The following is a 41,698-nucleotide window of genomic DNA, read 5'->3' as shown; positions in this document are numbered from 1 at the left end:
GGGGCGTACGCGACGAAGGAGCAAGCCCCGGTGCCTGACCGGCGGCCCCTCAGGGCCGCGGACACGCGCGCGCCAGCGCGCCAATAAACACAGCGTCAAACCGTCCTGGGACTACCGAACAAAGCTCCACAGAACCACCCCCGGCCGCCCCCAGCTCCTGACCAGCACACCCAGGTACATACGCAGAAACCCAGTGAGGCGCGGATCCCGGGGAATCCGCGCCTCACTGGTTATTCGTGTTCAGCTGTCAGTTCTTGCGCCCCGGCGACTTCGCACCGGACTTGAACCCGAGGCCACCCGGCTTGGCAGTCGGCGGCGCCACCGAGGTGCCGTTGCCGTTGCCATTGGCGGGCTCGGCCTCAGTGGCCGGTTCCACCACAGCAGTTTCCGCTTCGGCCGGAGCCGGTGACTCAGCCGGTGCGGCAGAAGCCTCAGCCGGTGCGGCAGCCGGAGCCGCAGCACCAGGCGCCTTCGGCCCCGGACGCTTCAACCCGGACTTCATAGCCAGACCCTTGGCGGGAACCGACGGCTTCGATTCAGCCGGAGCCGAAACAGCAGGGGCGGCAGGAGCTTCAGCGGGAGCCGCCTCCGCTGCCGACGCTTCAGCTGCCGGAGCGGCCGGAGCGGCGGGAGCTGCCGCCTTGGCACCGGGAGCCTTAGCCTTGCCCTTCATGCCCAGACCCTTGACCGGAGCAGCGGGCGCCGCAGCAGGAGCCGCTTCGGCAGGAGCTTCCGCGGCAGGAGCAGCCGCAGCCTTCGCACCCGGAGCCTTCACCCCACCCTTCATGCCGAGCCCGCCAGGAGCCTTAGCAGCACCCTTCATACCCAGACCCTTGACCGGAGCCGCAGGAGCCGCGGTCTCAGCGGCCGGAGCCGCATCGGCCGGAGCCGCTTCAGCCGCAGGAGCCTTGGCACCAGGGGCCTTGGCGCCACCCTTCATACCGAGGCCGCCACCGGGAGCCTTCGCTCCACCCTTCATGCCCAGACCCTTGGCCGGAGCAGCTGTGGCCGGAGCGGCAGGCGCTTCAGCGGATGCCTTCGCACCCGGTGCCTTGGCGGCGCCCTTCATCCCGAGTCCACCACCGGGAGCCTTGGCAGCGCCCTTCATACCCAGGCCACCACCAGCGGGAGCGGCCTTGGGCGCGGCGGTGGTCGCGGTCGCGACCTCGGCCACCGGCTCCGGTTCCACTTCGGGTTCCGGTTCAGCCTTGGGTTCCTGGACGACAACCAGGTTCGCCGACAACTGCGCGGCATCGACACGAGTGATCGAGTCCAACATCAACTGCGAGACATCGACGACCTCGACACCCTCGCCCTGGCCCTGCTCCTGACGCGCGGTCACACCATCGTTGAGCATGACCCGGCAGAACGGGCAACCCGTCGCGATCTTGGTCGGATTCGTCGACAACGCCTCATCGACCCGGTCGACGTTGATGCGCTTACCGAGCTGCTCTTCCATCCACATCCGGGCACCACCGGCACCACAGCACATCGAACGTTCGCCATGGCGCGGCATCTCGATCAGGTTCGACCCGGAGGCTTCCATCAACTCACGCGGCGCGTCGTAGACCTTGTTGTGCCGACCCAGGTAGCACGGGTCGTGATAGGTGATGTTCTGCGAGACCGTGGCGACCGGGACCAGCTGCTTCTGGCGCACGAGCCGGTTCAGCAACTGGGTGTGGTGCACGACCTCGTAGCGGCCACCGACCTGCGGGTACTCGTTGTTGAGCGTGTTGAAGCAATGCGCGCAGGTGACAACGATCTTCTTCTTGGACTGCTCGACACCTTCGAACACCGAGTTGATGACCTCGATGTTCTGCAAGGCCAGCTGCTGGAACAAGAACTCGTTGCCCGCACGACGGGCCGAGTCGCCGGTGCAGGTCTCTTCCGCACCCAACACCATGAACTTGGTACCCGCGGTCGCGAGGAGCTCGGCGACGGCCTTGGTGGTCTTCTTGGCCCGGTCCTCGTAGGCGCCGGCGCAACCGACCCAGAACAGGTACTCGTAGCCGTCGAAGCTGTCGGCGTCCTTACCGAAGACCGGGATGTCGAAATCGACTTCCTTGATCCAGTTGAGGCGGTCCTTGGAGTTCTGCCCCCACGGGTTGCCCTTGTTCTCCAGGTTCTTGAACAGACCCGCGAGCTCGGAGGGGAACTCCGACTCGATCAACACCTGGTAGCGGCGCATATCGATGATGTGGTCGACGTGCTCGATATCGACCGGGCACTGCTCGACACACGCACCACAGGTCGTGCACGACCACAACACCTCGGGATCGATGATGCCGTGCACGTCCTCGCCACCGACCAGCGGACGATCCGCCTCCGCACGCGCGGCCTCGGGGATCTTGGCCAGCGCGGCCTCGTCGGGCTTGCCGTCGGCGTCGACCAAACCGACCTCGTCGCCACCGGCGTCCTTGCGGCCACCGGCCAGCAGGTACGGGGCGGCGGCGTAACCGTGGTCGCGCAGCGACATGATCAGCAGCTTCGGCGAGAGCGGCTTACCGGTGTTCCAGGCGGGGCACTGCGACTGGCAGCGACCGCACTCGGTGCAGGTGGTGAAGTCGAGCCAGCCCTTCCAGGAGAAGTCCTCCATGCGGCCCGCGCCCAGGGTGTCGACCTCGGGGTCGACGTTCTCCATGTCGAGAACCTTGCCGTTGGAGATCATCGGCGCGGCCGCACCGAGGGCGACGCTGCCGTCGGCCTCGCGCTTGAAGTAGATGTTGAAGAAGGCCGAGAACCGGTGCCAGGCGACGCCCCAGGTGATGTTGCGGCCGACCAGGTACAGGAAGGCCATGCCCGACATCAGCTTGATGAACGCGAAGATCGACACCATGGTCGGGCTCGCGGGCAGCAGCTTGGCGATCTGCATGGTGAAGAAGTCGGTCGAGGCGTGGCCGTGCCCGTAGGTGGCGATCTTGCCCGCCTTGACGAAGATCATGCCGAGGCCCTCCATCAAGACGATCGTCTCGATGACATAGGCGGGCGCCATCTTGGAGCCGCTGAACCGCGACAGGCGCGCGGGGATCCGCGGGTGGTTCAGCTGACGGATGATGATCAGCGCGCCGATACCGACCACGGTGCCGATGCCGAGGATCTCGTCGACCAGGTGGTAGATCGCCCAGTTGCCGATGATCGGCCAGTGGAACGAGCCGTCGAAGGTCTGGCCGTATGCCTCGAACCACAGGATCGCGCCGAGGATGAAGCCGGTCATGACCAGCCAGTGCGCCCAGCCGACCGTGCGGAACTTGTTCATCCGCGTGTGGGCCGCGACCTCGACGAACATGTTCTTGAACCGTGGGAAGAACGGTCGCCAACGATCGGGGGCCGTCTGGCCGATGGTGATGGCCTTGCCGATGTTCCAGGCGCCGCCGATAAACGACGCCCAACAGAACAGGCTGAGCACAGCTCCAATCGTGCCCAACGTGATAGTCAGGGCATTCATGTCGCGACCTTTCTTTCGAGGCAACACGAGGGTCTGAGCGAGGAGACCTCACCCGATTGCTCGTATCGTAACCGCCACTAAGTTACCGGCCAGTAACTACCGGTGTCCACCGTAGGATCGGCATTTGCGCTCTGACCTTGTTTACTGGGACTTGACCTGTGGTTTGCCTGTGAGCAATATCACAAAAATGTTTGCTGCGGGGTTCCCGTAGCGACTGTTGAACACCGTAAACCGTCCGTGAACTGCGGTGAAGCTAAGGTCAGGCTTACTAAGCCCATCGAAATTCCTTCTGGCTTCACGGGATTCGGTCCATTAAGCTCCAGCTGTTCTGCATGCTGTGCCGGTCTTCACACTGCTCGGGGAGAAGTAGGGGACATCTCATAGGGATGCCTTGCTTGACGAGTCTCGCGTGTCGCTGGATCGCACTCCGCACCACACCTGATGGATTGGAACCTGAATGAACTTCCGTAGGACCACTGCGGCTGCCGCACTGGTTATCGGGGCGATGACCGTGGCCATGGGCACCGCTCATGCCGAAGAGGCGCCGCAGGACATCAAATACTCGGTCAAGCTGGTCGACAAGACCGTTGTCGCCACCGTGAAGAACGGCACCTTCTCGATTGTCGAGCAGGACGGCGAGACCCCCGAAGCACCCAAGACCAAGGTCGCCGAGATCAAGGACACCAGCGGCGCGGTCGTGATCGCCCTGCCGATCGCCTTCTCGATCGGTGGCGCGGAGATCCCGACGAAGACCGAGGTCGTCAAGGACTCCACTGTTCTGGAGCTCACTCCGGAGCGGCCGGCCGGCGTGAACATCGGCCAGCAGGTCGTCAGCCCGAAGCCTGTCCTCAAGGACATCGCGTCGGCGCAGGAGAACCAGAAGGCGATCAACGACTTCTCCAGCAAGTTCAGCATCGGCACCGCGATCGGCACGTTCGTCGGCACCGCTGTCGGCGCGCTGATCGGTTGCGTCGTCACCATCCCCGTCGGTTGCATCCCCGGTCTGACCGTCGGTGCCGCTGTCGGCGGAATCGTGGGCATGATCGCCATCGGCGGTCCGACCATGGCCGTCACCGGCTGGGAACTGCTGCAGGTGCTGCAGGCTCCGGACGGCACCACCGTGTGGGCCGACAAGCCGAAGGCAGTCGCGGCTCCGGCTCCCGAGCTCGCTCCGGCCAACTGATAGGGCTTACCCCCACAGTTTTCCCGCGTAAGGCCCCGCTCCGCTTCGGAGCGGGGCCTTACGCGTTCAGCAGTCGGCGAACCAGGCCTTCACGAATCCCGCCGACTGATACGCGTAGTCCCAAGCCCAGCGGGCGGGCGAGAGCCGCGGTTCCGGGTCGACGAACAGCAGCTCGCCATCCCAGCATTCACCGAGGATGTAGCGGGCCCGGGAGATGTGCGGGGTGAAGGTGACCACAATGACGCGGTCCCATTCGGCTCCCAGACGCGCCAGTTCTCGACCTTCGCCGAGGGTCGTGCGCGGACTCGGATCGAAGCAGATCACCTCGAAGCTGTAGCCCCCGTGGCAGATTCGATTCACCATCGGGCTGCGTTCGTAGGGATTGGAGACCAGCACCCGGGGCGCGTACCCCCGCGCGGCCAACCGCAGCCCGAGTTGTTCGCGCCCGTCGTGCGCCCCACCGAGAACGAGAATCGCGTCGGCGACCTGCGGATCGTCCGTGCGCGGCCGCACGTATACCGGCCACAACGCGACCACCGCGATCAACACCACGACCAGTGATCCACCCGTGGCGAACAGGACCCGACGCACAGTCAATGCTCCGTCCGCGATGGCGTATTCATGCGATCCCGCACGATTATGCCAATCCCCGCGAACCCGAGCGGCGCGCCACGAGTGCAGGCCGACGATCCGAACCGTACACCCGGCAGCAATCGCATTTCCGCAGGTGAGGGCCCCGCACGCCGATATCCCCAGCTCGCGTTTCCCCCTGTACACCAGATGTTGCGCCCCCTCTTGCCTCACTGACGCGGCGTAGCCACGCGCGCCGCTTACCAACAGAACTATGCGATGCACAGTCTTCGGAACGGGGTACCTCGGAGCCACGCATGCAGCGTGTATGGCCGAGTTGGGACACGACGTGGTCGGGGTGGACGTCGATCCCGGCAAGGTGGCCAAGTTGGCCGATGGTGTGGTGCCGTTCTACGAGCCGGGACTCGAGGAAGTGCTGCAACGCAACCTCGCCACCGGCCGTCTGCGGTTCACCACGGATTACTCCGATGCCGCGGCCCATGCCGACGTCCACTTCCTCGGGGTCGGGACACCGCAGAAGAAGGGCGAGTACGGCGCCGATCTGAAATACGTGCACGCGGTGGTGGATACGCTCGCCCCGATGCTGGAACGCCCGGCGATGATCGTCGGAAAGTCCACGGTCCCGGTGGGAACCGCCGCGGCCCTTGGCATTCGGGCCCGCGAACAGGCGAAGGTCGACGTCGAGGTCGCCTGGAACCCCGAGTTCCTGCGCGAGGGTTTCGCGGTGCAGGACACCCTGCGCCCCGACCGCCTGGTCCTCGGACTGGATCACGGCCGCGAACGCTCGGCGTGGGTGGAGGAGCACATCCGCGAGATCTACGCCGACCTCATCGCCGCCGAGATCCCCTTCCTGCTCACCGATCTGGCCACCGCCGAATTGGTGAAGGTCTCGGCGAATGCCTTCCTGGCGACGAAGATCTCGTTCATCAACGCCGTCTCGGAGGTGTGTGAGGCCACCGGCGCCGACGTCACCATGCTGGCCGACGCGCTCGGATACGACGCCCGCATCGGCCGCCGGTTCCTCAATGCCGGACTCGGTTTCGGTGGCGGCTGCTTACCCAAGGACATCCGCGCCTTCATGGCCCGCTCGGGTGAGCTCGGCGCCGATCACGCGGTGGCGTTCCTGCGCGAGGTCGACAACATCAACATGCGCCGTCGTACGAAGGTCGTCGACATGGCCGCCCGCGCCTGCGGCGGTTCCCTGCTCGGTGCGAATGTGGCAGTCCTCGGCGCGGCCTTCAAGCCCGAATCCGACGATGTGCGCGATTCGCCTGCCTTGAATGTGGCGGGGATGATCCAGCTGCACGGCGCCGTCGTCACTGTGTACGACCCCAAGGCAGTCGAGAATTCGCGCCGGGTGTTCCCCACGTTGAACTACGCCACCTCGGTCTCGGAGGCCTGTGATCGCGCCGACGTGGTGCTGGTCCTTACCGAGTGGAACGAATTCACCGCTTTGACGCCGGCCGACCTCGACCCGGTGGTACGTTCCCGTTCGATCATCGACGGTCGCAACTGCTTGGACAGCACGACCTGGCGTGCGGCCGGGTGGGTATACGCCGGACTCGGCACCCCGTAGAGTAACGAGCCAAGCGGGGGCTGGGCGGATTTCGGTCCGCGTTATCGCAGTCCCTCGCATGTCGTGCAGCACGGACGAGATGGGCAGCGGATGAGTTCGGTTCTGGGAATATCGGTGGGGGCCGGGACGGTACGCCTCGCGCGTCCGCAGCACGGCGGCCCGCACGGTTCCGTTCCGGCGCACTCGTTCGAGGTGCAATCCATCTCGATGCCGGAACAGCAGGCCGAGGAAACCGCCGCCGACGCGATCGCCGCCACGCTGGCCGCGTCGCCGGAGATCGCCGCCACCACCATCACCTTCCGCAGCGAACCGCAGGCCAGGGCGGTCCGCGCGGCGATGGCGCGACGCCAGCTCACGAACTACCAGCTCGTTCCCGAAGCCGTTGCCGCCGTGCACTTCGCCCATGCCACCAGCGATATGCGGGAAGTGTCCACCCTGGCCGTCTACGACCTGGGCAGTTCGGGTCTCACGGTGAGCGTGATCAACGCCCGCACCAGCGATGTGTACCAGTGCGAGCGGATCAGCGATATCAGCGGCGACTACCTGGATTCGCTGATCAGGGAGCAGCAGATCGCCTCGGGCCGGATCGCGCATCCCGCCGACCCGGCGGGCCTGGCCGCTCTCGACGGTCTGTGCCGGGCCGCCAAGGAGCAGCTGTCCAACAGCAACGCGGTGGCCCTACCCAGCGAGCAGGGCCTGGTGCTGCTCACGCAGGAGAATTTCGAAGCGCTGATGATGCTGGCGATCGAGTCGTCGGCCCGGATGACCCGCGATGTCATCATCCGCGCGCAGCATCCGGTGCAGGCGGTGCTGGTTCTCGGTGGCGGCGCCCGGATTCCGTTGATCGCGCGCGTGCTGGAGCGCACGATCGGCGTGCCGGTGATCGTGCCCGCCGAGCCGGAAACGGCGCTGGCCCGCGGTGCCGCGCTGCTGGCTCGACCCGCCCAGGTCCAGCAGGCGCCCGTCGCCCCGGCGCCGATCCCGATGGGCGACCACGAGGACGCCACCCCCGCTTGGCTCACCGCGCCGACCCGCGGTCGCCGCCCGCTCAGCGCACTCACCAACCGCGCGCATTCCCGCCGGGAACTGAACGTGGCGGTGCTGACGGTGAGTTCGCTGGTGGTGGTCGCCGCGATCGGCCTCGGCCTCGGCTACGGCCCCGAAGTGCTCGAGCGCGGTTCGTCGAGCGACGGTTCGCAAGCCGTCCCCGCCACCACCGCGCCGCGCCCCAGTGCCGTCGGCCCGACGACGGCCTCGGCCGCGACCACCGAGGCTCAGCACGAAACCGTCGCCGCGCCACCGGTCAATCCGCGTCGGGCCGAGGAAACCACCGACGCGCCGCCGACCCAGGGCCCCAACACCTTCACCGTCGTCCCGGGCCTGCCCCCGGTGGTCCTGCCGACCCTGCCCCCGGTGGTCCTGCCCGGCTTCCCGCCTGCCGGTCAGTAACCGTTCCTGCCTGCTGGACGCCGCCCGGTTCGCCGAACCGGGCTCAACGGAGCCGGTCCGGCGTCCGAGCAACCTCAGTTCCGCGCGTGCCTGGCCCGCGCGGGCGGCACCGCGGCCTGCTTCGCACCGAACGGCCGGGCCAGCATCACCGCGATCGCGGTCGTCAACGGCACCGACAACGCCAGCGCGATACCGCCCACCGCCGATCGCGTGATCTCGATCGCCACCGCGTCCCCGGTCAGCACGTCGGTGATCGATCGCCCCGCGATGCTGAACAACAGCAGCAGCGGTAGCGCTCCACCGGCGTAGGCGAGCACGAGCGTGTAGACCGTACTGGCGATGTGGTCGCGCCCGACCCGCATGGCCGCGGTGAAGATCTCCCGCCGCGACGCGCCCTCATCGAGCGCGGCGAGTTCGAAGGCCGCCGAGGCCTGCGTGATGGTCACGTCGTTGAGCACACCGAGCGAGCCGATGATGAACCCCGCCAGCAGCAGCCCGGTGATGCTCACATGCTGAATGTAGGTCGCCACGTTGGTGTTCTGTTCCTCGGACAGCCCTGTGAGATGGGTGACCTCGATCGCCAGCCAGGACAGCACCGCCGCCACCACCATCGACGCGAGGGTGCCGAGCAATGCCGAACTGGTCCGCAGATTCACCCCGTGGGCGAGGTAGAGCACCACGTAGAGAATCAGCGCCCCCGACACCAGCGCGACCGGAATCGCCGACTTCCCGTCGAGCAGCGCGGGCAACAGGAACATCACCACCACGCCGAACGCGAAACACAACCCGACCAGCGCCCGGAATCCCCGCCATCGCGCGACCACGCAGATCACCACGACGAAGGCGAGCACGATCAAGGTCAACGGCAGCCCGCGCGAGTAGTCCTCGAACGCGTACATGGTGACCCCGGACGGATCCGCGGCGCGCACCACCCGGATGTCGTCGCCGGCCCGCAGATCGGGCTGCCCCGGCCCCGGCGCGATCTCGAACAGCGTCTTCTTGCCCTCGTCGGGTCCCGACCTGATGTCGATGATGCTGCGCTGACAGGTGTAGGAGGCGGTCCGCGGCGGTTCCGGCTTGTCCGCGAACACCTTGCCGTTCGACGGGCTCCCGCAGGGCCCGATGTCCTGCATGACAACCGTTCCGGCCTCGGTCTGCACCGCCTCACCGGACATGGTCTGCATGGGCAGCGGAATCTCGACGTGCTGCGCGCTCGGCCACAAAATCACCGTCGCGACCAACACCACCACCCCGATGATCGCCAACAACCCGACGACGACCTTCGCTGCGGTGTCGCTGATGGCGATCGGCCCGGAATGGTCGTGATGGTGATGATGCTCGCTCACGACCAGAGCTTAAAGGACCTCGTTTTCAATAACACGCCCGCAACACCAGATCTCGCAACAACAGGGGTAACTCCCCGCACAAAAAGCCTCCCCGGGTCTAGGTCTGGCCTAGACCCGGGGAGGCGGGTTTGTGGGCGGCGGAGAGCAGGGGGGTGTCTCCGCCGCCGGAGGCAGGCGCCCAGGGGGGTAGGCGCACATACCTGAGGCTCTCGGTTGTCCAGGGGGGGTAGACAACCGGGCCAGGGCGCCGAAGCGCCGAGGTCTACTGTACACAAAAGATGGACTTTTGCACTAGTAGATCTTCAAAACATCCAACATTCCGAACTCAGAGTCTGTTTTACCTGGCATACCAGGATGCCCACCCTGCCCAGAGCCCATAAACTCACTGGTCAAAGCCGTGACAGGTGAGCATCGCCTGTAACTCTACTGCCGGTAACTGGACAGGAAATTACCGAACCGCTCGATCGCCACGGCCAGATCCCGCGCCCACGGCAACGTCACGATTCGCAGATGGTCGTTCGCAGGCCAGTTGAATCCGGTCCCCTGCACCATCAGGATCTTCTCCTGCAACAGCAGATCCAGCACGAGCTTCCCGTCGTCGTGGATCTCGTGCACATTCGGATCCAACCGCGGGAACGCGTACAGCGCGCCACGCGGCTTCACGCACGACACACCGGGGATCATGTTGAGCCGCTCCCACGCCACATCGCGCTGCTCGAGCAACCGCCCACCGGGCAGAATCAGATCGTCGATGCTCTGATGGCCGCCGAGCGCCACCTGGATGGCGTGCTGGGCGGGCACGTTCGGGCACAGCCGCGAGGACGCGAGCAGGTCGATGCCCTCCAGGAAACCGGCCGCGTGCTCCTTGGGCCCGGTGATGGCGAGCCAGCCCGAGCGGTAACCGGCCACCCGGTACGCCTTCGACAGACCGTTGAACGTCAGGCACAGCAGATCGGGCGCGAGCGAGGCCAGCGAGATGTGCTTGGCATCGTCGTAGAGGATCTTGTCGTAGATCTCGTCGGCCAGCAGCAGCAACCGGTGCTTGCGCGCCAGGTCGACGATCTGCTGCAACACCTCCGCCGAGTACACCGCACCCGTCGGATTGTTCGGGTTGATCACCAGCAGGGCCTTGGTCTTGTCGGTGATCTTCGATTCGATGTCGGCGATATCGGGCTGCCAGCCGTTCTCCTCGTCGCACAGGTAGTGCACCGGAGTACCGCCGGCCAGGCTGGTCATGGCCGTCCACAGCGGGTAATCGGGGGCCGGGATCAGCACCTCGTCGCCATTGTCGAGCAGGGCCTGCATGGTGACGGTGATCAGCTCGGATACCCCGTTGCCGAGGTAGACGTCGTCCACATCGAGCTCGGGGAAGCCGGGCACCAGCTCGTACCGGGTGACGATGGCGCGTCGCGCCGACAGGATCCCCTTGGACTCGGAATACCCCTGGGCATACGGCAGCGCGGCGATGATGTCGCGCATGATCACATCGGGGGCCTCGAACCCGAACGGGGCGGGATTGCCGATGTTGAGCTTGAGAATGCGGTGGCCCTCGGCCTCAAGGCGTGCTGCCTGTGCGTGAACCGGCCCACGGATCTCGTAGACCACGTTCTGCAGTTTCGTCGACTGCTCGAGAACGCGCGGGGGCACATGCGGCGATTGAGGACTCACGCGTCCATGTTGCCATCCGAGGCAAACCGATTTCGTCGCACGGTTGCTTTGTGCCTGGTGACAGGCTTCTACGGCCGCGGGTGACTCGCCAACGCGGCGGTGGCCACACAGAACTCTTCGATTCGCTCGTCGAGGCCGCGCGCTTCCACCGCGTCGCGATAGGTCGGGGCGGCGATGCGGCGGCGCAGGCCGACGAGGCGTTCGCCGAGCTGGGCGATGCGCTTGTCCTCGGGGAGGTCGAGGACCGGGCGCAGGGCGTCGGCGGCGCCGTCGATGCTGCCGTTGATCAGGTGGGCGGCCGCGTTGTCGACGCGGGCCAGCGATTCGGCGCCGTAGGAACGTTGCAGCGGCGGGCCGCTCGAGTAGAGGGTGATCGCGCGTTCGGTGGCAGCCAGCGCCTGTTCGGCGCGGCCGAGCTGGATGCAGGTGGCGCCCGCGTAGTAGGCGGCCTTGGGCGGGCCGAAACCGAACACCCCGCCGATCTCGTCGTGCAGTTCGTCGCGGCGGTCACCGGCCGCCACCTCGGCCGCGCGCAGGCACCGGTCGGTCTCGGCGTCGCTGCCCAGGCGCGCCCACACCCGTGCCTCGATATTGAGCAGCCGCACCCGCCCCAGTCCCGGCCCGGCGAATTCCTGCCCGCTGCGCGCTAATTGGACGGCGTTGCGCGGGCGATCGGACCAGTTCTCGATCAGCGCGTGCATGCCGCGCGTCCACGCGCGCAACCCGTTGTGCCCGCTCAGTTCCGCGTAAGCCCAAGCGGCCCTGATCTGTTCGCCCGCGGCGTCGAGGTAGCCGAGGTCGGTGCTCGCGTTGGCCAGCAGCCCGGACAGTGTTCCCGCCAGCAGATATAGGTGGCTGGTGTCGACCGGCTTCTGCTGCCCGTCGAGTAGTCGATACACCCGCCTGCGCACCCGCAGCATCTCCACCATCATCGGCGCCGGTGCGGCATGGACGTATTCGTTGGCGATGCGCCGCACGTCGGCGTCGAGCTGGGCCAACGTCGTGGCCCCCACGTTGGTGCCCTCCGCGGCGGCCGCGTGTTCGCTGGCCTCGTGCGCAGCCGCCATGATCAACTCCCTCTCCGACAACACCTCGGGCACAGCACCTTTGACAGTTCCCGCATCGACGAACGCGAGCAGGTCGGCATCACCCGCGGGCGCCAGCAGGGTCGAGAATCGTGCGCGCACAACATCATCGGATCGGGCCAGTGACGTATCCAGCGCGGCCTGATTCACCGGACGCGGGCGAACCCGCACCCCACCGGCCTCCCACTTCGACACCAGCCGTTCGTGCACACCGAGATGAGCCGCGAACTCCCGGATGCTCATTCGTTTGGCATCGCGAAGAGCTCTGGCCTCTCTCCCTGTCCACTCCCCGACCACGGCGTCACCTCATCCGACGGACAACTCCCTCCAGAGTACGAGCGTGACAGTGAGACACGCCACAAGTTCGTGGAATCGGTTGCCAGAGGCAGTGAAAGGGCGGTGCGGGGCAGTGGTCACGCGCACGTGCGTGCGCGATTCTGGAAGCGTGGAAGCCAGAACTGTCGACGACTGGGTGCGGTGTTACCAGCGTGAATTCCGGCTGCCCGTCCGCGAGCGCGGCGGCTTTGTGATGCTGCCGATCACCGACCGGCTGTGCGTGGTGCATCTACCGACCACGCGCGCCGAGAAGGTGCTCATGGCGCTGCGCGAGCAACGCTGTGAGGGTCCGGTGCTGGCGCGTCAGATCCGCTGGAGCGTGCTCGCCGTACCCGACGCCAGGCCCTCCGAGGAAGAGGCCGCCGAGCTCGCGGGGCTCGATATCGATATCCCCGGCACCGGCAGCGCCGTGATGCTGCCGACCAACCTGGGCCGCTGGAGCCGCGAGGGCTGTCACTGGGTGCGGCCGCCGTCGGGCGGCGGCGACACCCTGCCCGCGCTGTCGCTGGTGCTGAGTATCGCCGTGGCGGCGGGCCCTCAGCGGGTCTCGACCGCGCTCAGGGAATCGGGAGAGAGGGGAAAGTTGAGGTACGACCGCGACGGCGTCGGCCCCCGCTGACCCTGGTACTTCGATCCGGCCTTGGCGCTGCCGTACGGGTGCTCGGCCGGGCTGGACAGCCGGATCAGGCACAGCTGCCCGATCTTCATCCCCGGCCACAGCGTGATCGGCAGATTCGCCACGTTCGACAGCTCCAGCGTGATGTGCCCGCTGAATCCCGGATCGATGAACCCCGCCGTCGAATGCGTGAGCAGCCCGAGCCGCCCCAGACTCGACTTGCCCTCCAGCCGCCCCGCCAGGTCGTCGGGCAACGAACACACCTCGAGCGTGGACCCGAGCACGAACTCCCCCGGATGCAGCACGAACGGCTCACCCGGCTTCGGCTCGACCAGGCTGGTCAGCTCGTCCTGCTGCTGCGCCGGATCGATATGGGTGTAGCGACTGTTGTCGAACACCCGGAACAGCCCGTCGAGGCGCACGTCGATGCTCGACGGCTGAACCATCGACTCGAGCATCGGTTCGACACCGAGACGCCCAGCGGCGATCTCGGCCCTGATGTCACGATCGGAGAGCAGCACCGGCCCAGTGTAGGCAGCTACGGCCCAGGTAGGACCCCCACCCCTGCGCCCACCCCCGCCGAGCGCCCTCATCCGCCCACAAGCCGTTCCCCGACAACCCCCGCGTCACCGCGCGAGAGTTCTGATAGAGTCGCGAACGCGCCCAACGGCGTAGTGCCGATGTAGTTCAATGGTAGAACTTCTGCTTCCCAAGCAGATGGCGCGGGTTCGATTCCCGTCATCGGCTCAACGACGAAAGACCCCAGGTCACCTGGGGTCTTTCGTCCTTTCGATGGCAGGTCGTCGGTGCTCAGCCCGGACGCGCTGGTGAAATCCGCACTGCCGGAATACTCATCGCATAGCGTGGACATGCTCAGCGTTTGCCCGATAGAGCATGGAGTCGACATGACCACGACAGTGTCTGTATCGCAGGAACAGCGCGGGCTTCGCGGCTTCATGAACCGCGGCGGATTCTGGCGATTTCTCGCCTTCCTCGCTGTCTATCTCGGGATCTACATCGGCTCGGGCACGCTGATCAGCCGACTCGGCGGGCACTACGCCGATGATGATCTGCTGAGCAGCTTGGGCAGTGTGTTCTTCCAGGTCACCGCATCGCTGATCATCGGATCCATTGTCCTGGTGGCTTTCTCCGCCTATCTCGGCTGGAACCGGGAGATGTTCGGCCGACAGCCCATCTACCGGTCGAAGTGGATGTGGATCGCACCGGTGATCGTCGCGACGCCGATCGTCCTGCGCATACTCGGGATCGACTGGGGCCGCCATCAGGCCGACGTCGTCGCGCTCATGCTCGGCACCGGGTTGTTGATCGGCTTCGCCGAGGAACTGACCTTCCGCGGGTTCGGGGTCAAGATGCTGCGCGACGCCGGCCACAGCGAGCGGGCGGTAGCGGCCCTGACCTCGCTCGCCTTCGCGCTGTCACACAGCACCAACCTGCTCGGCGGGCAGTCGATCACGGTCGTCGGCCCCACCGTCCTCTACACGTTCTCCTTCGGCGTACTGATGTATCTGACGATGCGGGTGACCGGTTTTCTGCTGGGCGCGATGGTGATGCACGGCTTAACCGACCCGACCACGATGCTCGCCACCGGCGGCGTCGACGAGGTCGCCACGGACGCGTCCTCGGGCGGTCTGCTCCAGGCCGCGGGCCTGTTCACCATGCTCTTGATCATCAGCGGTTACGTGCTGGTGCTCTTCATCCGCGGCCGAGTGAAGGATCAGCGCCCGTCCTGAGCGGTACGACGAAGGCTCCGGATCACTCGATCCGGAGCCTTCGTCGACTCGGTGGGTTCAGCCCGTGTGCAGAGTCCGGAACTTGCTCCCGTGGAACACCAGTGGATCGATGTCCTCGCGTGCGGCGACACGATTCACGCGCAGGATCACCACGAGATGGTCGCCCGCGCTGACCTGCGTTTCCGGCACCCCTTCGATCCAGGCCGTCGCGCCGTCGATGAACACCGCCTCGCCGGTTCCGCGATGCAGCGCGGTTTCCCGGAAGCGGTCGCCGTTGCGGGCGCCGAGCGCCTTGGCCGCGGCCTGCTGGTCGGTGCCGAGCAGACTCAGCCCGAGGTGGCCCGCGCCTGCCAGCTTCGGCCAGGTCGACGACGAGTTCTGTACGCAGAACGAGACGAGCGGCGGGTCGAGAGAGACGGGCACGAAGGTGCTCACCGCCAAACCGTGTGGGATGCCGTCGATCTCGGCGCACACGGCCACCACACCGCTGGGGAAGTTGGCGAAGGCGCGGCGTAAGCCGTTGCCGTCGGCGGGAAAGTCCAAGAGCTCATGCATGATTCGTTGCCTCCACCGGCCGCACGGCCGGGTCTGTCAGTGCCGCGACGACGGGTCCCCATCGCCGGGCGTATTCCTCGATGACGCCGTCCTCACCGAAAGTCCGGTCGGACAGATAGAGCCCGGGCAGCGCGGCGGTGCCACCGATTTCCACCAGCACGGGCTTGAGCAGTAGGTCGGGTGCGAGCGCGTGGGCCGGACCCGCGCCGAGCATCACCGGCACGGTCACCACACCGGCCAGCCCGGTACCGCCGTCGAACTGTTCGAGGAACAGTTTCAGCAGCCCGGTGTAGGTGGCCTTGAAGGTCGGGCTGGCGAACACGACGAGCTCGGACGACGCGACGGTGCGCGCGGCGGCCGCCACCGCCGGGTCACCCCAGCCGAGCAGGCCTGGCCCGAGGGTTACCAGGTCGATCACCTGCGGCTCGGCATCAGGGCGAAGTGCCCGCGCGACCTGCACCGCCGCGGCGAGGGTGCGCGAAGCGGGTTTCGGGTTTCCGACGACGACCGTCACTGTCATGGGCTGTCCTTGTCTCGCGTGGTGGTTCTAGATGACGCCGTGCAGCGGCGGCGGTCGGTTGTGCAGGACGGCCCGCCCGATGTGCTGGTATTTCCAGCGAACGGGGTCGTGCAGCGTGTGGGTGCGCGCGTTGCGCCAGAAGTGGTCGAGTCGATGTTCGGCCGCGGCGCTACGGGTACCGCCTACTTCGAATATCGCCGCGGACACTTCGTTCGCAGCACGATCGGCGAGGATCTTGGCCGTCGCGACCGCGATCGACGCCTGCGCGCCGTCACCGTCGCCGGATGCCGCCGGATGCGCGTCCTGCGCCACCGCCACCTTCGGCCGGACCGCCGCGTCCACCGCCGCACCCGCGACGATCAACGTCGATTCAGCGGCCGCGACAGCGACAGCCAACTCCCCGAACCGCTGCACGACCAGCGGATCGTCAGCCGCGTGCGTGACCTCGGCTTCGAACCACGGCCGACTGCGCGTCCGCACGAATTCGGCCGCCGCCGCCAGCGCTCCGCGGGCGATCCCCGCGTCGATCGCGGCGTGCAGGAGTTGCGCGAACGCCCCGTACCCGGTCGGCGCGTTCACCGCGGACGCCCGAGCGACCAGCTGCTCGGGCCCGACGGTCACTCCAGCGAATTCGACGGTCCCGCTACCGGTTGTCCGCTGCCCCAGCGCATCCCAGTCGTCGACGATCCGCACACCGGGCTCCAGCGCAGGCACGAAAGCCACATATTCCCCGGGCTCGAGTCCCGAAATGCCCTGCGGGTCATCGAGTCTGGTCAATACCGCGAGCACGTCGGCGAACAAGGACCCCGTGCAGTAGTACTTCGTCCCCTCGACCACAAACCGCCGAGCCGTGCCGCCGCCATCGATCCGCGAGGACTCGACGGGCTGCCGGTCGGCATCGCTCGCGCCTGTCTCGCCGACCGGTCGCAGCACCGTCGAGATGTCGGCAACTGTCGCCCCGCCACGCTCGGACTGCGCGTTGGCGATCCGCGCACCCGCGAGCACCTTGCCGAAGTAGTCGCGTTGCTGCGCCCGAGTTCCGGCCAGCCGCAACAGGTTCAGATACACGAAGTGACTGTGCGGCACCTGCGCGATGTTCGGATCGGCCGCGGCCAGGATTCGCACCACCTCGGCGACCAGGCTCGGCGGCAGGTCCGCGCCGCCGAACTCGGCGGGCACCGTGATCGCGAGCAACCCACTGGCCGAAAGCTGATCCAGCTCCTCGTGCGGCAGCCGCCGCGAGAGATCACGCTCGGCGGCGCCGGCGGCGAACACCTCGGCCAACTCGGTCGCGATCCGCACCGCATGGTCCGCCGTGGTGATCCGCTCAGCGGTCACCACCGTCATCAGCGTCCCGCCGCGACCGGCGTCGCGGCGGCCTCCAGTTCACGCACCAGTGGCAGCACCTTGGCGCCGAAGTACTCGACCTCTTCCTGGAAGTGCAGGAAGCCGGCCAGGATCAGGTCGACGCCGAGCGCCCGGTAGGCCACGATCCGCTCGGCGATCTGTTCGGGCGTGCCGATCAGCCCGGTCCGGAATCCGTCGTTGTACTGGACCAGGTCCTCGAAGGTGGAGTCGGCCCACATGCCCTTGCGGTCGCCGGTGGACGCGCCTGCCTGCTGCACCGCGTCGCGGAACCCTTGCACGGCAGGCTTGTTCGCCTTCTCGACGATCTCGCGCAGGGTGTCGCGCGCTTCCTTCTCGGTATCGCGGGCGATGATGAACCCGTTGAGCCCGAACTTCACCTCGCGATCGTTTTCCCTGGCCACCGCGCGCAGATCGTCCAATTGCTCTGTGACGCCGTCGAAGTCCTTGCCGTTGGAGAAGTACCAGTCGGCATGCCGACCGCCGTTGCGCCGGGCCGCCGTCGAGTTACCGCCTTGGAACAGTTCGGGATTGGGCCGTTCGGGAGTGTTGAGCGGCTTCGGCTTCAAGGTGAAGTCCCGGATGCGGTAGAAGTCGCCGCCGAAGTTCACCGCGTCCTCGGTCCAGATCTTGCGGATCACCTCGAGGAACTCGGCGCTGCGCCGGTACCGCTCGTCGTGTTCGAGCCACGGCTCGCCCAGCGCCTTGAACTCACCGGCGAACCACCCCGACACCACGTTGATCGCGAACCGCCCGCCCGACAGATGGTCGGCCGTCGCACCGAACTTGGCCAGCACCGCCGGATGCCACAGCCCGGGATGGATGGCGGCGATCACCTTGAGCCGCTCGGTGGCGGCGAGCAGCGCGAGGCTGAACGAGGTCGACTCGTGCTGGAACTCGGCGCCGTAGGACGCGGTGTAGCGCACCTGGGTGAGCGCGTAGTCGAAACCGTTGCGCTCCGCGGTCTGGGCGAGCTTCTTGTTGTAGTCGAAGTCCCAGCTGGTGCGCTGCTCGATATCGCTGGTCACCAGCCCGCCACTGACGTTGGGTACCCAGTAGGCGAACGAGACCTGGTCGGCGATTCTCTCCGTGGTCACGGGCAGTTCCTCCTCGTCGTCGGCTGTTCCAGTGCAACACCGGCAGCCGACCCCGACGAGGGTTTGAATCGGCGCGATCGATAGGGGCGCGGATCAGCTCCCCACGCGCACGCAATCCGCCGCGATCTTCGACTGCGCCGCGCTCACCTTGGACGCGTCGCCCTCACTGAGCAGCTTGGCCGGATCGTCGGACTTCGCGTTCGACACCATCACCCGCAGCCCGTCCTGCGACATCCCGGAGTCGAGGAACACCTGCGCGGCGCAGTCGGCCAGCGCGGGATTGCTCAACCCCTTGTCCTGCAACGATTTCGACAGCTCGGCCTGAGTAACCGCCGGTGCTTCGTCGTTACTGCCACAGGCCGCCAGCACGGGCAGCGCGAGCAGCGCCGCGGCCATCAGACAGATCCGCATTCGGTGAGTCCTCTCGATCGTCGCGCATCGACGACGCGCGATGCGGTTCGGATCATGCCGCACCAGCGTCCGCGTGGCCACCCACTCGAACTGACTCGCGAGTAAGATAGCGATATGGGAGACCACATCACCGTCCGCTTCGACAACAACCGCGCCTATGTCGAGTTGAACAGACCGGGCAAACACAATGGGCTCACGCTGGAAATGCTCCGCGATCTTGTCGACGCGGCCCGAAAAGTGGCCGAACACAAGACAACCCGCGCCGTCATCCTCACCGGAAACGGCCCGAGTTTCAGTAGCGGACTCGATATCGCGGCCGCCACTCGCAATCCGGTGGCTATCGTCAGAGAATTCCTGCCGCGGCCGTTGCGCGGCACCAATACCTTCCAGGAAGCCTGCTGGGCCTGGCGCCGCCTCGACGTCCCGGTGATCGCCGCGGTCCACGGGCGCTGCTTCGGCGGCGGCCTCCAGATCGCACTGGCCGCCGACTTCCGGATCGCCGCCCCCACGACCGAATTCTCGGTGATGGAAGCCGCCCACGGCCTGGTTCCCGACATGACAGGCCCCGCCGCATTGTCACAGCTCATCGGCATCGACAAGGCCATGCTGCTGGCCATGACGGCCGACCCGGTCGACGCCGATTATGCGTTGCGCATCGGTCTGATCACCGACGTCGCCGACGACCCGGTGAAGGCCGCCGAAGCCCTCGCCGACCGCGTCACCGCTCGCGACCGCAACGCCGTGGCCGCCGCCAAGCACCTGTTCGACCGTTCGTGGCACCGGAGTTCGCGCGCCACCTTCGCCGCCGAGCGACTGGCCCAACTGCCGTTGCTGCTGCGTAAGGCCATGAGTAGTAGCGACTGACAAGCAATCGGCCAGGAGATTCATGTCAGCTACCCACGGTATGTACCGCATATCACTGTTAGCTGCTGTTAGCATCGCTTCGATTCGCTGACCAGTCGAAGAGTGGTACGTGACGGCAAACCCGGAACGTTCCCGGATTTCGGCCTGACCCGGAGGCTCGAACACTTGTGAACAAGACCGGATCCATCCTGCTCTCCGCGCTCGCAGGTGCTACGGCCTTGCTGGTGAGCGCAGCGCCTCCCGCCGTCGCGAATCCGAACGCCATCAACCCGATTCCCGTTCTCAACGGCACCCACGGCCTGCCCGTCCTGCACGGGCGCACCCAGGCGGTGTTCCAGGTCACCGGCATGGCCAGCCCCAACAACACCCAGAACTACAACGTCCTCGGTACCGACCTCGGCATCATGTGGGACAACGGGCGTGGCGAGATGCTCACCGCCTTCGGCGACACCGCGGGGATCGGCTTCCCCAACCTGCTCGCGGGCAGCACCTGGGCGTGGCGCTCCAACATCCTGGTCCGCAGCCACGACTCGAACCCGGCCGACGGGATCATGTTCGACAGTGTCGTGCGCGATGTCATCGGCCAGGCGCGCGACCTGATCCCCAGCCCCAAGATCCCCTTCCTGGAGATCAGCCGCATCCCCACCGCGGGCATCTCGGCCAACGGCGTGCAGTACATGTCGCTGATGTCGGTGAAGACCTGGGACGCGCCCGGTGAGTGGACCACCAGCTTCTCCGGCCTGGCCGCGTCGGCCGACAACGGGGAGACCTGGGCCGATCTCGGCCACACCCGCCGTCCCGACGAGGGCGGCAACGCCAACTTCCAGATGAACAGCTTCGTGAAGGACGGCGGGTTCGTCTACGAGTACGGCAGCCGTGCCGGCCGGAACAACGACGCTTTCATCGCTCGCGTCCCCGAAGCTCAGATCGAGAACCTCGCGGCCTACGAGTACTGGGACGGCCACGAGTGGAAGCTCAACGACGTGAACGCCGCGGCCCCCATCATGGGCGGCGTCGGCGAGCTCTCGGTGATGTACAACGAGTACCTCGGCCAGTTCATCTCCCTCACCACCGACCCGTTCAACTCCGTGGTGATGCGCCGCGCGTCCTCCCCTGTCGGCCCGTGGAGCGCCCCGGAGGTCCTGATCGACGCCCGCGAACTCCCCACCGCCTACGCCCCGTCGATCTTCCCGTACCAAACCGGCCGCGACCTCTACTTCATGACCACCATCCACACCCAGTACAACGTCGTATTGATGCGCACCACCCTCTGACGGCGTTCGCCGGTCCTACACTCGACTCATGGACGCGGCGGATTGGGATGCGCGGTATGCGCGGAGTGAATTGGTCTGGGGCGCACCGCCGAACAGCACCGTCGTCGAACATGTGTACGGCCTCGACCGCAGAATCCCCCTGCTCCCCGACGAATCAGGGGTGGCGCCGTCGCTCCCGCGGGCTCTCGACCTGGCCTGCGGCGAAGGCCGCCACGCCCTCTGGCTGGCCACCCATGGCTGGCAGGTGACCGCTGTCGACTTCTCCCAGGTGGGGATCGACAAGGGCAGGACAGTCGCGGCTCGCCTGTCGCGATCGGTCCGCTCCCGGGTGCAGTGGCAGACAGCCGACATCACCGACCTCGAAGCCGCCGACATCACCGGCCCGTTCGAGCTGATCCTGATGGTCTTCGTCCACCTCCCCGCCGACGAGCGGCGCGCTCTGCTGCACCAGCTGTCCGCCATGCTCGCCCCCGGCGGCATGCTCCTGGTCCTGGGTCACGCCACCCGCAATATCGCCGACGGCTACGGCGGCCCCCAGGAACCCGAGATCCTCTTCTCCCCCGAAGACCTCCGAGCCGACCTGGAGCGCGACGACGTCACCATCACCGTCGCCCACGAGATCTTCCGTCCCACCGAAGGCGCCGACGCCATAGATTCCCTGCTCATCGCGGAACGCCCGATTCCTGAGCCCACCGCCTGATCACTGCGCCCAGCGGGCGAACCAGGGGGCCACGGTCGCCTCGATGACGTCGAATCCGGTGCGGAACGAGTGCGCCTGCTTGGGGATCACGCGCACTTCGGCGGCGTCGGCGGCGTCGGGCACCCCGAACGGGTCACTGCCCCCGTTGATCACCACCACCTCGATGTCCCCGGGCGCCAGCAGTTCATCGCGCCTGCTCTTCTCGGGCTTGCCCGGCGGATGGAGCGGGAACGAGAGCGCGATCACACCCTTCGCCCCGACCTCCACGGCCGTCCGGCACGCCACCCGCGCCCCGTTGCTGCGACCCCCCTGAACAACCGGCACCCCGGGGAACCGAGCCCGCAAAGCCGCGATGACCTCGAGCCAGGCCTCGTCCTGTTTCTCCGCGTTCCCCGGTGCCCGCCGCCCGGCAACCCGATAGGGCTGCACCACCCGAGCTACCGCCCCGCCCGCTTCGACGGCCGAGTCACGCACGGCCAGAATGTCTTTCGCATCGACACCGCCACCGGCCCCGTGCGTGATCACCAGCAGGAATGCCGGATCACGCACCTCGTCGAGCTCGATCTCGGCCGGTCCCACAGTCGTCTCGATGCGCACATCTCACGGTAGCCCCGAGGTCGCGGCGAGCAACGTTTCCGCAGCCGCGCGTGTTTTTCACATCACATTGCCGCCCACCCCTTTGCCGAGACGATTACCCACCGGTAATATGGTGGATAAGTTACCCGCGAGTAGCATGCGGAAAACCGGCGACGGGCGGGAACGGCACACCACCGACCGCACCAGAACTCAATGGAGAGTGAGTACTCACATGGGCCACTACAAGGCAAACGTTCGCGACCTCGAGTTCAACCTCTTCGAGGTCCTCGGCATCGACAAGGTGCTCGACGCAGGCGCCTTCGGCGACCTGGACACCGACACCGTCAAGGAAATGCTCTCCGAGGTCCGCCGCCTGGCCGAGGGCCCGCTGGCCGAGTCCTTCGCCGACGCGGACCGCAACCCGCCCGTGTTCGACCCGAACACCCACACCGTCGCCATCCCCGAGTCCTTCAAGAAGTCCTACAAGGCGCTCGAAGACGGCGAGTGGGCCAAGGTCCCGCTGAACGAGGAGCTCGGTGGCCTCGGCGCCCCGTCCGCCGTCGCGTGGGCCCTGTCGGAGATGGTGCTCGGCGCCAACCCGCCCATCCAGATGTACGCCGCAGGCGCGGGCTTCGCGCAGGTGTTCTTCAACAACGGCACCGAAGAGCAGAAGAAGTGGGCGGCCAAGATCGCCGACCGCAACTGGGGCGCCACCATGGTGCTGACCGAGCCCGACGCCGGTTCCGACGTGGGCGCGGGTCGCGCCAAGGCGATCAAGCAGGAAGACGGCACCTGGCACATCGAGGGCGTCAAGCGCTTCATCACCTCGGGTGACTCCGACGACATGTTCGAGAACATCATGCACCTGGTGCTGGCTCGCCCCGAGGGCGCGGGACCGGGCACCAAGGGCCTGTCGCTGTTCTACGTCCCGAAGACCCACTTCGACTTCGAGACCGAGACCTACGGCGACCGCAACGGCGTGTTCGTCACCAACGTCGAGCACAAGATGGGCATCAAGGCCTCGGCCACCTGTGAGGTCACCTTCGGCGGCCACGGCGTGCCCGCCAAGGGCTGGCTGGTCGGCGAGGTGCACAACGGCATCGCGCAGATGTTCGACGTCATCGAGAACGCTCGCATGATGGTGGGCACCAAGGCCATCGCGACCCTGTCGACCGGTTACCTGAACGCGCTGGAGTACGCCAAGACCCGCGTCCAGGGTGCCGACCTGACCCAGATGACCGACAAGGCCGCGCCCCGCGTGACCATCACCCACCACCCGGACGTGCGTCGTTCGCTGGCCACCCAGAAGGCGTACGCCGAGGGCCTGCGCGCGATCTACCTCTACACCGCCGCGCACCAGAACCCGGAAATCGCCGAGGTCGTCTCGGGTGCCGACAAGGACGTCGCGTTCCGCGTGAACGACCTGCTGCTCCCGATCGTCAAGGGTGTCGGCTCCGAGCGCGCCTACCAGTACCTGACCGATTCGCTGCAGACCTTCGGTGGCTCGGGCTTCCTGCAGGACTACCCGATCGAGCAGTACATCCGCGACGCGAAGATCGACTCGCTCTACGAGGGCACCACCGCCATCCAGGCGCAGGACTTCTTCTTCCGCAAGATCGCGCGTGACCGCGGTGTGGCCCTGGCCCACGTGGCCGGCCAGATCCAGAAGTTCCTGGAGTCCGACTCGGCCAACGAGCGTCTCAAGGGTGAGCGCAAGCTGCTAGCCACCGCGCTCGAGGACGTGCAGACCATGGCCGCCACTCTGACCGGCCACCTGATGGGTGCCCAGGAGCAGCCGACCGAGCTGTACAAGGTCGGTCTTGGTTCGGTGCGCTTCCTGATGTCGGTCGGCGACCTGTTCATCGGCTGGATGCTGCTGAACCAGGCCGAGATCGCGCTGGCCGCCCTCGACAACGGCGCCACCGGCTCCGACGTCGCCTTCTACACCGGCAAGGTCGCCTCGGCGCAGTTCTTCGCCCGCAACGTCCTGCCCGAGCTGACCGCCACCCGCGCGATCCTCGCCAACCTGGACAACGACATCATGGACCTGGACGAAGCCGCCTTCTGAGGTTTCTCACCTGATCCACGCGAAAACGGGCCGGAGCATTCAGCTCCGGCCCGTTTTGTCTCCCTCACGGGACGGTTTGTCGCGCGCTCTTAAGCGGAGCCGCTACCGAGTGCCGCGAGCGTCGTGAGGAAGTACATCAGGCCATCCATGAAAATCTCCTTCGAAGTGGGTCGGCCATTCCTATCACGGACTGGTTACGTACAACCTTGACGAGGTGAACGCCGAGCGAACATGCCCGCTCAGTTCACTGTCGACGCGGTGAGCACCCGGACCCAGCGTGCTGACGCGCTCGGCGGTCGTGCCGCCGAGCAGCTTCTTCGGGCGCCGGTTCACCGCCGTCCGGCGACCCACCCGGCGTACCCTGGGATCTACCGTCGGTCGGGGTGAGGCTCGGGGGTTGGGATGGCTGACAGCACGGCGCTCAGTGTGTATCTGCGCGAACGGCGGCTGGCCGCGGGCCTCGCGCGGACCGAGCTCGCCAACCGCACACAGCTCGCACCACTGCTGATCAGCCAGATCGAATCCGGGACCCTCGTCCCGAATCCCGCCATGCTGCAACGACTTTTCGACGGCCTGGACGTGCCGCTCTGGTATCGCAAGCCGATCCTGGTTCTCGGCTTGCCCGCCGTCGAATCCGGCGCGGCCCCTACCGCGCCGTCGGCCGAAGACCTCGCCGACCTGGCCAGCCTCACCCACCCCGCCTGCCTGACCCGCTTCCCCACCATGGACATGCTCGCCGCGAATTCCGACTACCAGCGCCTGTTCCCCGGTCTCGGCGCCGGCGTGAACGTGCTCGAGTGGATGTTCCTCAACCCGGTGGCGAAGAAGGTCTACCTCGACTGGACCACCGAAGCCCAGCTCCTGGTCCACGCCTTCCGCATGCTCGCCCCGCTGGCCTCCACCCAGCGCGTCACCGCCATCACCGAATCGTGCGGCCAGTCCCCCGACTGGGATCCGATCTGGACCAGCGAGGTTCGCCCGCAGGACATCGCGCGGCGCCACCTGCGCCTACGCGAACGCAGCACCGGGCTGGAGCGCCGCATGATGCTGCGCATCTACGACCCCGCGTTCCCGAGCCGCCCGTGGTGGCTGTACCGCCTGATCCCCGTGCGGTGAAACACAGCGAGGCCCCCGTCGCCGCAGCGACGGGGGCCCGCGATTCCTCAGGAGTTACTCGGCAGCCTCGCCCGACCCGGACGTCAGCTGCGCCAGCAGCGCGGCGAGACCGTCGGCCGACCCGGTCTCGGCCTCTTCCTCGACGACGTCTTCGGCTTCCTCGCCCGACCCCGAGGTCAGCGAGGCCAGGATCGCGGCCAGCTGCTCCGACGACCCGGTGCTGGGGGCAGGCTCTTCCGCCGACGCCGTACCCGCACCGAGCACGGCGATGCTCGCCGCCGCAGCCATAGCCACACCGAAGACACGAATCTTGCTCATTGTGAACCCCTCATTGTTCAGATTTGCCGCGGATTTCCGCCGCACAAGATGTTTAACAGCGGAAGAACCCCCGGCAGAAGACCGATGAAAGGGGGGCAAGACAAATCCTCAGGAGGCCAACAGGCCCGCCACCAGCTGTATCAAGTTCGTCAACCCCCACAACACCGGCGTAGCCGAGCCCGTCGACCATTCCTCCGCGATACCCGTTCCCATACTCGAAACCCCTTGTTACTCATATCCTCACCGGCAAATGTCCCGACAGAGATCATAGTGAGTCATCCGATACGAAATCGGCGGCGGTACTCGTTGGGTGTCGTATCGAGCTGCCGACGGAAAGCGCGGGCGAGCGTGTCGATGGTGTTGAAACCGCAAGCGGCAGCGATCCGTTGGAGCGTTTCGTCGCTCGTCTCGAGCCGATGGCGCGCCACTTCCACCCGCGCCGACTCGATATAGGCCGCGGGCGTCATCCCGAGTTCGGTGCGAAAGATCCGCGTGAGCTGGCGTTCACTGACATGGACCCGCTCGGCCAGATCGGTCACCGTGAGCGGCTTCGCGATATTGCCCGCGATGTAGTGCCGCAGATCCTCGATCCGGCGCGTGGTCGACACCGGCTCGAGCGACACACTGAACTGGCTCTGCCCACTCGGCCGTTTCAGATACATCACCAGCTGGCGAGCGACCCGCAACGCCAATTCGTCTCCGAAATCATCGGCCACCAAAGCCAGCGTGAGATCGAGGCACGCGGTGAGTCCCGCTCCGGTCCAGACATTTTCGTCGCGAATGTAGATCGGATCCGCATCGACGATGACCTCCGGATGCTCGGCGGCCAATTGCTGCGCGGTCGACCAATGCGTGGTCGCCCGCTTCCCGTCGAGCAACCCCGCGGCCGCCAGAATATGCGCACCGACGCACACCGAAGCCACCCGCCGAGCCCCCTCGGCCAACCGCGACACCGCCGCGACCACCCCCGGATCGACCACCGCGCTGACCCGCCGATGACTATCCGTCTGCACCGCCCCCGGCACCACCACCGTGTCCACCCGCCCCAGCTCGGCGAACGTGACATCCGGCAGAATCCGCACCCCCGCCGAGGTGGTCACCGCCTCCATCGACTCGGCAGCCAACACCACCCGATACCCCGTCGGCTCGTCCATTTCCCGCTGCAACAGCGAGAACACCTCCGGCGGCCCCGTGACGTCCAGCAGATCCACCCGGTCGAACAACACGATCACCACGAGCCGCTCAGGCACCCACCACCTCCATGTCCGAATCTGCAGGTTACATGACATTGCCGACATAGAACGCTGTCCATACCGTTGATCCCATGACCTCCACGACCCTGCGCGAACTCAACGGCTTCGACGAAACCCCCGCCTCCCTGACCAACTCCACCCTCGTCCTGGTCGACTACCAGAACACCTACACCCAGGGCGTCATGGAACTGACCGGCTGGAAGCGAGCCCTCGACGCGGCCGCCGAACTCCTCACCGCGGCCAGGGCGGCGGGCACCCCCGTCATCCACGTCATCAACGACGGCGGCAAGGACACCCCCTACGACATCACCACCGACATCGGCCGAATCCATCCCCAGCTGTCCCCAACCTCGAACGAACCCACCGTCGTCAAATCCGTCCCCAACGCCTTCGTGAACACCGACCTCGCCGAATTGGTCGACGCCGCAGGCAATACCAACCTCATCATCGCCGGCTTCATGACCCACATGTGCGTCACCTTCACCACCGAAGGCGCCTTCCTCCGAGGCAACACCCCCACCATCGTCGCCAACGCCTGCGCCACCCGCCCCCTGGGCAAGGTCTCCGCATCTCAACTCCACACCAGCGCCTTGGCCACCATCACAGACCTCTACGGCATCGTCGTCCCCACCCCCGCCGACCTCAGCGACTAGCCCTCAGCTGACTCCAGGTCAACGAGTATCTGTCGGACTAGTACTGCTTCGCGGGGCAACCGATTCGCGAGGAGGTTCCAGAGGATGGTGTGGTCGACAGCGTCGTAGTTGTGTGCGACCAAATTCCGTGTCGCCTTCACCCCACGCCAGGAAACCTCAGGGTGCGACGCGACGAATTCCGCAGGTAAGCGAGCCACGGACTCGCCGAGTCGATGCAGCACCGCCTCGGCGGCCAGTCTGGTGATCTCATCGGAGTCGTAGGCGGCCTTGCCACCACTGACGATGCGTGCCGCCATCTCACTGAAGGCAAGGAAGTCCTGCAGGCTCTTGACTGTCCGCACGCTGGTGTCGCGACCGCTCACAGCAGTTTGGCCTCGTCCCGAATGGGGTGCGGCCCCGGTGGCAGCCCACCTTCGGATACCAGGTCGACGTGAAGACCGGTGAGCTCCTCCAGATCGAGCATCAACTCGGCCATATCGAGCAGGTCGGCATCGTCGTCGAACCGCACCAGCAGATCGATGTCACTACCCGAGACATCGTCGCCCCGCGACACCGAACCGAACACACGCACACGATTTGCCTTGTGCCGCAGCGCAAGCGCGATGATCTGATCTCGATGCTCGGCAACGACACCGGATGGACGAGGCTTGGCAACCTCGCGCAGCCGCGCCATCATCGCCGCCGACGGCCGGCGGCTACCACTCTCATAGGCGGCGATATTGGGCTGGGCGACCCCGGAACGCTGAGCCAGCTCAGCCTGGGTGAGGCCGGCAGCCAGGCGCAGCTCACGCACGGTTTCCATGCCTCGATCATATCGGAAGATATCAACCTCGCCGATCCTCCATCGGCAGGAGCCTCGGAAACGACAAAACGGCCCGCACCCCTGTCAGGAGTGCGGGCCGAGCACTGGGTAGCCAGTGCGCACCAGTTCCGTCGCGAAACTGTCGAGATGCCGATCTGTCAGACCCGGTTCGGCGGGTAGCCGCTACCGGACTGGAACAAGTCGCGATAAATCCAGAAGAACTCGGAGTCCTCCGCGAAAAATGCAGTGGCGCCCGCCATCCCGGACTCACTGAGCACGTCGCGCGGCGACTCACCGGGGCCGCCGGCCGCTTGGTCGGGCAGACGCCGCGCCGGATCAGATAGGTCTCCTCGCCCGCCTGCGCATTGCTCGGAACCTCCCAGTACGTGTTGTAGACAACGACGCCAGAAGTAGGTTCAGAGCCCGGCGGCAAGCCGATGACCACACCACCGAGCACACGCCGCGCCCGAACCGGCCGAGCCTGCCGAGCCTGCCGAGCCTGCCGAGCCTGCCGAGGCACCCGAATGGTCAGCTTGATTCAGCTACCGATCGCTGATCCGCGAGGGAACGGCTATCACGGCCCCATCGATCGCCACGCCCTGCCGCCGACCACCTGCAGGGCGGCGGGCAGCAACGATTACAGGGCCCGGGCGACGATCTCGTCGGTAAAGCGGGCATACCGTTCTGCCAGGTGGCGCCGAGATCGACAGCGTTGGTAGGCAGCTCACAGCCCGGCGCGGTCGTTGACATCGTGAGCTTGTGGAGATCGGGATTGCGTGGCCCGATAGTGCACCGCAAATAGGCCGACTGGCTATGCGGGACCGAATCCCAGGTAGCCAGTCGACCTCATACACCCGGCAGACGGCTCGGCGTGATCGAGGTTACAAGACTGGCAAAAGCGCCCTATTCATGGACAATTTCCCTCGCTTTCTCGACTACCCACACCAGGAAGTCGACCGGAACCTCAGAAACGTCTGGATTGATACGTACCACGGCGTCGAGCCAAGATCCCTCGTCGGGAATCACCACTGCAACATGAGATCCAAATACAGGGATGGCCGGATCGGTAAACTCAAGAGCTCGTTGGTCAACGTTCACATCATCGAAGTCGACCAGGCCGATCAGTCGCCCCTTGAAATTTAGGTCAAGTATTCTCATCCCTTTACCCCGGACCGTCATATTTGTCTAAGAATCCGAGAAGTTGCCGTCCATATCGAGACGGAATCCCGTGCCGTCAGGCATACGAACATCGATACATTCATCATACCTTCCGTCGATGTTGCCACGATTCAAGATAACTTCCTTGTCCGGATTACCAAGCATAGTGTCAAGCAATTTCTCGCCTAGCGCATTCCAAGCAGCGGAATCCTTTTTTCCCTCCGGGACAGGCCGGCCCGCTGCGTTGTTGTTTTTGCCAGCCCTCTTCGCCAAAGAACGTCCCGCCTTGCTGTAGCCATTGCGGTCCTGCTCCCTACCGGACGCTGAAGCCTTGGATTCATCGAAATCCTTGAGGTGGTTCTCCATCGTTTCATTGAAAAGTTCCAGACCTAGCTCGAGCCAGCTATTGGTTCCCGGCCCATCCGGTCTATTATCCGACGGCTTTTCCCCGGTAAGGTCTAGACTGTTTATGGGGTGCCTGCGACGGCCGTAGTGCCCGCGGGGGCCAGTGGCGCGAAGTCGGCCGCCGGAGGATCCGTCGACGGATCAACACGCAGATCTGGATTTCTTTCTGATTGTTCGCTGCCGATAGCAGCTAGCAGAGGCCCCTCCCGGGCCGGTAGCGAATCGGCGGTTCCAGGCGGCGAAACAATGGCCTGCGCCAGTGTCGTGATCATCACGAGTGACATCACAGTCACGACGACGCGAACAAAGAGATTAAATACGCCAAGCGAATGAAATTCACCGAAGCGATGGCGAGAAATCACACAAACTCCAGGTAGTTAACGCAGCCTAAGCGGCGAACAACGAGCAATACAATGCACCTTCGGACACGTATTCGGACAAATCGCCTCCTGGACGATGACGCTCCGCATGCCCAAATCAGTCGACGTGGCGCGGCAGCCGAACGATGACGCTGACGACAAACGGCCCGCACTCCGGTCAGGAGCGCGGGCCGATAGCTCACCTTCGGATCACGCCTCAGGTGATTCGCACATACGACGCCGGATTCGCCTGTGCCGTCGGGTTGAACTGCGCGAGGAACTGATTGCCCATCGCCTGGACCCGGACCACATCGCCGGCCGCGATGGCGCGGACTGTCGACACGCTCACGGTGCCCGACCCGCTGGAGGGGACTGCCGTGGCAGTACCCGTCGCGACAACAGCGTTGTTGACCGTCAACTGCAGCGTGACATTCACACTCACAGCCGCGGCCGCAGTGAAGACGATCGAAGCACTCAGTGTTGCTGCCGCTTTCGCGGACTGAGCGACAATGCCGTCGGACTGGACCGCCGACCCGGGATAGGTGGCGGTGTCGGCGGCCCAACCGGTCACGTTGGTCTGCTTGTCTGTCATCTGGGTCCATGCCGAGGACTTGGTCATTCCGGCAGGCGAAAAACTCGGCACCGCGACCATCGACAACTGCCCGATCCCGGCGTGTGCCATGTCGACTCCCGCCTTGGCGCTACTTCCTGCGACAAGCCCGCCCGAACCGGCGGCACCAACAGGCGCACCTTGCACTACCGCGAGCACCCCGCCACCACCCAGAGCGACCGGCTGTCCGGTCCGAGCGGACAACGAGCCTTCTCCCAACTGACCACCAGCGACGACAACTGGTCCAGCGGCCGCCGCCGCGACCGCGAGACTGCCATCACCGGCGAACGCAAGATCAAACGGCTTCAGACCGGAGAACCGCCCGTCGCCGCCGAACAATGCTTCAGCGCTGCTGATCACGACCACCTCAGCGCTCGCGACTCCTTCAGCGACGAAGGCCCTGGGCAGGTGGGTGTTCAGCATCGCAGTCGAATCACCGACCGCGGTCAGACCCGCATCGAGCAGAACCTTCCCCGACTTGACGACGACCTTCGCGACCAGTCGCCCCAGCCCGCCTGTGGTGCTGGACGCGCCGGCGCGCGGCGAGGTTGCCGCTGTTGCCTGGCCACTCGCTGTCGGCTGTGCCGAAACCTGCGCTCGCACAGTGTCGAGTCGCGCGACGACAGCACCGCTGCCGATGTACCCGGCGACGATGTACGGCTCGATAATCGGTACATCGTCGCGAAGAACGACCATCGGCACCGCCGGCGACCTCGCGGTGGTGACCGAGGTACCGGGGGGTGTCACGGCAGCTGTGGACGGCGCCGGCAGTGTGGCCCGCACCGTCGATTGTTGCGTAGCCATGCGGCGCCCTCCGTCAGCTCTGAGTGAAGGTGGGGGTGATCAGCAGCTGGCCCTGAGCACCCAGAGTGGTGGCACTGATCGCGACCTTGTCGATGAAGTCGGCGGGACCACCGGCGAGCGTCTTCCACAGACCGACGTAGGTATAGGAGCCCGCCGGCAGATCGAGGGTGACCTGCGAACCGGTGATCACACCGCCGGTGCCGGAGGTCCAGGTCGACTGCTTGCGGGCGTAGGCGGGCGAACCGCCGCTCGCCTCGTTAGCGCCCGTGGTGCCCGGGTCGGCGATGTGCACGCTGATGTAGACGGTGTTCGAACCCGCGACGTTCTTGTAAGCGTCGGCGAGCGCCTGGCGAGTGGTAGCAACTGCGATAGCCATGGGATTCCTCCTGGAGAGATAGTGAAATGTGAGTCGATTACTGCTTGCGGCGAACGGCTCCGTAGAACCAGAGGTATTCAGTGGTCGGCGTGGTCGGGTAAGACACGTACAGGCGATATTTCGCGCCCGCGGCGATGGCGTCGGCCAGCTCCGATCCGATGACGAATTTCGCCTCGGTCGCGCTGACTACCGCTTGCCAGGTGTCGAGCACCGTTTCCGACGCATTCACCAGCACGATCCGGACCTTGGTTTCGGCAGGAAATACCGCACCCGATTCCAGTGCCACGGTGTGCACGAAGTCGGCACCCTTGGAGAGCACGAGGGTGAGGTTCGTCGGGTCATAGCCGAATTGCTTTTGTTCAGACATGGGGTTCCATTTCAGGACGATGGTTCCGGTTGTGGCGCAACAGGATCCGGCTCGATATAGACCGGACCTGGCTCGGGTTCCAGCGCACCGATGAAGATGCTGCCGCGCCTGTTCGCGATGCCGTCGGCGACGATCGACACGACGAGCATGTTGTTCTCCACGGCGAAGGCCAGTTCCTGGCCGTCGACCGTCACGGTGGTTGTCATAGATCCTCTGCTTTCCAGTAGTCCCAGCCGCCGCCGTTCACCCAGTCGGCGCGCTCGTTGCCCAGGCCGGTGTAGCGAGTGCGCGGACCGCTGGGGAGGGTGCCGGTGGTGTCGGTGTAGGTGAGCACGTCGTCCCACCCCGAAGCGGTTTTGCGCTGAGCCGTGAACAGGTTGTTCGTTGCACGTAGTCGCACCACATCGCCGCCCACGATCGCTGTCTCGACGCTGGAAAGTGCTGTCCAGACGCCGTTTTCGTATTTGAAGATCGACACAGTGGACTGGGTCACATTGAGTGAAACGAAACTCTTGTTGTCCGGCGTCGACCGCAACATCAGCCAGGCGTGACGCACCGAGGGGCTGATGATCCGGCCCGTCACCATCACATCGTCGTAATTGAGTGTCTGGCCGTAGAGATAGCGCCGAATGCCGTCGGTACCACCGGCCACCACGAATACCCCGCCGGACACCGTCGCGGGCAAGCTCGACACCTGACCCAAAGCCACTGGTAGCGAACCCGAGTCGAAGTTCTCGTAGAAGACCAGCTTCGACGGCGGACCGGCGACCAGACTCTTGCTGAGTGCCACATACGGCACCGAGTTCGAGGTGAAGCTCAGCGACCCCGCCGCCACAGTCGCACCGGCCACCAACGCTCCTGATGCCGCGAATCGAGCACTCGGCCGGGGCGGCCAGGCACCGGGTGCTCGCGGCAGATCAGTGGAATTGGTGCCGAGCAGCGGACGCGGATTACCGCCTCCCCGTTGGTGAATACCGACGAAGGCGGTCTCCCCCACATCGAAAACGAGCTCGTTCGGCAGTTCGACGGAACGCTCGAGTCGTGAGTTGGTGATGCTCAGCGTCTGATTCGGCGACACCCATTCGATCCGGATGTCACCGTTCGCCGACATCCGGCCGACCACCACATACAGCTCACACGGATTGCTCACCGCGTCCACGATGAACGTGACGACCTTGCGACCACCGCTGTACCGGCATCGGATGAACGCACCGTCGAGGGTGTTCGCCTGCGGCGTATATGACGGCTCGTACCGGGCGTGGACCGTGTGGTCGGAATATATCGGATAGCCGTTGGCGTCGTAGCCGGCGACGTATGTGTAGGTGTACGGGATATATCCAGGTTTCGAGACCGTGGCGTGATCCCACACCCGTCGGTGCAGCATGCAGCGCGGAAACGACGCTTCCTCGGTGAGATTCATCGAGTCCCAGTACGGCTTCACCGGTAGGCCGTCGATGACCACCTGAACCTGCGAGTTCGTCGCCTGGACTACCTCGGCGGTCTGCACCACAGCTTCCTCGGCGACATCGGCCGAATCACGCGCGGTCGCCGCCTGCTCCCGCGCCTCTTGAGCATGAGCGCGTGACGCGCGGGCCCAATCGCCGAGGTTGATCAACCCGCCGGTGAAGCCGGTGATCGCGTCACAGAGCGCGGCAGCCAGTTCGTGCAGTCCCGCCTGTACCCCCTTGGCGAAGTTGAACGGGATATCGGCATAGGCGCGCATCACCTGCGCGCGCATCGCTGTCTGCATCGACTGCTGGGTGGTCCCGCCGAGTCTGGCGATGCTGCGTGAGCCCGAGACTCCGGAATACGCGCCCTCGGGGAACCTGTTGTCGGGGCTGGTCACAGGTCTTCCGCCTGCCAGTCGCCCCAGCCACCACCGTCGGTCCACGACTGACGCTCGGTGCCGAGACCGGTATAGCGGTACGCGGGCCCCGATGGCAGCGTGTTCGCGGTATCGGTATGCACCAATACCGCGGTCCACACCCCGCCGATCTTGCGTTCGGCGGTGTAGACATTGCCAACCGCCTTGAGGCGAACTTCGGCATTGTCACCGACCGAAGTCTGCAGCGCGGCCAGCGCCGTGCCGTTGGAACCGCTGGTCCAGCGCACGATCACGATCGCCGAACTAGTCACCGACAACGACACATAACTGCTGTTGGCCGCATCGGAACGGAGGAACAGCCGGGCACTGAAGTCCGAAGGGGTTCGAATTCGCCCGGTCACCATCTGGTCGTCGTAATTGAGCCTCTGCCCGTAGAGATACCGACGCAAACCGTCGTCCATGCCATCGACCTGAAAGACGCCGTCGGCGGTGGTGGCAAACCGCGCCGACATCCGAACCAAGGCGGTCGGCATCCCATTTTCGAAGTCCTCGAAGAACGACAATTTGACCGGATCCCCTGTGACAGAGGCCTTTCCAATCGAAATGTAGGGCGTCCTCCGTGACGCGAACGACAGGGTTCCCGCGGCGAGTGTCACTCCCGCCGACAACAGCGACGAGGTGCTGAACTGCGCGTTCACCTGGGGCGGCCACACCGTTGCCGGGCGCGGGATGTCGACCGCCTCGATCCCCAGCAGCGGCCTGCGATTTCCGCCGCCGCGCTGATGAATTCCGACGAATGCCGACTCACCCTGCTCGAACATCAATTCGGCCGGCATCTCGACGGTCTGCTCGCCGCGAGCACCGGTGATGAGGGGCGTCTGGTTCGGCGATACCCACTCGATCTTGATGTCACCGTTGTCCAGCATTCGACCGACGACGACATACAACTCGCACGGGGAGGTAACAGCATCCGGAATGTAGCTGACCACCTTCCGCCCGCCGCTGTACAGACAGCGAATGAACGCCCCCTCCAGCGAGTTCGCCGCCGGCGTGTAGCTCGGCACGTAGTTGGAGACCACGGCACCGTTGCTCGCCGAAAGCTCCCAAGCGGCACGCTGCAGGAAGTTGCGCGGAAACGAGGTCTCCTCGGTGAGGTTCATCGATTCCCAATAGGGCTTGACCGGAAGCCCGTCGATCACGACCTGCACGCGCGAGTTCGTCGCTTTGATGATCGTGGTCTGGCCATCCGCGGTCACCTGCGCACCCTGAGCAGTTTGCTGCGCCCGTGCCGAATCCTGTAGTGCTTGATCGGCTTCCGCGCGCAGGTCCCGGGCCCAGCCTCCGAGATTGATCAGCCCCCCGGTGGCACCGGTCACCGCATCGCAGAGATCAGCCGCGAACCGCTTTACGCCTGCGTCGACAGCGGAGCCCAGATTCACCGAGATGCCGCTGAACGACTTGACGATGTCCCCGGAGACGACCGACTTCATCGAATCTTGGGAGAGCTTGCCGATGGTGCCGACCGTTCTGCCACCTGGTCCGGTCAGCGCCCCCGCGGGCATCGCACGGTCAGGGCTGGTCACGGCTGAGGCCCATCGAAGGTACCGTCCTGCGCCACATCCGGTTCCAAGGATCGTGCATCGACCAGATGCGCCAACTCCCCGGATTCATGGAGCTGTCGGACAAGTTCGCGGCGTTCGTCAACACTGAGATCGGCAACCGAGCCCAGCGCGACTTCCGGTGGGCGCGGGGTACCGATCGGGACCCAGTTGCCCGCCTGGGAGATCCAATGCTCCGAACCCGCTACTGCAGGGTGGTACTCCAACTGCTGCGCTTCCGGGTGATGTCGAAACCCCAGTTCCCACAGATGCTTCGACCATTTCCCGAGCACCTGCTGAGGAACCAGCATGGGGCCGTTGCGAGGGCCCGGCAGACCGACGAATGCCCATACGAAGGCGTCCTCGGGATCGTTCTGATTACATTCTTCTTGTGATGGCAGCGCCATTGATATCTCCGGATCTGGATAACGAACTACATAACGCCGAGCATCTGCAGGTCACCCATGATGGTTTGCACGTGACGCAAGGACTTGACCACGGGATCTTCGAGTGCCTTGTCGGTTCCGATGGTGATCCGCCAGGACGGTGTCGCACCTCGGGACCAGGTCAAGTCCAGTGCGGTCACCTGCTCGACAAAGATCTCGCCCGCAGGCATCCCCTCGACGGTTGCACCGATGCGGTCTCCGAGGAAGAAGTGACCGCGGCCGCCTTCGCCGATCAAATAGGGCGCTCCATCGGCAATGGTGATCTTGTGAGACGAGAAGGCCCGAGTCGCCCAAAGTCCGGCTCGGATCGACAGCAATGACGACAGCGTGTAGGCCTTGTCAGCGCCGGTCTGGAACCGCTCGAAATAGTGCGACCAGCCCATCCGTGGCGGACGCAACGGCGACTTGAAGGACATCCAAGCCAGAATCGTGTCGCTGTACAGCGGTTTGAGAAATGTGTCGAGGGGGCCGCCCATCGGAGGCAAGCTCACACCGGCACCTCCGATGATCGGAATACTCACCGTCACAGTCGATGTCAGGTTTCCGACCATCTGCACCATTGCCGAGATGGCTTCGTTCACACCCGGCATACTGTTGCCGCCGCAGTTGATCTGCACGGCGGTCGCTGGGGAGATTGTGAACTCGGAGGTCTGGATCCCGGTGTACTGATTCTCCCGATACACCACCCAGGGGTTCGACGGGAGTGTGCCGAGCCAGTCCTGCCGTCGGTATTCCTCGGGAGAATTGGGATCGGGCAGGAAATTCGGCTCCTGCTCTGCCATGTCATTGACAAATTCCTGCACTGTGTGCACGAGACCGTCGAGCACCGTACCGCCCTCGGAAGTACCCGAGTAGTAGCCGGACTTGTCGACAATGTCGAATATCAGGCAACCGTGGCGCAGGTTCGCGCCCGGCCAAGGAGGTGGGTCACCTGCCAGAAATCGACGGCAAGTGACCATCAGATGCGCGTCGTCGAGAGTGGGCGCCGCCATGTCGTGCCAGGTCTTCCACCGAGACGAGATGATCGTCCAGATCGACGTGTCAGAAAAGAAGTCGCTCGGGGCAACCACCATCGACCAGCGCGACTGATCGAGGTTGAACCATTGCTCCGGGTCGAGTGGATCATCGGGGAGTGCCCAAAGACTCGCCTCTTTTCGGAGGATGTTGAGGAACAGTGACAGCTTCAGGCACCACACCGACGGGCCGGCCAGCATGAAGACCTTCGGGAACTGAAACGCGGCGGGTAGCAGAGGATTGCTCCACACCTGGATGTACTTCAGTTCCTCGTAATCGTGCATGAACTGAACGACCACAGTTTTCAAGCCGGTCTCGGTCTTCTTCAACGTCGCCGTCTTCATGCGGCCGCCCCACCGCGCGCCGTCCTTGTCCACGGTCACATGGACGTTCTGGGTACTCCGCCCGCGCGCATCCATAATCCACTTCGCCAGGTAGTGGTCGGCCGGGAGAACCAGCTGCCCCGTTCCGGACTCGTTCAACAACCACTTGAAGTCACCGGAGACCTCAGCGTGGGATATGCCGCGCAGATTCCAGTCGCCGTCCCACAGGCGGATCAACGGCGCAGATACCCGCAGGTCTCGGCGTTGTGTGCGGACCGCGAGCGCCTTCTCATAGATATCGTCGATGCGACTGCTGGTCGAGGGATCAGTCACTGGAGCCCCCACGGGCGCGACCAGTTGCGGGGACAGCGAACCTGCACGATCGCGCCGGCCGGCGCGCCCTTGACGGTAACCGGGACCTGCACTTCCGGGGTCCACGGCGGGACCGAATGCACAAACATTCGGCCGTTCATGCGCGCCCACACCGAACTGTTGTCCGCCGCGACCACCATCTCCTGCATCGGGTCGGTGTCGACAGTGATGTCCTGACCATTCGTCAGCGTGGGCATAGTGATCACTCGGTTGGCAGCGTTGTCTTCTTTCCACGAGAAGTCCGGCAGCGTCCACACTCCCGGCGCGGAAGCGACCCACCGCAACCACATCGGCTGGTCAGTAGGGTTCGATACAGACACCCAGAGGGTTTCGGATGCGCCATCTGGGCGGGTATCTATCGTGGATGCCGCGGTCGCAGTGACATCGTCTTCGATCCACCAGGGGACACCCGCGGTACAGGTCATGGTGACCTGGCTCCAACCCTTCGAGTGAGGGTCACGCTTAGGCTTGAACTCAGGCTGCTCGGACAAGCGAAGACGCAGTGTCCGCGAACCGTATTCGGTTGTGACGATCAGCTTCGAGTCCCGGTCGTACGCCCACGCCTTTCGCCAGGCGGAGTCGGTGCTCTCCCAGTTCGAGGATTGCGTACCGAACACATTCACACCGAATACGACGTCTCGCTTCTGCCAGGTCGCGCCGCCGAAGGTGGCACCGATCTGAAACGCGGATGAATTCCAGATCGTCTTGACAGGGGCGTCGTACAGCCCGGTAGGCGACGTGCCGAGTTCAACACCCTCACGCCCTTGACCTGCACCGGAGAGGGTCCACAGCGAACCGTCGACCCCTTCGACTTCAATCAACGCAGCATTAGACAACGCTGATACACCTCATTTCATAGTGAAAGCAAATCGCCCACATCCTGATTGGATGCGGGCGAACAGTTAGACCAGAGAGTTGTTTCGAACTCCTACCAGCGGCCGGCGTAGGTCAACGCCCGCTGCGCCTCCAACATCTTCGACTTCTGGAACGCAGTATCAAGATCCGGAGTCTGCAAATTGATCGTCATCGACTGATCAATCGGACCACCACCAGCAACACCAGCACCCATCAGTGCCTTCGCCGGCATCACCTGCTTAGCGACCAAACGCGCCATCGAACCCGACTGCTGCGCAACAGACTTCACCATCGACGGATCCATACCCGACCGCAACAGATCAATAGCCTGCGCACCAGCCCGCGCCGCGGCAGGCATCCCATCCTTCACACCGAACGTCTTCATCACATCGCCGGACTGACCCGACACGAACGCACTCGCCGCATCACCGAGCCCACCAGCGGCCTTATCCAATACCGACGACAACGCGGGATTCCCGACCTTTACACCGGAACCACCCTGCAACTGCTCCAACGCCTTCTTGGCCTGATCACCAGCCCAACCCGCCATCGACGTCGCGCCCATCACCCCCTGCGCAAAACCAGGAACACCCTTGTTGATCGCCTCCAACAACGGCTTGAACCGACCCGCCGACGCCGCATTGACAACGAACTCGCCATTCGACAAAAACGCCGGAATCATGTCACCGATCGACGAACCACTCCCCGCAACAGGACCGCCAGCCGCAAATTTACTGGTAAGCCACTTCTTCGCCTGCCCAACCTTCTTCACGCCCGCACCGGCGACACTGCTCACGGCCGGGGAAGCCTTGCGCACAGCGGCGCCGACAGCACTCGAAGCGGCAGAACCCACGCCGCCCATGGCGACCGTCTTCGCTGCGGTACCGATACCGGCCGTGACAGCCTTCGCACTTGGCATCGCAGCAACTACCTTCGCCGCCTTGCCCACACCCGTTGCCGCGGTCTTCGCGCCGGACACTGCGGCAATCGCGTTCGCGGCCTTGCCGACGCCGGTCGCTACGCTCTTCGTATTGGGCATTGCGGCCACAGCTCGACCCAAACCTGCCGGCACGACCTTTCCGACCTGCTTGGCGATGGCAGCTCCGGAGCCACCCAGATTTCCGACAGATTCTTTGACCTTCGTCGGGTCGACGGATATTCCGCCGCTGAGCTTTCCGCCGAGACCCCACGCCAACCCGAGGCTGCCGCCCAGCTCGTACTTACCGGTATCAGGGTTCTTTCCCCACTTGAATTTCGCGCCCGCACCAGCGCCGGCCCAGCCTTCAGCTCCTGCGCTTGCTCCGAGACCCCACTTGCCGACCGTGACGTCGGCGCCGACCTTACCACCCGCGAAGGCCTCTAATCCCGCTTCTCCCTGCCAGTTCTTCATGCGCAGTTTTCCGCCGGCCTCGGCGAGCACACCAGCTTGCCCATTGATAATGAGGTCGAACTTATCTGTCTGACGAATCTGACCTGAAGCCCGAAGTCCTGCTGTTGCTTTCAAACCCCAATCAATGCCGGGCTTTGTCTTCTCCGACCCCCCGGTGGTTTCGATTCCAGCACCGAAGGCAAGGCCGGCCTTATTCGTCCATGGTGCGTCTGGACGGCCTCCCGATTTGGAATAGAATGTCCGATTGAAGACGTCATATCCGCCCCACTTGACCCCCATCTCCTGGCCAATTTTGTTTCCCGGATTCAGTGCCCTGCCGGTCCTCGGGTCAGTCCGCTCATGCGTCGGACGATAGTCCTTCTTCTCAGCCTTTCCGCCAGCGGTATCTTTTGGCTTCTCAAAGCTCCACGGTTCGCCGGGGATGTCTTCCCACATCCATCCCGACTCTTCGTTACCCATTATTCAGTCACAACTCTCTTGGTGTTTTTGTTTCAGCACCACAGACGTGGTAGCCCGCAGCGGGATATTCTCGCCTGCCCGCATGCCGACCACACGAGGTAAGCTACGACCATGCGAGACCAAACCGATTCCCCGAGAACGGAGTTGGCGCAGCGCCTCCGACTCGCGCTGACCAGTCACCCGTCCTTCGAGGTTCGGGTAGTCGGCCGCGACGAACTGCACGTCGCTCGACCGTACGATCACACCCAGGAACGAACTCCATACTTATTCACCTTGACTCTCGACCGAAGCCGCGGATTCGCTCGAACCTTCGAACACTGGTGGCCAACAGAAGGCGGCTACCCCTTGTCACGCGATCGCGATCGAGAACAACCGGTCCGGGACCTGATCGCGGCCGAACTGGCCGAGATGGGCTGGAAGCCGGGACGCAGCGCAGCAAGTTGGACAACTGCCGTGTTTTCGCAAGCCGCGTGGGCTGTCCTATTCTTGATCGTCGCGACACTGGTACTGATCTACCTGGCTCAGTAACGTCACTGGACAGCAGGTGGATCGCCTGCCAACCGAATGGACTACCAGCGGCCGGAGTAGGTCAACGCCCGCTGCGCCTCCAAAGTCTTCGACTTCTGGAACGCAGTATCAAGATCCGGGGTCTGCAAGTTGATTGTCATCGACTGGTCCACGGCACCGCCCTTGGCCATCGCCGAAGCAACCAGCGCCTT

Annotated in this window: 41 protein-coding genes and 1 tRNA gene (1 of these 42 only partly in view); 12 read left to right on the top strand and 30 right to left on the bottom strand. The window is 65.1% G+C overall.

What is annotated here, in order from left to right:
• Positions 1–247: 247 nt before the first annotated feature.
• Positions 248–3,445: a (Fe-S)-binding protein gene (locus ACFVJ5_RS22215; RefSeq protein WP_379222655.1), complete on the bottom strand. Its 3,198-nt coding sequence runs from the start codon at positions 3,443–3,445 to the stop codon at positions 248–250.
• Positions 3,446–3,902: 457 nt separating this feature from the next.
• Between ACFVJ5_RS22215 and ACFVJ5_RS22210 the strand changes: the two genes are divergently transcribed.
• The gene (locus tag ACFVJ5_RS22210; RefSeq protein ID WP_379222653.1) at positions 3,903–4,628 is read left to right on the top strand and encodes a hypothetical protein; all 726 of its coding nucleotides are present in this window, start codon (positions 3,903–3,905) and stop codon (positions 4,626–4,628) included.
• Positions 4,629–4,694: 66 nt separating this feature from the next.
• On the opposite strand, the gene ACFVJ5_RS22205 is transcribed toward ACFVJ5_RS22210, so the two are convergent.
• Positions 4,695–5,219: a YdcF family protein gene (locus tag ACFVJ5_RS22205; protein WP_379222652.1), complete on the bottom strand. Its 525-nt coding sequence runs from the start codon at positions 5,217–5,219 to the stop codon at positions 4,695–4,697.
• 253 nt (positions 5,220–5,472) lie between these two features.
• Here ACFVJ5_RS22205 and ACFVJ5_RS22200 point away from each other — a divergent pair, with 253 nt between their 5' ends.
• Both ACFVJ5_RS22200 and ACFVJ5_RS22195 read left to right on the top strand, forming a co-directional pair.
• Entirely contained in the window at positions 5,473–6,795 is a 1,323-nt protein-coding gene (locus tag ACFVJ5_RS22200; RefSeq protein WP_379222650.1) for a UDP-glucose dehydrogenase family protein, read from the top strand.
• Positions 6,796–6,885: 90 nt separating this feature from the next.
• Complete coding sequence (locus ACFVJ5_RS22195; RefSeq protein ID WP_379222648.1) at positions 6,886–8,244, top strand: Hsp70 family protein; 1,359 nt, start codon at positions 6,886–6,888, stop codon at positions 8,242–8,244.
• Positions 8,245–8,318: 74 nt separating this feature from the next.
• On the opposite strand, the gene ACFVJ5_RS22190 is transcribed toward ACFVJ5_RS22195, so the two are convergent.
• From ACFVJ5_RS22190 to ACFVJ5_RS22180, 3 genes are all read right to left on the bottom strand, one after another.
• A complete protein-coding gene (locus tag ACFVJ5_RS22190) occupies positions 8,319–9,590 on the bottom strand; it encodes a YibE/F family protein (RefSeq protein WP_379222646.1) in 1,272 nt (423 codons plus the stop codon).
• Between the two features lie 423 nt (positions 9,591–10,013).
• A complete protein-coding gene (locus ACFVJ5_RS22185; protein ID WP_378635225.1) occupies positions 10,014–11,258 on the bottom strand; it encodes a pyridoxal phosphate-dependent aminotransferase in 1,245 nt (414 codons plus the stop codon).
• 68 nt (positions 11,259–11,326) lie between these two features.
• Positions 11,327–12,586, bottom strand: a complete 1,260-nt coding sequence (locus ACFVJ5_RS22180; RefSeq protein WP_379222644.1) for a helix-turn-helix domain-containing protein — start codon at positions 12,584–12,586, stop codon at positions 11,327–11,329.
• Between the two features lie 202 nt (positions 12,587–12,788).
• Between ACFVJ5_RS22180 and ACFVJ5_RS22175 the strand changes: the two genes are divergently transcribed.
• Positions 12,789–13,298 (top strand): hypothetical protein, encoded by a 510-nt coding sequence (locus ACFVJ5_RS22175; protein ID WP_378635220.1) that lies wholly within the window; start codon positions 12,789–12,791, stop codon positions 13,296–13,298.
• Here ACFVJ5_RS22175 and dcd read toward each other — a convergent pair.
• Positions 13,217–13,816 (bottom strand): dCTP deaminase, encoded by a 600-nt coding sequence (gene dcd, locus ACFVJ5_RS22170; protein WP_067455312.1) that lies wholly within the window; start codon positions 13,814–13,816, stop codon positions 13,217–13,219. The two genes, ACFVJ5_RS22175 and dcd, sit on opposite strands and share 82 nt — an antisense overlap.
• 155 nt (positions 13,817–13,971) lie before the next feature.
• Here dcd and ACFVJ5_RS22165 point away from each other — a divergent pair.
• A tRNA-Gly gene (locus ACFVJ5_RS22165) sits at positions 13,972–14,042 on the top strand.
• 158 nt (positions 14,043–14,200) lie between these two features.
• On the top strand, positions 14,201–15,046 hold the full coding sequence (locus tag ACFVJ5_RS22160; protein ID WP_379222642.1) for a CPBP family intramembrane glutamic endopeptidase: 846 nt from the start codon (positions 14,201–14,203) through the stop codon (positions 15,044–15,046).
• Positions 15,047–15,103: 57 nt separating this feature from the next.
• Here the strand turns inward: ACFVJ5_RS22160 and ACFVJ5_RS22155 are convergent, their stop codons facing one another.
• From ACFVJ5_RS22155 to ACFVJ5_RS22135, 5 genes are all read right to left on the bottom strand, one after another.
• The gene (locus ACFVJ5_RS22155) at positions 15,104–15,601 is read right to left on the bottom strand and encodes a flavin reductase family protein (protein WP_379222640.1); all 498 of its coding nucleotides are present in this window, start codon (positions 15,599–15,601) and stop codon (positions 15,104–15,106) included.
• Positions 15,594–16,121 (bottom strand): NADPH-dependent FMN reductase, encoded by a 528-nt coding sequence (locus ACFVJ5_RS22150; RefSeq protein ID WP_378635212.1) that lies wholly within the window; start codon positions 16,119–16,121, stop codon positions 15,594–15,596. The genes ACFVJ5_RS22155 and ACFVJ5_RS22150 overlap by 8 nt, the downstream gene beginning before the upstream one ends.
• A gap of 27 nt (positions 16,122–16,148) precedes the next feature.
• A complete protein-coding gene (locus ACFVJ5_RS22145) occupies positions 16,149–17,468 on the bottom strand; it encodes an acyl-CoA dehydrogenase family protein (RefSeq protein ID WP_379222638.1) in 1,320 nt (439 codons plus the stop codon).
• Positions 17,468–18,583: a dimethylsulfone monooxygenase SfnG gene (gene sfnG / locus ACFVJ5_RS22140; RefSeq protein ID WP_358067178.1), complete on the bottom strand. Its 1,116-nt coding sequence runs from the start codon at positions 18,581–18,583 to the stop codon at positions 17,468–17,470. Before sfnG ends, ACFVJ5_RS22145 begins: the two co-directional genes overlap by 1 nt.
• A gap of 93 nt (positions 18,584–18,676) precedes the next feature.
• The gene (locus ACFVJ5_RS22135; RefSeq protein WP_379222636.1) at positions 18,677–18,994 is read right to left on the bottom strand and encodes a hypothetical protein; all 318 of its coding nucleotides are present in this window, start codon (positions 18,992–18,994) and stop codon (positions 18,677–18,679) included.
• Between the two features lie 114 nt (positions 18,995–19,108).
• Here ACFVJ5_RS22135 and ACFVJ5_RS22130 point away from each other — a divergent pair, with 114 nt between their 5' ends.
• From ACFVJ5_RS22130 to ACFVJ5_RS22120, 3 genes are all read left to right on the top strand, one after another.
• Positions 19,109–19,858 carry a crotonase/enoyl-CoA hydratase family protein gene (locus ACFVJ5_RS22130; protein ID WP_379222635.1) on the top strand — a complete coding sequence of 250 codons (750 nt, stop codon included), beginning with the start codon at positions 19,109–19,111 and terminating at the stop codon, positions 19,856–19,858.
• 167 nt (positions 19,859–20,025) lie between these two features.
• Complete coding sequence (locus ACFVJ5_RS22125) at positions 20,026–21,132, top strand: DUF4185 domain-containing protein (RefSeq protein ID WP_379222633.1); 1,107 nt, start codon at positions 20,026–20,028, stop codon at positions 21,130–21,132.
• A 28-nt stretch (positions 21,133–21,160) separates the two neighbouring features.
• Positions 21,161–21,832, top strand: coding sequence for a class I SAM-dependent methyltransferase (locus ACFVJ5_RS22120; RefSeq protein WP_379222631.1), 672 nt, complete (start codon positions 21,161–21,163; stop codon positions 21,830–21,832).
• On the opposite strand, the gene ACFVJ5_RS22115 is transcribed toward ACFVJ5_RS22120, so the two are convergent.
• The gene (locus ACFVJ5_RS22115; protein ID WP_379222629.1) at positions 21,833–22,429 is read right to left on the bottom strand and encodes an alpha/beta family hydrolase; all 597 of its coding nucleotides are present in this window, start codon (positions 22,427–22,429) and stop codon (positions 21,833–21,835) included.
• Between the two features lie 211 nt (positions 22,430–22,640).
• Here ACFVJ5_RS22115 and ACFVJ5_RS22110 point away from each other — a divergent pair, with 211 nt between their 5' ends.
• A complete protein-coding gene (locus ACFVJ5_RS22110) occupies positions 22,641–24,476 on the top strand; it encodes an acyl-CoA dehydrogenase (RefSeq protein ID WP_266294391.1) in 1,836 nt (611 codons plus the stop codon).
• A 402-nt stretch (positions 24,477–24,878) separates the two neighbouring features.
• Entirely contained in the window at positions 24,879–25,592 is a 714-nt protein-coding gene (locus tag ACFVJ5_RS22105) for a helix-turn-helix domain-containing protein (protein WP_379222627.1), read from the top strand.
• 54 nt (positions 25,593–25,646) lie between these two features.
• On the opposite strand, the gene ACFVJ5_RS22100 is transcribed toward ACFVJ5_RS22105, so the two are convergent.
• Entirely contained in the window at positions 25,647–25,910 is a 264-nt protein-coding gene (locus ACFVJ5_RS22100) for a hypothetical protein (RefSeq protein WP_056823620.1), read from the bottom strand.
• A gap of 275 nt (positions 25,911–26,185) precedes the next feature.
• Complete coding sequence (locus ACFVJ5_RS22095; protein WP_379222625.1) at positions 26,186–27,160, bottom strand: GlxA family transcriptional regulator; 975 nt, start codon at positions 27,158–27,160, stop codon at positions 26,186–26,188.
• 74 nt (positions 27,161–27,234) lie between these two features.
• Here ACFVJ5_RS22095 and ACFVJ5_RS22090 point away from each other — a divergent pair, with 74 nt between their 5' ends.
• The gene (locus ACFVJ5_RS22090) at positions 27,235–27,816 is read left to right on the top strand and encodes a cysteine hydrolase family protein (RefSeq protein WP_379222623.1); all 582 of its coding nucleotides are present in this window, start codon (positions 27,235–27,237) and stop codon (positions 27,814–27,816) included.
• Here the strand turns inward: ACFVJ5_RS22090 and ACFVJ5_RS22085 are convergent.
• From ACFVJ5_RS22085 to ACFVJ5_RS22010, 16 genes are all read right to left on the bottom strand, one after another.
• Complete coding sequence (locus ACFVJ5_RS22085; protein WP_378635184.1) at positions 27,813–28,178, bottom strand: DUF86 domain-containing protein; 366 nt, start codon at positions 28,176–28,178, stop codon at positions 27,813–27,815. The two genes, ACFVJ5_RS22090 and ACFVJ5_RS22085, sit on opposite strands and share 4 nt — an antisense overlap.
• Positions 28,175–28,618, bottom strand: a complete 444-nt coding sequence (locus ACFVJ5_RS22080) for a helix-turn-helix domain-containing protein (RefSeq protein WP_379222621.1) — start codon at positions 28,616–28,618, stop codon at positions 28,175–28,177. The genes ACFVJ5_RS22085 and ACFVJ5_RS22080 overlap by 4 nt, the downstream gene beginning before the upstream one ends.
• A gap of 903 nt (positions 28,619–29,521) precedes the next feature.
• On the bottom strand, positions 29,522–29,776 hold the full coding sequence (locus tag ACFVJ5_RS22075) for a hypothetical protein (protein ID WP_379222619.1): 255 nt from the start codon (positions 29,774–29,776) through the stop codon (positions 29,522–29,524).
• Between the two features lie 27 nt (positions 29,777–29,803).
• Positions 29,804–30,142 carry a hypothetical protein gene (locus ACFVJ5_RS22070; protein WP_379222618.1) on the bottom strand — a complete coding sequence of 113 codons (339 nt, stop codon included), beginning with the start codon at positions 30,140–30,142 and terminating at the stop codon, positions 29,804–29,806.
• Between the two features lie 615 nt (positions 30,143–30,757).
• Positions 30,758–31,954, bottom strand: coding sequence for a hypothetical protein (locus ACFVJ5_RS22065; RefSeq protein ID WP_379222616.1), 1,197 nt, complete (start codon positions 31,952–31,954; stop codon positions 30,758–30,760).
• A gap of 13 nt (positions 31,955–31,967) precedes the next feature.
• The gene (locus tag ACFVJ5_RS22060; RefSeq protein ID WP_379222614.1) at positions 31,968–32,330 is read right to left on the bottom strand and encodes a hypothetical protein; all 363 of its coding nucleotides are present in this window, start codon (positions 32,328–32,330) and stop codon (positions 31,968–31,970) included.
• 37 nt (positions 32,331–32,367) lie between these two features.
• Positions 32,368–32,697 (bottom strand): hypothetical protein, encoded by a 330-nt coding sequence (locus ACFVJ5_RS22055; RefSeq protein WP_378635166.1) that lies wholly within the window; start codon positions 32,695–32,697, stop codon positions 32,368–32,370.
• An 11-nt stretch (positions 32,698–32,708) separates the two neighbouring features.
• Positions 32,709–32,903, bottom strand: a complete 195-nt coding sequence (locus ACFVJ5_RS22050) for a hypothetical protein (RefSeq protein WP_379222612.1) — start codon at positions 32,901–32,903, stop codon at positions 32,709–32,711.
• Positions 32,900–34,543, bottom strand: a complete 1,644-nt coding sequence (locus ACFVJ5_RS22045; protein ID WP_379222610.1) for a hypothetical protein — start codon at positions 34,541–34,543, stop codon at positions 32,900–32,902. The genes ACFVJ5_RS22050 and ACFVJ5_RS22045 overlap by 4 nt, the downstream gene beginning before the upstream one ends.
• Positions 34,540–35,898, bottom strand: coding sequence for a hypothetical protein (locus ACFVJ5_RS22040; RefSeq protein WP_379222608.1), 1,359 nt, complete (start codon positions 35,896–35,898; stop codon positions 34,540–34,542). Before ACFVJ5_RS22040 ends, ACFVJ5_RS22045 begins: the two co-directional genes overlap by 4 nt.
• A 203-nt stretch (positions 35,899–36,101) precedes the next feature.
• A complete protein-coding gene (locus ACFVJ5_RS22035; RefSeq protein ID WP_379222607.1) occupies positions 36,102–36,527 on the bottom strand; it encodes a DUF2744 domain-containing protein in 426 nt (141 codons plus the stop codon).
• Positions 36,528–36,553: 26 nt separating this feature from the next.
• The gene (locus tag ACFVJ5_RS22030; RefSeq protein WP_379222605.1) at positions 36,554–38,236 is read right to left on the bottom strand and encodes a phage tail protein; all 1,683 of its coding nucleotides are present in this window, start codon (positions 38,234–38,236) and stop codon (positions 36,554–36,556) included.
• Positions 38,233–39,096 carry a phage tail protein gene (locus ACFVJ5_RS22025; RefSeq protein ID WP_379222603.1) on the bottom strand — a complete coding sequence of 288 codons (864 nt, stop codon included), beginning with the start codon at positions 39,094–39,096 and terminating at the stop codon, positions 38,233–38,235. The genes ACFVJ5_RS22030 and ACFVJ5_RS22025 overlap by 4 nt, the downstream gene beginning before the upstream one ends.
• Before the next feature lie 107 nt (positions 39,097–39,203).
• Complete coding sequence (locus ACFVJ5_RS22020) at positions 39,204–40,955, bottom strand: hypothetical protein (protein ID WP_379222602.1); 1,752 nt, start codon at positions 40,953–40,955, stop codon at positions 39,204–39,206.
• Positions 40,956–40,982: 27 nt separating this feature from the next.
• A complete protein-coding gene (locus ACFVJ5_RS22015; RefSeq protein ID WP_379222600.1) occupies positions 40,983–41,201 on the bottom strand; it encodes a hypothetical protein in 219 nt (72 codons plus the stop codon).
• Positions 41,202–41,548: 347 nt separating this feature from the next.
• Positions 41,549–41,698, bottom strand: partial view of a hypothetical protein gene (locus tag ACFVJ5_RS22010; RefSeq protein ID WP_379222598.1) — the 3' portion only. The gene runs 1,692 nt beyond the window's last position; 150 of the gene's 1,842 nt are visible here — the last part of the coding sequence; its start codon lies off the right edge, out of view; it ends in the stop codon at positions 41,549–41,551.

The organism is Nocardia sp. NPDC127606 (assembly GCF_042671725.1).
Classification (GTDB): domain Bacteria; phylum Actinomycetota; class Actinomycetes; order Mycobacteriales; family Mycobacteriaceae; genus Nocardia.
The sequence above is the reverse complement of the archived record's forward strand: the minus strand, read 5'-3'. Positions and strand labels throughout refer to the sequence as shown.

Bases quoted from the DNA above. Each gene is read 5' to 3' on its own strand.
- ACFVJ5_RS22215 (WP_379222655.1), bottom strand. From the start codon at position 3,445: ATGAATGCCCTGACTATCACGTTGGGCACGATTGGAGCTGTGCTCAGC.
- ACFVJ5_RS22210 (WP_379222653.1), top strand. From the start codon at position 3,903: ATGAACTTCCGTAGGACCACTGCGGCTGCCGCACTGGTTATCGGGGCG.
- ACFVJ5_RS22200 (WP_379222650.1), top strand. From the start codon at position 5,473: ATGCGATGCACAGTCTTCGGAACGGGGTACCTCGGAGCCACGCATGCA.
- ACFVJ5_RS22195 (WP_379222648.1), top strand. From the start codon at position 6,886: ATGAGTTCGGTTCTGGGAATATCGGTGGGGGCCGGGACGGTACGCCTC.
- ACFVJ5_RS22180 (WP_379222644.1), bottom strand. From the start codon at position 12,586: ATGAGCATCCGGGAGTTCGCGGCTCATCTCGGTGTGCACGAACGGCTG.
- ACFVJ5_RS22160 (WP_379222642.1), top strand. From the start codon at position 14,201: ATGACCACGACAGTGTCTGTATCGCAGGAACAGCGCGGGCTTCGCGGC.
- ACFVJ5_RS22155 (WP_379222640.1), bottom strand. From the start codon at position 15,601: ATGCATGAGCTCTTGGACTTTCCCGCCGACGGCAACGGCTTACGCCGC.
- ACFVJ5_RS22150 (WP_378635212.1), bottom strand. From the start codon at position 16,121: ATGACAGTGACGGTCGTCGTCGGAAACCCGAAACCCGCTTCGCGCACC.
- ACFVJ5_RS22145 (WP_379222638.1), bottom strand. From the start codon at position 17,468: ATGACGGTGGTGACCGCTGAGCGGATCACCACGGCGGACCATGCGGTG.
- ACFVJ5_RS22135 (WP_379222636.1), bottom strand. From the start codon at position 18,994: ATGCGGATCTGTCTGATGGCCGCGGCGCTGCTCGCGCTGCCCGTGCTG.
- ACFVJ5_RS22130 (WP_379222635.1), top strand. From the start codon at position 19,109: ATGGGAGACCACATCACCGTCCGCTTCGACAACAACCGCGCCTATGTC.
- ACFVJ5_RS22120 (WP_379222631.1), top strand. From the start codon at position 21,161: ATGGACGCGGCGGATTGGGATGCGCGGTATGCGCGGAGTGAATTGGTC.
- ACFVJ5_RS22110 (WP_266294391.1), top strand. From the start codon at position 22,641: ATGGGCCACTACAAGGCAAACGTTCGCGACCTCGAGTTCAACCTCTTC.
- ACFVJ5_RS22105 (WP_379222627.1), top strand. From the start codon at position 24,879: ATGGCTGACAGCACGGCGCTCAGTGTGTATCTGCGCGAACGGCGGCTG.
- ACFVJ5_RS22100 (WP_056823620.1), bottom strand. From the start codon at position 25,910: ATGAGCAAGATTCGTGTCTTCGGTGTGGCTATGGCTGCGGCGGCGAGC.
- ACFVJ5_RS22090 (WP_379222623.1), top strand. From the start codon at position 27,235: ATGACCTCCACGACCCTGCGCGAACTCAACGGCTTCGACGAAACCCCC.
- ACFVJ5_RS22080 (WP_379222621.1), bottom strand. From the start codon at position 28,618: ATGGAAACCGTGCGTGAGCTGCGCCTGGCTGCCGGCCTCACCCAGGCT.
- ACFVJ5_RS22075 (WP_379222619.1), bottom strand. From the start codon at position 29,776: ATGAGAATACTTGACCTAAATTTCAAGGGGCGACTGATCGGCCTGGTC.
- ACFVJ5_RS22070 (WP_379222618.1), bottom strand. From the start codon at position 30,142: ATGGAGAACCACCTCAAGGATTTCGATGAATCCAAGGCTTCAGCGTCC.
- ACFVJ5_RS22065 (WP_379222616.1), bottom strand. From the start codon at position 31,954: ATGGCTACGCAACAATCGACGGTGCGGGCCACACTGCCGGCGCCGTCC.
- ACFVJ5_RS22060 (WP_379222614.1), bottom strand. From the start codon at position 32,330: ATGGCTATCGCAGTTGCTACCACTCGCCAGGCGCTCGCCGACGCTTAC.
- ACFVJ5_RS22055 (WP_378635166.1), bottom strand. From the start codon at position 32,697: ATGTCTGAACAAAAGCAATTCGGCTATGACCCGACGAACCTCACCCTC.
- ACFVJ5_RS22050 (WP_379222612.1), bottom strand. From the start codon at position 32,903: ATGACAACCACCGTGACGGTCGACGGCCAGGAACTGGCCTTCGCCGTG.
- ACFVJ5_RS22035 (WP_379222607.1), bottom strand. From the start codon at position 36,527: ATGGCGCTGCCATCACAAGAAGAATGTAATCAGAACGATCCCGAGGAC.
- ACFVJ5_RS22020 (WP_379222602.1), bottom strand. From the start codon at position 40,955: ATGTGGGAAGACATCCCCGGCGAACCGTGGAGCTTTGAGAAGCCAAAA.